General features: G+C 69.4%; 46 protein-coding genes and 1 pseudogene (2 of these 47 cut by a window edge). 21 read left to right on the plus strand and 26 right to left on the minus strand.

Features of this window, described 5'->3' with window-relative positions; genetic code table 11:
* Positions 1 to 136: the beginning of an MFS transporter gene (locus BIV28_RS17550; protein ID WP_076263820.1), read on the minus strand. Its footprint begins 1,379 nt before the window's first position; only the first 136 of its 1,515 coding nucleotides appear in the window; it begins with the start codon at positions 134 to 136; its stop codon lies beyond the left edge, outside the window.
* A gap of 112 nt (positions 137 to 248) precedes the next feature.
* On the opposite strand from BIV28_RS17550, the gene BIV28_RS17555 reads away from it, so the two are divergent.
* Together BIV28_RS17555 and BIV28_RS17560 are read left to right on the plus strand one after the other, a co-directional pair.
* On the plus strand, positions 249 to 1,049 hold the full coding sequence (locus BIV28_RS17555) for a MerR family transcriptional regulator (protein WP_076263821.1): 801 nt from the start codon (positions 249 to 251) through the stop codon (positions 1,047 to 1,049).
* Positions 1,050 to 1,172: 123 nt separating this feature from the next.
* Positions 1,173 to 1,730, plus strand: coding sequence for a hypothetical protein (locus BIV28_RS17560; protein WP_076263822.1), 558 nt, complete (start codon positions 1,173 to 1,175; stop codon positions 1,728 to 1,730).
* Between the two features lie 241 nt (positions 1,731 to 1,971).
* On the opposite strand, the gene BIV28_RS17565 is transcribed toward BIV28_RS17560, so the two are convergent.
* Positions 1,972 to 2,898: a helix-turn-helix transcriptional regulator gene (locus tag BIV28_RS17565; protein WP_076263823.1), complete on the minus strand. Its 927-nt coding sequence runs from the start codon at positions 2,896 to 2,898 to the stop codon at positions 1,972 to 1,974.
* A gap of 638 nt (positions 2,899 to 3,536) precedes the next feature.
* Here BIV28_RS17565 and BIV28_RS20535 point away from each other — a divergent pair.
* On the plus strand, positions 3,537 to 4,799 hold the full coding sequence (locus tag BIV28_RS20535) for a restriction endonuclease (protein WP_083707474.1): 1,263 nt from the start codon (positions 3,537 to 3,539) through the stop codon (positions 4,797 to 4,799).
* Between the two features lie 1,030 nt (positions 4,800 to 5,829).
* Here the strand turns inward: BIV28_RS20535 and BIV28_RS17575 are convergent.
* From BIV28_RS17575 to BIV28_RS17585, 3 genes are all read right to left on the minus strand, one after another.
* The gene (locus BIV28_RS17575; protein ID WP_076263825.1) at positions 5,830 to 7,578 is read right to left on the minus strand and encodes a DEAD/DEAH box helicase family protein; all 1,749 of its coding nucleotides are present in this window, start codon (positions 7,576 to 7,578) and stop codon (positions 5,830 to 5,832) included.
* Positions 7,579 to 7,580: 2 nt separating this feature from the next.
* Positions 7,581 to 10,094, minus strand: a complete 2,514-nt coding sequence (locus BIV28_RS17580) for an ATP-binding protein (RefSeq protein ID WP_076263826.1) — start codon at positions 10,092 to 10,094, stop codon at positions 7,581 to 7,583.
* 221 nt (positions 10,095 to 10,315) lie between these two features.
* Entirely contained in the window at positions 10,316 to 10,858 is a 543-nt protein-coding gene (locus BIV28_RS17585) for a very short patch repair endonuclease (RefSeq protein ID WP_341350233.1), read from the minus strand.
* Between the two features lie 15 nt (positions 10,859 to 10,873).
* Between BIV28_RS17585 and BIV28_RS17590 the strand changes: the two genes are divergently transcribed.
* From BIV28_RS17590 to BIV28_RS17610, 5 genes are all read left to right on the plus strand, one after another.
* On the plus strand, positions 10,874 to 12,151 hold the full coding sequence (locus tag BIV28_RS17590; RefSeq protein ID WP_076263828.1) for a DNA cytosine methyltransferase: 1,278 nt from the start codon (positions 10,874 to 10,876) through the stop codon (positions 12,149 to 12,151).
* A gap of 747 nt (positions 12,152 to 12,898) precedes the next feature.
* Positions 12,899 to 14,029: a hypothetical protein gene (locus tag BIV28_RS17595; protein ID WP_076263829.1), complete on the plus strand. Its 1,131-nt coding sequence runs from the start codon at positions 12,899 to 12,901 to the stop codon at positions 14,027 to 14,029.
* On the plus strand, positions 14,026 to 15,318 hold the full coding sequence (locus tag BIV28_RS17600; RefSeq protein WP_207556071.1) for a hypothetical protein: 1,293 nt from the start codon (positions 14,026 to 14,028) through the stop codon (positions 15,316 to 15,318). Before BIV28_RS17595 ends, BIV28_RS17600 begins: the two co-directional genes overlap by 4 nt.
* Positions 15,315 to 17,099 (plus strand): Hsp70 family protein, encoded by a 1,785-nt coding sequence (locus tag BIV28_RS17605; protein ID WP_083707476.1) that lies wholly within the window; start codon positions 15,315 to 15,317, stop codon positions 17,097 to 17,099. Before BIV28_RS17600 ends, BIV28_RS17605 begins: the two co-directional genes overlap by 4 nt.
* Position 17,100: 1 nt before the next feature.
* The gene (locus BIV28_RS17610) at positions 17,101 to 18,441 is read left to right on the plus strand and encodes a hypothetical protein (protein ID WP_076263832.1); all 1,341 of its coding nucleotides are present in this window, start codon (positions 17,101 to 17,103) and stop codon (positions 18,439 to 18,441) included.
* Positions 18,442 to 18,577: 136 nt separating this feature from the next.
* On the opposite strand, the gene BIV28_RS17615 is transcribed toward BIV28_RS17610, so the two are convergent.
* Genes BIV28_RS17615 through BIV28_RS17630 form a run of 4 tightly spaced genes read right to left on the minus strand, consistent with a single transcriptional unit; the run spans position 18,578 to position 22,892 of the window.
* On the minus strand, positions 18,578 to 19,612 hold the full coding sequence (locus BIV28_RS17615) for a glycoside hydrolase family 68 protein (protein ID WP_076263833.1): 1,035 nt from the start codon (positions 19,610 to 19,612) through the stop codon (positions 18,578 to 18,580).
* A gap of 5 nt (positions 19,613 to 19,617) precedes the next feature.
* Positions 19,618 to 20,568, minus strand: a complete 951-nt coding sequence (locus tag BIV28_RS17620; RefSeq protein WP_076263834.1) for an ABC transporter permease subunit — start codon at positions 20,566 to 20,568, stop codon at positions 19,618 to 19,620.
* Entirely contained in the window at positions 20,565 to 21,590 is a 1,026-nt protein-coding gene (locus BIV28_RS17625) for a carbohydrate ABC transporter permease (RefSeq protein WP_207556072.1), read from the minus strand. Before BIV28_RS17625 ends, BIV28_RS17620 begins: the two co-directional genes overlap by 4 nt.
* A gap of 6 nt (positions 21,591 to 21,596) precedes the next feature.
* The gene (locus tag BIV28_RS17630; protein WP_076263835.1) at positions 21,597 to 22,892 is read right to left on the minus strand and encodes an ABC transporter substrate-binding protein; all 1,296 of its coding nucleotides are present in this window, start codon (positions 22,890 to 22,892) and stop codon (positions 21,597 to 21,599) included.
* Between the two features lie 210 nt (positions 22,893 to 23,102).
* On the opposite strand from BIV28_RS17630, the gene BIV28_RS17635 reads away from it, so the two are divergent.
* Positions 23,103 to 24,125 carry a LacI family DNA-binding transcriptional regulator gene (locus BIV28_RS17635; protein WP_076263836.1) on the plus strand — a complete coding sequence of 341 codons (1,023 nt, stop codon included), beginning with the start codon at positions 23,103 to 23,105 and terminating at the stop codon, positions 24,123 to 24,125.
* A 21-nt stretch (positions 24,126 to 24,146) separates the two neighbouring features.
* On the opposite strand, the gene BIV28_RS17640 is transcribed toward BIV28_RS17635, so the two are convergent.
* A complete protein-coding gene (locus BIV28_RS17640; RefSeq protein ID WP_076263837.1) occupies positions 24,147 to 24,746 on the minus strand; it encodes a hypothetical protein in 600 nt (199 codons plus the stop codon).
* Positions 24,747 to 24,915: 169 nt separating this feature from the next.
* Here BIV28_RS17640 and BIV28_RS17645 point away from each other — a divergent pair, with 169 nt between their 5' ends.
* Positions 24,916 to 25,374: a hypothetical protein gene (locus BIV28_RS17645; protein WP_076263838.1), complete on the plus strand. Its 459-nt coding sequence runs from the start codon at positions 24,916 to 24,918 to the stop codon at positions 25,372 to 25,374.
* Positions 25,375 to 25,514: 140 nt separating this feature from the next.
* Here BIV28_RS17645 and BIV28_RS17650 read toward each other — a convergent pair whose 3' ends face one another.
* The 3 genes from BIV28_RS17650 to BIV28_RS20335 form a co-directional block, all read right to left on the minus strand.
* Positions 25,515 to 25,730: a type II toxin-antitoxin system antitoxin gene (locus tag BIV28_RS17650; RefSeq protein WP_242653116.1), complete on the minus strand. Its 216-nt coding sequence runs from the start codon at positions 25,728 to 25,730 to the stop codon at positions 25,515 to 25,517.
* Positions 25,727 to 26,632, minus strand: coding sequence for an SPFH domain-containing protein (locus tag BIV28_RS17655; RefSeq protein ID WP_076263839.1), 906 nt, complete (start codon positions 26,630 to 26,632; stop codon positions 25,727 to 25,729). Before BIV28_RS17655 ends, BIV28_RS17650 begins: the two co-directional genes overlap by 4 nt.
* A gap of 418 nt (positions 26,633 to 27,050) precedes the next feature.
* On the minus strand, positions 27,051 to 27,305 hold the full coding sequence (locus BIV28_RS20335; protein WP_242653117.1) for a hypothetical protein: 255 nt from the start codon (positions 27,303 to 27,305) through the stop codon (positions 27,051 to 27,053).
* 166 nt (positions 27,306 to 27,471) lie between these two features.
* On the opposite strand from BIV28_RS20335, the pseudogene BIV28_RS20340 reads away from it, so the two are divergent.
* Both BIV28_RS20340 and BIV28_RS17665 read left to right on the plus strand, forming a co-directional pair.
* Positions 27,472 to 28,384 (plus strand): annotated as a pseudogene (locus BIV28_RS20340) (HNH endonuclease signature motif containing protein).
* A gap of 235 nt (positions 28,385 to 28,619) precedes the next feature.
* Entirely contained in the window at positions 28,620 to 31,532 is a 2,913-nt protein-coding gene (locus BIV28_RS17665) for a glycoside hydrolase family 38 N-terminal domain-containing protein (RefSeq protein ID WP_076263840.1), read from the plus strand.
* Between the two features lie 218 nt (positions 31,533 to 31,750).
* Here BIV28_RS17665 and BIV28_RS17670 read toward each other — a convergent pair whose 3' ends face one another.
* The 7 genes from BIV28_RS17670 to BIV28_RS17700 all read right to left on the minus strand — a co-directional run bounded on the left by BIV28_RS17670 (position 31,751) and on the right by BIV28_RS17700 (position 39,384).
* Positions 31,751 to 32,986 (minus strand): CehA/McbA family metallohydrolase, encoded by a 1,236-nt coding sequence (locus BIV28_RS17670; protein WP_076263841.1) that lies wholly within the window; start codon positions 32,984 to 32,986, stop codon positions 31,751 to 31,753.
* The gene (locus tag BIV28_RS17675) at positions 32,983 to 34,062 is read right to left on the minus strand and encodes an ABC transporter ATP-binding protein (protein ID WP_076263842.1); all 1,080 of its coding nucleotides are present in this window, start codon (positions 34,060 to 34,062) and stop codon (positions 32,983 to 32,985) included. The genes BIV28_RS17670 and BIV28_RS17675 overlap by 4 nt, the downstream gene beginning before the upstream one ends.
* A complete protein-coding gene (locus tag BIV28_RS17680) occupies positions 34,062 to 34,931 on the minus strand; it encodes a carbohydrate ABC transporter permease (protein WP_076263936.1) in 870 nt (289 codons plus the stop codon). The genes BIV28_RS17675 and BIV28_RS17680 overlap by 1 nt, the downstream gene beginning before the upstream one ends.
* An 8-nt stretch (positions 34,932 to 34,939) precedes the next feature.
* A complete protein-coding gene (locus BIV28_RS17685; RefSeq protein ID WP_083707478.1) occupies positions 34,940 to 35,899 on the minus strand; it encodes a carbohydrate ABC transporter permease in 960 nt (319 codons plus the stop codon).
* A 43-nt stretch (positions 35,900 to 35,942) separates the two neighbouring features.
* Positions 35,943 to 37,397: a sugar ABC transporter substrate-binding protein gene (locus BIV28_RS17690; RefSeq protein ID WP_076263844.1), complete on the minus strand. Its 1,455-nt coding sequence runs from the start codon at positions 37,395 to 37,397 to the stop codon at positions 35,943 to 35,945.
* A gap of 87 nt (positions 37,398 to 37,484) precedes the next feature.
* Complete coding sequence (locus tag BIV28_RS17695) at positions 37,485 to 38,240, minus strand: DeoR/GlpR family DNA-binding transcription regulator (RefSeq protein WP_076263845.1); 756 nt, start codon at positions 38,238 to 38,240, stop codon at positions 37,485 to 37,487.
* Between the two features lie 178 nt (positions 38,241 to 38,418).
* Positions 38,419 to 39,384 (minus strand): cation diffusion facilitator family transporter, encoded by a 966-nt coding sequence (locus tag BIV28_RS17700; RefSeq protein ID WP_076263846.1) that lies wholly within the window; start codon positions 39,382 to 39,384, stop codon positions 38,419 to 38,421.
* A gap of 111 nt (positions 39,385 to 39,495) precedes the next feature.
* Between BIV28_RS17700 and BIV28_RS17705 the strand changes: the two genes are divergently transcribed.
* On the plus strand, positions 39,496 to 41,961 hold the full coding sequence (locus BIV28_RS17705; protein WP_076263847.1) for a fibronectin type III domain-containing protein: 2,466 nt from the start codon (positions 39,496 to 39,498) through the stop codon (positions 41,959 to 41,961).
* A gap of 66 nt (positions 41,962 to 42,027) precedes the next feature.
* On the opposite strand, the gene BIV28_RS17710 is transcribed toward BIV28_RS17705, so the two are convergent.
* Together BIV28_RS17710 and BIV28_RS17715 are read right to left on the minus strand one after the other, a co-directional pair.
* Complete coding sequence (locus BIV28_RS17710) at positions 42,028 to 44,352, minus strand: glycoside hydrolase family 31 protein (RefSeq protein WP_076263848.1); 2,325 nt, start codon at positions 44,350 to 44,352, stop codon at positions 42,028 to 42,030.
* Positions 44,353 to 44,496: 144 nt separating this feature from the next.
* On the minus strand, positions 44,497 to 45,639 hold the full coding sequence (locus tag BIV28_RS17715) for an FAD-dependent oxidoreductase (RefSeq protein ID WP_076263849.1): 1,143 nt from the start codon (positions 45,637 to 45,639) through the stop codon (positions 44,497 to 44,499).
* Positions 45,640 to 45,999: 360 nt separating this feature from the next.
* Between BIV28_RS17715 and BIV28_RS17720 the strand changes: the two genes are divergently transcribed.
* Positions 46,000 to 46,410, plus strand: a complete 411-nt coding sequence (locus BIV28_RS17720; protein ID WP_076263850.1) for a cupin domain-containing protein — start codon at positions 46,000 to 46,002, stop codon at positions 46,408 to 46,410.
* On the plus strand, positions 46,407 to 46,793 hold the full coding sequence (locus BIV28_RS17725) for an SRPBCC family protein (RefSeq protein WP_242653118.1): 387 nt from the start codon (positions 46,407 to 46,409) through the stop codon (positions 46,791 to 46,793). Before BIV28_RS17720 ends, BIV28_RS17725 begins: the two co-directional genes overlap by 4 nt.
* Before the next feature lie 74 nt (positions 46,794 to 46,867).
* On the opposite strand, the gene BIV28_RS17730 is transcribed toward BIV28_RS17725, so the two are convergent.
* The 3 genes from BIV28_RS17730 to BIV28_RS17740 form a co-directional block, all read right to left on the minus strand.
* Positions 46,868 to 48,817: a hypothetical protein gene (locus tag BIV28_RS17730; protein WP_076263851.1), complete on the minus strand. Its 1,950-nt coding sequence runs from the start codon at positions 48,815 to 48,817 to the stop codon at positions 46,868 to 46,870.
* 251 nt (positions 48,818 to 49,068) lie between these two features.
* A complete protein-coding gene (locus BIV28_RS17735) occupies positions 49,069 to 50,196 on the minus strand; it encodes a hypothetical protein (RefSeq protein ID WP_076263852.1) in 1,128 nt (375 codons plus the stop codon).
* Position 50,197: 1 nt separating this feature from the next.
* Entirely contained in the window at positions 50,198 to 50,776 is a 579-nt protein-coding gene (locus BIV28_RS17740) for a hypothetical protein (protein WP_207556074.1), read from the minus strand.
* Between the two features lie 222 nt (positions 50,777 to 50,998).
* On the opposite strand from BIV28_RS17740, the gene BIV28_RS17745 reads away from it, so the two are divergent.
* Both BIV28_RS17745 and BIV28_RS17750 read left to right on the plus strand, forming a co-directional pair.
* Positions 50,999 to 51,760 carry a hypothetical protein gene (locus BIV28_RS17745; protein WP_207556075.1) on the plus strand — a complete coding sequence of 254 codons (762 nt, stop codon included), beginning with the start codon at positions 50,999 to 51,001 and terminating at the stop codon, positions 51,758 to 51,760.
* A 122-nt stretch (positions 51,761 to 51,882) separates the two neighbouring features.
* Positions 51,883 to 53,403: a S8 family peptidase gene (locus BIV28_RS17750; protein WP_076263855.1), complete on the plus strand. Its 1,521-nt coding sequence runs from the start codon at positions 51,883 to 51,885 to the stop codon at positions 53,401 to 53,403.
* A 153-nt stretch (positions 53,404 to 53,556) separates the two neighbouring features.
* Here the strand turns inward: BIV28_RS17750 and BIV28_RS17755 are convergent, their stop codons facing one another.
* Positions 53,557 to 54,960 (minus strand): MFS transporter, encoded by a 1,404-nt coding sequence (locus BIV28_RS17755; RefSeq protein ID WP_076263856.1) that lies wholly within the window; start codon positions 54,958 to 54,960, stop codon positions 53,557 to 53,559.
* 37 nt (positions 54,961 to 54,997) lie between these two features.
* On the opposite strand from BIV28_RS17755, the gene BIV28_RS17760 reads away from it, so the two are divergent.
* The 4 genes from BIV28_RS17760 to BIV28_RS17775 form a co-directional block, all read left to right on the plus strand.
* On the plus strand, positions 54,998 to 56,005 hold the full coding sequence (locus BIV28_RS17760; protein ID WP_076263857.1) for a pirin family protein: 1,008 nt from the start codon (positions 54,998 to 55,000) through the stop codon (positions 56,003 to 56,005).
* Between the two features lie 18 nt (positions 56,006 to 56,023).
* Entirely contained in the window at positions 56,024 to 57,040 is a 1,017-nt protein-coding gene (locus tag BIV28_RS17765; RefSeq protein ID WP_076263858.1) for a zinc-dependent alcohol dehydrogenase family protein, read from the plus strand.
* The gene (locus BIV28_RS17770; RefSeq protein ID WP_207556076.1) at positions 57,037 to 57,495 is read left to right on the plus strand and encodes a DUF6153 family protein; all 459 of its coding nucleotides are present in this window, start codon (positions 57,037 to 57,039) and stop codon (positions 57,493 to 57,495) included. Before BIV28_RS17765 ends, BIV28_RS17770 begins: the two co-directional genes overlap by 4 nt.
* Positions 57,496 to 57,579: 84 nt before the next feature.
* Positions 57,580 to 57,671, plus strand: the start of a protein-coding gene (locus BIV28_RS17775) for a DUF305 domain-containing protein (RefSeq protein ID WP_076263860.1). The gene runs 613 nt beyond the window's last position; the window shows 92 of its 705 coding nt (coding positions 1–92); the start codon lies at positions 57,580 to 57,582; its stop codon lies beyond the right edge, outside the window.

The following is a 57,671-nucleotide window of genomic DNA, read 5'->3' on the forward strand; positions in this document are numbered from 1 at the left end:
TGGGAGCGTCGGGTGCGGTGGAGGCTGGGGCGCTCGACGCGTCGGGGACGCGTCGGGTGGCGTCGGGGGTGACGCGTCGGGTGGCGGTTTGCGCGGTGCGCTCAGTGGCGCTGCTGCGGGTCGGTGTCTGTGTCATGACTCCGTTGTCCGGTCTCCGGCAGGGGGAGAGTCAAGCGCTGCACCGGAATTCGTCGTGGCCGGTGCCGGCGGCTTGAGTCTCCCCCTGTGGGAGAGTCGAGCCTGTGTCCATGAGCACGCGACTGAGCATCGGCGACTTCTCCCGGATGACGTTCCTCAGCGTCAAGACCCTGCGGCACTACCACGAGGTCGGGCTGCTCGCGCCTGCCGAGATCGACGCGCACTCCGGGTACCGCTATTACACCCCCGACCAGGTGGGCTCAGCCCAGCTGATCCGACGCCTGCGCGACCTCGACCTGCCGGTGCCCCAGGTGCGCTCGGTGCTCGCGGCCCCGACCGCGGAGGCACGCGACGCGGTCATCGCCGAGCACCTGGACCGGATGACGCGCCAGCTCGAGCAGACGCAGGCGACGGTGGAGTCGCTGCGGCGGCTGCTCGTCGGGGGTGGGCCCTCGCTCGAGGTGACGGTGGTCGACGAGCCGACGGTGTGGGCGTTCGTGACACGTGGCGTGGTGGGCGGCGACGAGGCGCCGGCGTGGTGGGTGCAGGCGTTCACCGAGCTGCACGCGCGGCTGCGGTCGGCGGGGGTCGAGCGGACCGGGCCGGACGGGACGCTGTTCCCGACGGAGTTCTTCACCGAGGGCGCGGCCGAGCTGACGTGCTATGTGCCGGTGCCCGAGGGGACGCCGGGGGCCGAGCAGGTGCCGGGCGGCCGGCTGGCGACAACCACCCACGACGGGCCGTTCATCGACCTCGACACTGCCTACGGCGTCCTCGGCACGACCGTCGTCGATAAGGCGATCGCCAGCGACGGCCCCGTTCGCGAGCGCTACCTGCCCCGCGGTGACGAGGACGACCTCCTCGACCACCGGACCGTCGTCTGCTGGCCCGTCACGTCACCGGACGCTTGAGGCCGCGGGGGCGCCGATCGGCCGCTGACCGCCGGAAGGGCCCTACCCGGGGCCTTTCGGCGTCGACGGGCGACGGGTGGAGACTGGTCGGGTCGAGGTGACCGAGGAAGAAGGTGGCAGGGCATGCCGGACAGCGAGACGTACGTGACCCCCAAGGTGGCGCAGCCGTACTGGGTGAAGCACGCGTACGAGGTGCTCGTCGAGACCGCGGGTCGCTACAACGCCGTCATCACCTACTCGGAGCTGGCCGAGGAGGTCCAGCGTCGCTCGTCGCTGCACACCCACTCGAGCATGCGCAACTGGATCGGCGGCCTCGTCACCGACGTGGCGAAGGTCAACCACGTCCGCGCCGAGCCGCCCCTGACCTCCCTCGTGGTGCACAAGCAGGACGGTCACGTCGGCTCTGGCTACGACGAGGTCCTGCGGCTCTCCGGGGAGTCGGTCGGGGACGACCCGCTCGACCGGGAGAACCACGCGGCCGCGGCGCGCCTCGAGTGCTACCGGCACTGGGGTGCGGACGTCCCCGCCGACGCGACGCCGACCCTGACCACGCGTGCGCGTGAGCGCCAGACGCGGGAGCGGACGACGCGGGCCGCCGTGGCGCCCGAGCGGCGCGGGGCGATCTGCCCGACCTGCTTCATGGAGATGCCGCTGTCCGGTGGCTGCGTGAACTGCAGCTGAGCGCTGCCACGTCCGGTCGCGGGTCGTCACGCACCTTGCGCAGCGCCCGCGTCCGGCAGTGGGATCTGGGTGCGCGGAGCCCCTGCCGTGCGCACCCAGATACCCCTGCTGGCCCGGACGTCGGCGGTCGATGTCGCGACTGCCAGCGTTCGGGGGTCCATCCGCCCGTGCAGCCGTCGCCTCCCCTCCCAAGGCCGACGACGACGCTCCCACCAAGGATGCGGGGCATGCCGGCCCTTCACTAGGTGTCGGAAACGACACCCCTTGGCTCTTGTGGGTGCAGCGCCGCAGCGCGCGGGGCACCGCTGGCTGCCCACCACGCGGTCGCCGCCGCGCGACCGTGGAGGCCGGTCTTCGCGTAGACGGAGGACAGGTGCTTGCGGACGGTCCGCTCGCTCAGGCCCAGACGGTGGCCGATGGCGTGGCTCGTCAGGCCCTGGGCCGCGAGCGCCAGCACCTGACGCTCCCGGGCGGTCAGCGTCGGGAGCTGGGTGGCCGCGTCGGTGACCCCGCCGTCCGGGCCGGCACCGGTGCTGGCGTTGCCCCGGTGCAGGTCATCACCGTCGCCCTCGACGGCGGCCAACCTGGCGAGCGCCGCCTTGAGCCGGACATTGAGCGTGAGGGCGGGCGCGATGATGCTCTGGATCAGGGCGAGCGCGTCGAGGTCGTCGTCGGTGAAGTCGCGCCGTCCGCGGTGCAGCCCGAGGAACACGAGGTCGGTCGCACTGAGGTGCAGCGCGATGGCGACCGGAAACTGGCCGTCGGGCAACCAGCCGTGCATGGCGTCGAACTCCGGCGTGTCCCAGAACTGGTCCATGCGCACGTGGTCGCTCGTGCGGACCGGGCCGGCGACGCCGATGCGACGCATGGCCTCGATCGCCGGGTGGCTGCCGGCGTACTGCGCCGCGCGTTCCGCCTGACCGAGCGGAACCACGCACCCCTCCGACGCGACGACCGCCGGGGCGTCACCGGTCTGCACGTTGGGGCCGAACGACGTGAGCCCCGCTCCCCCCTCGGCGCCGAGGACGACCTCGATCCGCTGCACGAGTTTCTCGGCGAACGGCTCGTCGGCAGCCGCCTGGCGGGCGATGTCGACGGCGAGCCGCAGCACGTCCGCCTCACGCGGGTGCCCGGCACCGACCAGGGTCGCGGCCTGTCGCGTGCTCATCGCGCTCCGATCGCCTGCGGGGTCATCGAGCAGTCCGGCCCGACGATCGTAAGAGCGGCCTTCAGCCCTTGCGGCGTTTTGTCGAGGTTGCGGGGCATCCCAAAGTGATTGACTTACGGCCCCCGTTACGGTCGGCAAGGCGGACGAGCTCGTCGGGTCGCCGTCGATGGCGGCCATCGATGTTCATTCCGACAGCGACCACCACGCCCCAGATTAGATCGGCCCCGGCACGGGCTAGTCGATAGCTAAGCGGTGGTCCCGTATGCCGTCACGCTCATCGTCTGGACAGCATTGGCTCGTCGGCAACGTCACGGCGTGGATGATTCACAACACCATCTGAAGCGCCCCACGGAATCGAGGAAACGCGGCGCCCTGCCAGGGGCCCACGGCGGCTTCGCCCTCAAGGCTGACCAAGGCGATCACCCCATCGGCCAGCAACTCGAGCCATACTCCACGAGCAGGTTCTGCGGCCCTTGGTCCGAAAGCGTTCGCGCACGAGTGGCATCGCAAAGGAGAACGGACCGAAGGGCCGATCACATCGGAGCACGGCGCCGACCTCGTCACTAGCTTGCGTCGCATCCCAGCGAAACTGAAGTGAATGTTGAGCAGAGCGGCCGTCGACGTGGCAAGCTCGCCGTGTGCAACCCGTTCCATTCGCCGATCTAGGCCAAGCCGACCTAGTCGTTGACAGGATCTACCGGGGGGGCGTCGCGGGCAACCGGGGCGACGACCCCATCTCCAAACTATTGCCGGTCGGAAACGCTGGGGGATTTCGCTTCCGCGGCAGCCCGAGCCGCGGCGACGTCAAATGCCTGGTGCTCTACACCTCCAGCGCGGACCCTGATTGGCCAGATCGCTTAGACGTAACTAGCGGTACGTTCACATATTATGGCGACAACAAACAACCGGGGAGAGAACTGCACGACACGCCGCGCAAGGGAAACCTGGCTCTCAGCAACTATTTCGATGCGACTCATTCGAAGGCCCACCGAACGCAAATACCACCCATCCTCCTGTTTGCCAAAGCGGGGACAGGGGCAGATGTCGTTTTCCGGGGTCTATTGGTTCCCGGTAGCCCCACAGTTCCCGCGGACGAACAATTGGTAGCAATATGGCGAAGTGCGCACGGGGAACGCTTTCAAAACTATCGAGCAACGTTTTCAGTTCTCGATGTCCGATGCGTTAAGCGTGAGTGGCTCGACCAGCTATGTTCGGGCCAGACGCCGGAAACCGGGGCACCTTCAGCTTGGCGCGAATGGGTGAACTCTGGGATTCCAAGAAGACTCATGGCGCCAAGGTCAATCGAGATCAGGACCAGAGAGGAGCAACTCCCGAGGACGACCGCAGACATGAATATGATTCGAGAGATACATCGCTACTTTTCTGGACGGCCACAAGAATTTGAGCACTGCGCTGCACAACTCTGGATGATGCTAGCCCCTGCCACCGATGAGTTAGTCGTGACCAGGCAATCGCGCGACGGCGGCCGCGATGCCGTTGGTCGCTACCGCTTAGGACCAGTCGGCGATCCGATCAGCATCGAATTCGCTCTTGAAGCGAAGTGCTACACGCCTCACAACAGCGTTGGCGTTCGGGACATGAGCCGCCTCATCTCCCGCCTCAAGCACCGCGACTTCGGCGTTCTCGTAACGACGTCTTACGTTCATCCGCAGGCCTACCGCGAGATTCGTGAAGACGGCCATCCTATCGCTATTGTATGCGCTTCAGACATTGTTGAGATCCTAAAACGACGGGGATGGGGAAATGTCTCGGCAGTGTGTAGCTGGCTCGATACCAACTTTCAGCCGTACTCGAGTAGGCGCTTCACCGGAGACTTGACAGCAGCGCCACCAAGGCGCATAGCATACAGCCCAACAACAGCAACGGATCTCCTGCGGTAAATCTTGACGTCCGGACCTCCCAAATCAGCCGTGCTCGCCGAGCGCGTCACGGAGCAGTTCCATTTGACCAACACCACCCTCTGCGATCGCCAACGGACGACGCACAGGGCATGGGGATTGTCCTGGTCAAATGTACCGACGGGCTGATCCCAACCTCGTAGGAATGGCTCGCCCCGGCGTCGGTGCGTAAGCCGATGCACCAGGACATAAGCACGAGATCATCCAATGATGCCCTGCCAGGGCAAACAGGCTGATCGAATGCCAACAAATAGAATCGCCTCGCCGCTCTCCAAAGTGTCCACCTAGCGGCCGAGATCGACTGCCTGACCTAACCTGCACAAGAGAAGACAACTGAGCGTGAGAGGCCCCTCAACAAGCCCACTGAGCCCCCGAATTTTCGTCCACCGCCCATCCCAGCCGCCTCGGAACGTGCTCTCCGCCGAGCTGCCCTCTGCCGGCATCTACAATTCGGCTTGCAGGAGCGCGATCGTGGTCTCAGGAAACTTCCCCGAGACCAGATTGCGTCTTAACTGAAAACGTGCTCCTTGCACAACATCAGGCGTAATGTCCGTTAGCCGATACTGATTCTGGCCCGATACTAGCTTCGCGTCTATAAGGAATCCAAGCTCTCGGAGCTCACGCACTCGCCGCTCGGTATGAACCTGGTCACCAGTGAGAACGCGAAGACGGTCAGCGCGGACATATTCTCCCACATGCCGGCCCAGGTATCGAAGAAGCAAAATGTGAACGCCGGTGTATCCACGGACCTCAAGTAGACGGCGCGGCACCCGCGGTTCGAACTTGGAAAGTAGCAGTTGCGCTATCTCTGCCTTCAACTCTGGGATCGAGGGCCCACCCATCCCCAGCTCGTCGACGGCGAACTGGCGGAAGTAGTCAGCTAGGGACTGCCTCGCCGACAGATACGTGTCAACTTGTTGTTCGAAGCCTGCATCGCTCTGCACCAACCGCGCCAGATACTCAATCTGTTCCAGGGCATCGCCCCGGGCAGCATGTAGGGACTCGTTCACTTTTACCTCACACTGCTTGGGAACTCGGGGGGAAACTTCAACAGACTGGCATCTTCACCAGCCCGCTCGACCTCAGCGACGTCTTCGAGCCACTCCCTAAGAAAACTCTCGCTCAAAGGATCTTCACCAGTCGAGCGAAGGAACTTGACTCGGTTGTTCAGTCGTATCACCGTGTCATCCGATTTCGCCGTCACCGACTTCTCAAGATCGTCCTTGAGCTCGAGCCCCGCGGCGAACCTTCGAATGTCCGAAACGAAGTCGAGAACGATCGCTCGCCTCTTTCCTGGAGACAGCCGGAGACCTCTGCCTAGCTGTTGAATGAATATCCGCCTACTATGGGTTACGCGTTGGAAGACGATGATGTTCACATCGGGCACGTCAACGCCTTCGTTGAAGATATCAACCGTGCAAATCACGCCGACATCGCCAGCCTCGAAATCGGATAACACACGGTTACGTTCCCAGGGAGTCTGAGCCCGGACTGAGGAGCTCCCGGAATAGATCGCTTCCGCGGATGTGAAGCCGAGAGCATTGATGCGGTCACGCATACGCAGAGCATGGTCGATGTTCCCACAGAAAACGATCGCCCTAGGGCTCGCCTGCTCGCCCCACGCAGCCTGAAGCGAGTCGACCACCGCGTCGTCCCATTCATGAATAAAGAGCGTGCGATTGATGGACTTCGGAGACAACTTCTTACCGGACAGTTGCGAGAGCCGCTTCCAGTCGACATTGTCCGTGTACATTCGATAATCCACCTCGGCGAGGAATCCCCGCCTGAGTCCAGTGACCAGGTCCACGGTTACCAGCGGTTCACCGAACGTGTCCTCGATGTTCGCACCGTCAGGTCGCCAGGGTGTAGCCGTTAGGCCAAGAAGAAAAGGACCAGTCGCGGCTCCCGCCGTCAGTTCGCGCAAGACCCTTTGGTACATGACCGCACCGGCGTGATGGCACTCGTCAACAAGAACTACATCGAAGGGTGCAAGATCCCATCCTTTTTCTACCGCAGCATGGAGGCTGTCTATGCAGGCGAAGACATTGTCGGCTCGATCCAATTGCTCGCTTGGAGGATGCTCGAGACCGTTCCAAATCAATGTCGACTCTCGAGGGGTCAGGGTCGGCCAGAACGCCCGCTCGAGCTGATAAACCAGCGGGTTGGTATGCGCGATCGCTAGCACTCGAAGTGAGCGCTGCATACGCGCACGCCGAATTGATTCGGCAGCAACGTAAGTCTTCCCGAGGCCAGTTGCCAAAACGACCAAGGCCCTCCGCGCTGGACCGTGCAGCAGACCATTAGTAACCATCTCAATGGCATTTTCTTGATATGGGCGCCTTTCGTATCGATCGGCCGACGACTCCGACGGACTTACCGTAGGGAGGGTGGCGGCCATTTCTAACAGCTTTCGCCTGTCCCAAAGTTGCAGGGGAATACCTTCGGATAACAGAATCCGCCTCTGGCCGAGCGCTTCTCTTGTAAATCCCCCCATTGAGACGACCACAGGTACTTCTGCCCGGTATAAGCGCAAGGCAGCCAAAGTTTGATCCACCGTATCGGTAGACGCCGGCCGATTCCACTTCTTCACCTGAAAGAGCCACCGCTTACCCCCCCGGTGCCCAATCACGTCCGCTCCACCGTCACTCGATTGACCCACTTGGCGCACGCCCGAGAAGCCTCGAAGATTGAGAAGACGGAAGACGAGCCTTTCGAAGCCCTGCCACGAGATATCTCTGAGTGCTGAATCGTCGAAGAACACGTTTACACCAGGCGACTGTTCAGGAAGTCAACCGAAGCTCGCGAACGCTGCGCAGTTAGAGGCTCTGGCATGTTGTATCGAAGGAAGGAGGCACAGTCCTCGAGACAGTTTCGATACTTACTGGCAAGCTCCCCGCGAACCTCAGCCAGAACGGTTCCCTCCAATCCTTCGATCGACGTGTAGGAGACGCTCCAGACGCCGCCGTCAAAGAATATATCGGGCCGCGAATTGAACAATTTTACGACCGTCTCGGGTGAGACATACGCGAGGTATTCACCTGTGCTGCGCCACTGGGCAATACTGCTAATGTCCTGCCCCATCCCCATGATATTAGATACCAGGCTGCGCTGCTCATGTTCGGACAGGTCCGCATAGAAGGTCTGCGCCGTGGGCTCGTCGGCCAATTGCGGAAGCTTCCCCCGGAGGATGTCGAATAGTGCGGTGATATCTGCACGGATTTTCTCAACGCTATCCTCTAAGGAATCCGCATACAGGCTAAGGGTCTTAGCTGTTATGGCAGGAAGGGAGTGCAAGCCGAGCAGGCTTGGCTTCAGCATGCTCCGGTTCGTTTCGTAAAGATACTGCGCCAGTTCTAAGGCCACAGCATATTCGGGACGGCTTCGATAAGCTTTGAACAGTGCATGCGAGGGGTCCAGGAAGACCTCGATGTTTTCGCCCCGGAAACTCAACAGCGGGATTGCCGGCTTGCGATGAACAGGAGTTATGGCGCCGGTGGTTAGATGGACCCGGACATCCACCGGATGACTATGCGAACCATCCGCCATCTCGATGGATGCGCCAGACAAGCTGAGGTCGTCGCTGAGGTGGCTAATGCTCAAGAGGTACTCCCTTGACCCAAGGCTTGGCGTCCCTCGCGGCCTTGCGCACTCCGAGCAGAGTTCCAGTTCCTCGCTATTGATCGAGCCGCACACTTCACAGGTCCACGGCTCTTCAACGTCTGGTATTTGCGACGTGCCACATTTGGGGCAGATAGCGGCCGACATCGGGATGATTTCGTCGCACGCATCGTTGACGCATTCCTGCCCGTGAAGAACGTGGTTGCAGACGCCGCAAATTTCACTCGTCGTGAGGTTCTCCGCTCCGCATTCGGGACATTCGATCAGGGGTTCTGGTGGCGGCTGATCCGCTGCCTCCACGAGCTTCCACCACTCGGCATCTTCCCGATATCCGGGAACTCTAGCGAGGAAGTGCCCGTAATACTCCTTCTCCACCTGTCGGCTGATGCGCTTAGGCTTTCCAGCATCGTCGTCCCAGTAGCCCATGTACATGTCGGCGCGCCCGGGGGTGCGCACTCGTCTGAAACCTTGATAGAGCTTGAAAAGCGGGCTTGTGTTCGAATCGGCGCCGGGTTGGTTCGGCTGAAGCGAACTGCGTCCGCGCACGAACTCAATAGCGCGCACCCATTCTTCACTAGCTCTCGTGAAGTCCTGCTTCATAAAGTCCACCGGCACGTGGTCTAGATGCAGTTCACCAACGATCCTGCCGTATGGTTGGTCAATGGGGTAGTCCCGCACAGTGCCGGTCCTGAATTCGTTTTCAAACTCGAAGAATGCCCTTTTCTCGCCCACGAGAATGGCGCGTCCATTACGGATGACATCGATCCCATAATTGGTCTCATTGTCGAACCGTTGAATGCCGATCCAGCCAGTAACCCGTTCTTCGATGGTGCGCAGGCTGGCACTTTTGCATTCGGCGCATTGGAGCAAGCCACCTGCCACTAACGCGTAGCACTCGGCGCATCGCGTCTGGTTCGCGAGGACCTGGTTGATATTCATTACAGCAGGAATCTGGCCGTGGCCCTTACGCTCCACGAACCGGGATCGGTCCCACACACAATGTTCGTGCGCCTCCACCTGGTTGCCATTCACTGTAATGCGAACACCGTTTTGAATAAGCGTTGCGTAGCGCCTGCCAAGTTCCCTGCGAATTGTCGGCTGTCCATAGTTCGCCAGCAGATCTATGACGCCACGGTTCTTATGGCCGAGCGGCCACCAGTCGGAAATTTCGACGACCGTGCCGTGCGTGAAGCCGCCCGGTTTGGCAATTCGCCCATCCGGGATGGTGTAACTGCGATTCTGTTGCATCTGGGGCAGGTCGATCACTGCCTCGAGCGCAGTCGAGTCTTCCCGGCGCGCGGTGATCAGTCTGGTGCGGCGACCTAATTTGCCGGACGAGATGTTGAAGCCCATGCCAAAAAGACCAAGACTGTCATAAGGATTGTTACTGGAATAGCCGGCAGTGATCGCACTCTGCGTGGCTTCGGGCGACATCCCAGGGCCATTATCCTGGATTCTAATGCGGCCTTCACCTCGTTGCACCTCCGCTCGTCCTGGTATCTGGATCGCGATGAGCGGGAATTCGATTGGGTCGCCTCTCAACTCAGCGATCTTTAAAGCATCAATGGCGTTGTCAATCAATTCAGAGAGGGCATCGAGTGGGCTTAGTGGCGTGTACGTCAAGGCCATGAGAATGCGCGGGTCCGGTGTGATATCCAACAGGCTCTCCTCGTTGGCGTGGCTCAGTGCCCTCTAACAGGCAGTCATCTTGGAGTGACATCATGCCCTACTTCCAACGGCCTTCACGGCTTCGCTCGCTGCTGGGTGGGTTGGGCAGGCAAGGGCGTAACGGCTGCAGCTTCGCGCATACGCTCCGGGAGTTGCTGCTTGCCGCCGCCCAGCTAGTGGCTCGCCCGCTCTCCGCGGTAGGTCGAGACGATTCATGCTTCTTGGAGTGCCTCGACCACCGTGCGAGTTGAAACTTCGAGGGGTTCATGCTCCCATATGCGCAGTACAATCCAGCCCGCCTCCACGAGCGCCGCGTTCGCGGCGGTGTCCCTGGCAACCGTGCGCTGAAGCTTTGGTCCCCAATACCAATCATTGATGCGTGGTCTACTTCCGTGCAATGGGCAAGAATGCCAAAAGCACCCATCAACGAACACAGCGACACGGCGGCGCGTGAAGACGATGTCGGGACGCACCCGCACATCCTCCAGATCGATGCGAAAGTCTTTGCGGAACCGGTAGCCGAGTCTGTGGAGCTGCCGACGGAGGCGCACCTCGGGCTGCGTGTCAGCCCGCCGGTTGGCTCGCATGTTCCGGGATCGGCCCGGGTTGAGGGCCGTAGGGTGGCGCGGGAACGGCACGCTCACTCCACGAGGATGGTCTGACATGATTCCTACTGACCTGGCCGGGTGTGGCGAACGCGATCGTGTCGGCTGCCTGGTCCAGAATAGAGCTCGGCCGCGCTGCGGTTCGACCATCGCAGGAGAGCAGACGTGGACAAGCTGACCGTCATCGAGATCTGTGCCGGCGCCGGGGGACAGGCGCTCGGGCTAGAGCAAGCTGGCTTCGAGCACACGGTCGCGATCGAGATCGATTCGCATGCCGCAACGACGCTTCGATCCAACTTGGGAGCTGACCGCGTTCGCGAGGGCGACGTGGCCGACCGGCACGTCTGGGACCCTCGGGAGTTCACGGGCCGGGTGGACCTACTGGCGGGCGGGGTACCGTGTCCTCCTTTTTCGACCGCTGGGAGGCAGTTGGGTGCGCAGGACGAGCGGGACCTCTTCGCGTGGGCGGTTGAGACCGCCGGCGTCGTAGCCCCGCGTGCGCTTCTGCTAGAGAACGTCAGGGGCTTGTCGATGCCGCGGTTCGCGGCCTACCGCCAACACGTGCTCGACAGGCTGCGAGAGCTCGGATACGTCGGTGACTGGCGTCTCCTAAACGCGTCTGATTATGGGGTCGCCCAATTGCGGCCTCGATTTGTTCTTGTCGCGTTGCGGCGTGAGGACTTCGCGTATTTCTCATGGCCGGAAGCTGCGCCTACTTCAAAGACCGTTGGCTCCGAATTGCAAAGCATGATGTCTGAGGGCAAGTGGGAGCACGCCGCTGAGTGGGCAAGCATGGCGGACGGCATCGCACCCACGATTGTCGGAGGCAGCAAGAGACATGGGGGTGCCGATCTTGGACCTACCCGGGCGAAAGCCGCTTGGCGGCGGCTGGCTGTGGACGGAATGGGCGTCGCGGACGCGCCACCGAAATTCGGAGAACCCCGCCCTTCTGTTAAACCGCCCAGGCTCACAGTCGAGATGGTAGCCCGACTGCAGGGATGGGACGCCGACGACCCGGCTCATCGCACATGGCTGGAGAATCTAAGTGGCCGCAAGACGGCTAAATACCGTCAAATAGGAAATGCGTTCCCACCGCCGGTGGCGAGGGCAGTCGGTACACAGATAGCCCTAGCTCTCAGTCACAGCGGCGCCCCCCGTAGCCAGAGTGAGCAGATCGATCCGGTCCATGACGATGTTTATAGGGTTCTGCGCGAGGCGTCCGGGTTTATCACGGCAGACGCTATCATCACAGCCGTTTCCAACGGGCTAGACGCACCCACGCTCGAGCGCCGCATGGCCCACCTCTCAGCGGACTTTGCAATTGAAGTCAAGACCACTGCGAAGGGACCAGCCTATAAGCTCGGGCAGTTCAAGGCGTTCACCGGTCAGGAAGATCATCATCGATTTGATTACTTGACCCGCTACCGTTCGAAGGTTAGCTAACAGATAGTCGCTTTCCTCGCGCCTTCCGCTCACTTTGCGCGCATATACGCTCCGGAGCGAGAGATGTGCAGCCTCCAAGTCGGCGATGGCCCCTTCTGCTGCGCGGCTTCCGCCATTTCTTCGACTTGTTGTCCTGTTCGATGGCAAGCGCCAGCTGCTCGAACATGCTCTCATCAAGAGCTTTGACTTCTGCCACGGTGGGAATCTAGTAGCACTTCGCTGCTGGAAATTCGGCGGCTTGTCCGAGCAGCCAGCTCGGAACCATGATGACGGCACGTACTTCAGCCGCCACCTCCTGCGGCGTCAGGGCCGTACCCCATAGGGCGGCCTGCAGCCCATCCAGCCAAGCAACAGGCTTTGGTCGTTGCTCGTTCAGGTGTGAGACGAAGATGATGGTGGACAAGAAGCCCCACGGCGCACCGTTAGGCCGGACCTCGTCGAGCCGCGCGACGCCACCGCGTTCTGCACGGGGTGCGGAGCCTCGCGGGGCGGTCATGCGCCCTGGCCGCAGCCTAAGAACTGGCAGGCACCGTCATGGCTAGAGGGCTCGCTCAGCATCGCCGTTGAAGTGGTTTCCCTCGACCAGGGGCGCTGAGCGAGCCTGGTGGTGGCCACGACCTGATACCGGCGTCACGCCACAAGAGCGCCTGGAGCAAGGCAATTCAACGCTTCTTCCGAAATGCCTCGCTACCTCGCACTAGCCTGTCGCAGAGGCAGTCACCATGGTCGGCATCGTGAGGGGGGCAGGTGGGTTTCTGGCACACGGGTTACATGGAGTTTCACGAACCAATCGGATTTGGGGACAACTGGATGCCGGCACCGCCGAGGAAGCCGGAGTTCGCTTGCCTGGAGTGCGGCTTGGTGTTCTCCACGGAGCGAGACCAGCGAGCTCACCGTTTCGACGGCCACTTCACCAAGCGTCCGATGTTGATGTTTCGTGGCCGGGAGTGCGGGCGCACGCGCCTAATGGTCACTTCCCCCAGTGTTCCGGCCGACTGGCATGCTGCGGATGTCGCCACTATCAGCTTGAATGGGCGGCCAACGACCTTCGAGGCCGCCGCCGAGCATCTGTCCAACGCGAAGCTTGGCGTCCAAACGGTTGCGGTCGCCCAGGGCCCGCTGGAGCGCACCTTCGAGTTCGACTTCTGTCTGGCTGAAGAGGAGGATCTCCGCCTGGTTGACCAAGCCTTGGAGAAGCTCATCGCCAGCCGGGAGTTGAGCCTCACCGCGATCGACGCATTCATCATGAGAGCCGGCCGCGGAGAGACTGCTCGCAGGTACCGCGAGGGTCTCGCCAACTACCTGTATGGCGTGCTCGCACGGGAGGGTCATGATCCCCGTGTGCGGGCCGACTCGTCGGGAGCACAGCTCTACGAGCAGCGCTACAACCGGGCAGTCAACCTTCTCGGTGCCTTCGACAGGCCAGCAGCCGAAGCGGTCTGCGGTCTCGTTGCCCTGCACTACAACCAGTTCGTTCTGGCCATTCGGAAGACGAACAGCCACAGGGTCTCCGACGTTGCGGCCCGTTTCAGCTCCATGACGGCCGGATCACCGTTCGTCACGGCAAGCCTCATCGATCGAACTCACGGGAGTTTCGACCAAGCACTTAGCGACTCCGTGACCGAGGAGCTCATCGCCGTTAGCGCCATGGCTCTCGACGGGTCGGAGCGCACCCCACTTGACCCGGTATTGGGCAAGCTCAACGACTTGCGCCCCGCCGACCAGTTCAAGGTCCGCCTGATCGCTTCTGAGGTCTTGCTCGCTTCCGGAGACGTCGATGGCGCTCGGCGACACAGCGAAGCGCTTCGCAACCATCGAGACGCAGATGCGTGGTACGCCGGCTTCCGAACCCGATTACAAGAGGTACTAAGACCTTGATCGACGACACCGACATGCAGGGCCAGGAGTCAAGCGCCGTGTTCCCAACCAACGCTGCGCAAGCCGCTGATGCACCGCCTAGCAGCGGTGACACCCAAACTCCCACGCGCGCCGCCCACTTCCCTCGCCGGACGGAAGCCACGACAGATTCCACTGACCAAAGAGGCCCCTCCGCGCGGGGAAGGCGCGGCGGGACAGAGCGGGTCGGCAAGAAAGCAGCCAAGCCAGCCAAACCGCCCATCATGTCGATTGAAGACCTCGTCCGGGAAGCCTATGAGTCGCACGCGCGTCTCCTTGATTTCCCCACAGACAAGCTCAAGAAGTTGCCGGTCGTCGACGAGCAGGTCGCTGCTCAAGGCGCGTTGGTGACGTCCTTGGCGCAGGCCGACGCAACTCTGGCTGGTACGTTCAAGCTTTTGCAGTACGTGGCCAGCCGTGGCGTGCCGCTCGATCGGGGTGAGTCAACGCCGGTGAACTCGGCGCTTCGACGCCTGCGCGATCTCGCGCTGATGGCCCTCGGCATGCACCCGGTGTTCCGAGTCTGGAAGAAGCAGTTGCTCGATCCCGAGAGCGGTCCGGATCTCACCGCCGAGATTGTGCGGGATTTCGCTCGAAAGGTGACTGCAGAAGACCTCGGTATCCCTGAGGATCGGTTCAAGGCCGCAGACAAGGAGCGCCTTGCCAGGAATGCCATCGCCTCCCTCAGCATCCTGCGTGCGCTGCAGCGCGACTGGACCGTAGATCGCTTCATCTACGAGAGCAACGCAGCCGTATGGGCGTCTGCCGCACCCAAGGGCATCGGCGTCGAGAAGGCTGCGGCACTGATCGGCGCCTCTCGCGAACCGGATGTCCTGGGTCTCGTCGTGGAAAGTTATGACGCCAAGATTGCCAGCTTGCACCGCAGCGTGGCGAAGTTGGAGAGCGAGGCTGACGCTGCTCGCAATCGAGGGGTTCGGCTTTCGACTGACCTTCGCGCCGCCGCTGAGCGAGAGGCTGCAGCGAACGCAAGAGCAGAGTCATTCTCCGCTGAGATCGTGCGCTTGCAGAAGGAGCTCAGGGCCGAGCGGGACCACCGAGTGGTCGACAAGAGCCATATGGCCAGCGACTACGAGACGCTCCGGACGCGCATCGTCCGGAGACTGAGCGGAGAGGTTGATCTCCTGACGGATGCCCTCCATGCCCTCCGCAATGGCGCCTCACCGGTTGCCGAGGAGTTCCTCGACCGTTCCCTCTTGGCGCTTTCCCGCGAGGTCGAACAGTTGAAGGATGCCGCAGGGGGTCTGGCATGAGTGTGGGCTTCGACTTCGGCACCACCAACAGTTTGGTGTCGGTCGTGGTAGGCGACCGCGTCATCGACGTCATGGATGTTGAAACCGGTCGGCCGCACCCCTCTGTGGTGCGATACGAGGGCGAGCGGGTCATCGTTGGCCGAGAAGCGAAGGACGCACTGGGCGCGGCCGGGATCGGCGTTCACGGCAACACCGTTAAGTCGCCCAAGTTCCTCTTGGGGGAGGAAGTCGTGGCTGTCGGCGGGGTGGATCGCAGCCCTGTCGACATCGTGTCCGATGTCGTTCGGCACGTCCGGTCCGAGTCCCTCCGAAGCCCGCAGCGCAACGTCCTGGGCGACTTGGACAACGCAGTCGTGACGATCCCCGTGACAATGGACGGTCGGCGACGTGCTGCGCTAAGGGAAGCCTTCGCCGGTGCGGGTATCAACATCGTCCAGTTCGTGCACGAGCCCCTGGCCGCATTGTATGGCTTCATCCGCGGCGCGGCTGACCGAGAAGAGATGACCAGACGCCTAGCCCGTCGCAATGTACTGATCGTCGACTGGGGAGGCGGAACCCTTGACCTGACGCTGTGCCGAGTGGACAACTCCCAAGTCCGTCAGCTGCGCAACGGCGGCTCCAACCAGGTCGGTGGCGATGAGTTCGACAAGGTCATCCGCGACGGCGTCGTTAGTCGGTTCAGGACTCGTGAGCAAGTAGACGAGGCCGACCTGGTGAGCCCCGAAGCCCAGCTCCGGCTACTTCAAGACGCCGAGCGGAACAAGATCGAGTTGTCTGCCGATCGCGCCGCCGTCACGTTCTACCGGCCCAGCTACTTCCAGTCGGGGAATACACTGCAGTATCAACTGACGCGGCAAGAGCTTGAAGAGATCACGAGGCCGCTGGTCAGCGCTGGAATCTCTGAGATCGAGTCGCTGCTAGACAGCCTTTCGATGGCTCCCGGTCAGGTTGCCTTGGTTGTCGTTGTCGGCGGTATGGCCGCGATGCCGGCGATCCGGAGCCGACTGCACCAGTTGTTCGGACCGGATCGAGTCGAGGTGCCGACGAACAGCGCGACTCTGATCTCCCAGGGAGCGGCCTGGATCGCCCATGACCGTCAGCGCCTCCGCTTGGCGAAGCCGATTGAGCTGGAGCTGGCGCGAGGGTCACGGATGCCCCTGCTTGAGGCAGGCACGCCGATGCCGCTCGGGGGCGAAGTCAAAAGTGAGCGCGTGCACTTGTTCTGCGCCGATCCCACCGACGGGATCGCCAAGTTCCCCATCACAACTCCCACGACTCTCTCTCCTCACCCCCAGGCTAGCGAGAGACGCACCTCCCTCGGAGTCATGGCGATCAGGGTGGACGAAACTGCACCTCCTTTGCACGAGCGACTAGAGCTGGAGGTCATGCTTGACGACGACCTCGTCCTGACGATGACCGCCAGCTCCAGCCAAAAGCAGGACGAGGTGACGTCCGAGTACTACGACCTCGAGTTCGGCCTCGGGCTACCCGGCGGACGAGGCGTGACAGGCGACGATGAGGTCCCGACAACACACGCTGCGACCACAATGTCGCCCGCCCCGGGGCTCGTCATACGCGCCAACGCGACGGTGACCAAGGACTTGGCCGCGGTCCCCGGGGACGTGCTCTACAAGCACAACTCCTCGGCCTTCGCCCGCCACATGATTGACCACGCGGGGGGCGCAACGCAGTCCCAAGTTCTAGAGCACCTCTACTACGAGCCGTGCTCGGTGTGCGGACTGCTATGGGGAGACCCGAAGTGTCGCTGCGGGACGCCTTGACGTGGCGAGTGCGAAGGTTGCCGTCACGGTCCTCGACCACGGCGTCGAAGTGGAGCGCACAGTCAGGCGCCCGGTCAGACTGACACCTGATGGCTATGCAGGCGTCGCCTATGCGGGCTCCGTCTATCCGTTGCGGGCAGGGGACGTCGTTGAGCTGACTGCTGATGGGTGGGAGCTCGGCGACTGCGAAAGATTCCTTTTCGCCGGCGCAGAGATCCCGTACGCGCCCGTTGACAACGGAGCTGTCGCACCCGCGGCTGGTTTCGACATCGACTGGTACCTCGAAACGACCCAGCACGGGCACTACCTCCTGTTCAACGCTCCTGAACGGCTGGCAAGTCAGTTCATTACTGCCCTTGAAGCGGCAGACGTCAGCATTCAACGCTGGGATGTCAGCCACCGTCCCGCCGACGACGGCAACTTCTTCGACTGGTTTGCCCGGCTTAGGTTCAAGGGCTCGCGCGACGACGCTCTGGCGTCGGTTCAGGCGGTCGTGTCGCCCCCGAAGCACGATGCGGTCGGTGGCACCGGCACGGTTGATGAGACAGCGGATCGGCTCGCAGAAGCCGAAAGCCGACTCGAGCAGCTGCTCGACAGGCTCCTCGGAGCCACCAAGCGAGCCGAGGCGGCGGAGCGTGAGATCGGCCGCCTGCGTGCCCTTCTCGAAGCGACGGAGGCACACGAGCGCGATCATCGCGAAGCGCTGTCCCTCGCAACGCGCCGCAGCGCAGACCTCCACAAGCAAGTCGTGGCACTCCGTCGGCGGGTAGGAAATGGCCCTGAAACTGCGGCGCTGATCAAGAGCTTGTCTGACGCCGAAGAGTTGCGCGAGCTGGCACTCGCCGAGAACTCGCTCTTGCTCGAACGCAATCGGGATTTGGAGTCGGACGCGCTAGTACAGCGCCACCGGGCCGACACTCTGGCAGGTGAGGTCGACGGTCTCATGGACCAATTGATCGAGCTCCAAGCGCTGGAAGAGGAACGCATTCGCGCCGCCAAGGCCACGCGACCGAGGCGTGGTGGCGTCGTGGAGTTCTTGGCCAACGCATTCACTCGTCTAGAGTTCATTCTTGACTCGATCGAGGTCCTTGCCAATCTCGAGTCCCCGGCTCGGACTTTGCGGGCGCTGTCGGAGATCGACGCGGGAGAGGTTATCGGCAGGGACCTCGAAGGCATGCGCGGCTGGTTCGAGGTGAAGAACGTCGCTACTGGGGTAGCCGGAAGCCAGCGACTTGGAAGGATCTACTACAAGCCCAATGGCCCCACGGTGCTCGTGAGCGTTCACATCAAGCAGGACGAAAAGCAGCAGAGGCGACACATCGAGCGTCTGCGCGCATTCTGACGAAACTCCCACTTGCCGCCTGCAAACACTCCTGCCAGCCCAGGCACTAGCAGATCCTAACCTCGGCAGCGCAACTCAGGACAGAAAGAACGATCGCTTTATAGACCTGGTGTCCTGTTCATCTCATGCCGAAAATTCACTCCGGGGCAAGAGAAACAGCCCCACTTCCCGAGTTAACAGGAGTCAGCCGTCGGCTCACCCGGACTAGCGCCAAGCCGTCTCCGTCCCAGGTGACGGCGTACGGGTCGGTGATCTCGCCGATGAACTGGCCGCCGGTCTCGTTGCGGAAGGCCATGAACTTGGTCTCGCCGCTCTCGCGGTCGGTGATGAACTTGCCGACGTAGAGCGACGGGTCGTCGATGCGTCGGGCACCGGCGATGTCGTACGGCCCGAGCGGCGACTCCGCCGACGCGATCCACACGCCGCCCTCGGTCCCCGTCGCCTTGAGCCGATCCGAGGCATCCCCCGCCAGGCAGTTGAACAGCAGCACCTGCCGACCGTCCACGACGAACGGCTGCAGCACCTCGAGCTGCCCGAACCCCTGCCCGGGCGCCGACAGCGGCTCACGCAGCTCCCAGTTCTCCAGGTCGGCCGACCACGCGTGCCCCACCACTCCGCGGTCCACCCGATCCGCGGGATCGGACGAAGGCCCGACAGCAGAACGGGCCGTGATGAGCATGTGCCAGCCATCGCGATCCGGGTCGGCGAACACCCACGGGTCGCGGAACGCCTCGTCGTGCCAGTTCCCCTCGGGCGCGGGCGCCCACTTCTCGTAGATCTCTCCGTCAGCAGAGAGCACCGGCCCCGGCGCCTTGTCCCAGACCATCAGGTCGGTAGACGTCGCGTACCCGATCGACTGCACGTTCGCCCCGAAGGCATTCAAAGACGCCCCCGTGTAGAACATGAACCATCGCCCGTCCGGGTGCCGCACCACCGACCCGGTCCACGTCGCGCAGTCGTCGAACGCCGGCGCGTCCGAACGCACGAGCGCGTCCACCACGCGCTCCCACTTGACCAGGTCGTGCGACACCGCGTGCCCGATCGACGCCCGGTAGTGCCTGGCGTGCGGATCGCGAAGAGCACGCGACGCGTAGAGGAAGAACAGGTGGTACTGCTCGCCGTCGTCGACGGTCCAGAAGTCCCACACCCAGGCCTCGGGCAGACGGAACACGAATCTCAGCCTTTCACGCCGGAGCTGGCGATGGAGTTGATGAAGGCCCGCTGGAAGGCCACGAACAGGACGAGCACTGGGGCGGTGATCATCGTCGCGTAGGCCATGATCTGCCCCCACGAGGTGTTGAGCTGCTTGAAGTAGTCGATCCCCACCATCACCGGCCGCAGTTCCTCCGACTGCACCGCCATGAGCGGCCACAGGTACTGGTTCCACGTCGGCAGGAAGGTGAGGATCGCGACCGTCGCGACGGCCGGCCCCGACAGCGGCATGACGATGCTGCGGTAGATGCGGAACCACCCCGCCCCGTCCACGCGCGCCGCCTCGTCGAGTTCCTTCGGGATGCTGTCGAAGTACTGGTAGAAGAGGAAGATCGAGAACGCGTTCGCGATGAACGGCACGATCTGCACCTGGTACGTGTCGAGCCAGCCCTCGCTGATCCCGTCGGGCCCGACGAACGGCAGCTTGTTCGACCACCACAGCAGCGGCAGCGCCAGCGTCTCGAACGGCACGATGAGCGTCGCGAGGATGACCCCGAGCACCATCCCGCTGCCCTTGAAGGTGACCCGCGACAGCGCGAACGCCGCCATCGAGTTGACCACCACCCCGGCCACCACGGTGACCACCGAGATGACGACGGAGTTCATCATGAACGTCGCGAACGGCACGCGTCCGAACACGCCCGTGTAGTTGTCGAGCGACAGGTCGCCGACTGGCAGGAACGCCTTGATCCCGCCGAGGTCGCCGAAGATCTGCAGGTCGGGCTTGAAGCTCGACACGACCATGAACAGCAGCGGCAGCCCGAACACGAGGCACAGCGCCACCCGCAGGAGCACGCCGAGCGCCACACGCGTCCGGCCCCCTCGGGTGGACGCCGGCTGGGACGCCGGGGCCGACGCTCGCGCCGACCGCTTGCCGGACGCGTGAGCACCCGTGGGTGCGGTGGTGGCGGTCATCGCGTGGCCTCCTTGTCACGGGTGAGGAACCGCTGGACGAGGGTCACGAGCAGCACGAGCACGAAGAAGACGAGCGAGATCGCCGACGCGTACCCCGTCTGCTGCTGCTGGAACCCGGTGCGCACGGCCATGAGCACGACCGTCGACGTCGAGTCGAGCGGCCCGCCCTGGGTCATGATGTTGACCTGCGTGAAGAGGGCGAACGCCGCGATGGTGATGGTGATGAGGATGAACGTGCGCGTGCTGCGCAGCCCCGGCCACGTGACGTAGCGGAACTTCTGCCACCGCCCCGCGCCGTCGAGCTCGGCCGCCTCGTACAGCTCGCCCGGGATCGTCTGCAGGCCGGCGAGCCAGATGACCATGTGGAAGCCCATCGCCTGCCACGCCGACATGAGGATGATCGCGAGCAGCGCCGTCTTCGGGTCGCCGAGCCAGTCCGGCCCGACGATCCCGAACTTCAGCAGCACCTGGTTGATGAGGCCGTTCGGCTGGTACATGAACAGCCACAGCATCGACACGACGACCATCGAGGTGACGACCGGCAGGAAGTACACGGTGCGGAAGAAGTTCGTGCCGCGCATCTTGACGTTGACGAGCAGCGCCAGCCCGAGCGCGCACGCCGACTGCACCGGCACGATCACCACGGCGAAGACGATCGTGTTGCGCAGCGAGGCCCAGAACGTGTCGTCGGAGAAGAGCCGCACGAAGTTGTCGACGCCGATGAACTCGGCCGGCCGCGGCGAGATGAGCCGCGCGTTGGTGAACGCGAGCCCGAACGTCAGCCCGATCGGGATGAGCAGGAACGTGATGAGCAGGACCGCTGCCGGCAGCAGCATGAGCAGCGCCACCGTCGTCGACGAGCGAGCTCCCTTGATGTGCTTGGTCTTTCCGCCGGACGCGTGAGCCTGCTTCGCGGCGCGACGCCCGCCCGACGCGTCGGCCGGGGTGCCGCCCGACGCGCCGGCTGAGGCTCCCGACGCGTCGGGCGTGGGGCCGCCCGGGGTGGAGGTGATGGTCGACATGTCAGCTCACTGGAAGTAGCCGTTGGACTTCTGGTTCGCGTCGATGTCCTTGACCGCCTGGTCGAGCGCGGTCTTCGGGTCGGCGCCGTTGAGGATGTCCTGCGCGGTCTTCGTGAACTCGGTGGCGATGAACGGGTAGCCGGGCGTCACGGGGCGCAACACGGCGAACTTCTTCGAGTACTCGCGGAACACCTGGTTCTCGCCGCCCGGGCCGTAGCCCTCGACCTGCTGGGCAGCGGCGTCGGTGGCCGGAATGTTGTTCGTGTCGCGGGCGACGCCGGCCACGTACTTGTCCTGCGCGGCGAACTTCATGTAGTCCTGCGCGCCGGCCGGGTCGGAGCAGTTGGTCGAGACGCCCCACTGCCACGACGCGCCACCGATCTTCGGGCCGGTGCCGAGGTCCGGCGGCGGGAGGAAGAGCGTGTCCTTGCCGAAGGCCTTGCGGGTGTCGACGGCGGTCCACGTGCCGTTGTAGAGCATCGCGGACTTGCCGGCGATGAAGTCCTTGGCCGGGTCGGCGCCGGACTTCAGCGGGGCGAGGCCGTCGGTGACGAGGCTGCGGAACCACTTCGCCCACTCGACCGCCTTCGGACCGTTGAGCGCGCCCTCGGCCGACTTGTAGTCGTTGCGGTTGATGAGGTCGCCGCCGAAGCTCTGCAGCATCGGCGAGTACGCGTAGGGCCACCACTCGCCGGTGAAGCTCGTCGCGAGGTCGAGCGGGTACTGGTACTTGCCCGACGCCTTGAGCTTCTTCAGCGCGGCGGTGAACTCGTCCTTCGTCCACGGGGAGTCGACGGTCGGGATGCGGATGCCGGCGGCGTCGAGGATCGACTTGCGGGTGACCATGACGAGCGCGACGTCGTAGTAGCCGTAGGAGTAGGTCTTGTTGTCGAACTTGCCGACGGTGCTCGGCAGGAACTTCGACAGCGTCGGGTCGAGGCCCTCGAGCGGGGCGAGGTAGCCGGCCCAGGCCCAGTTCGGCACGTTGGGGCCGTCGATGTCGAGGATGCACGGCAGCTTCTTGCTCGCTGCGGCGGCCACGACCGACTGGTTGTAGGAGTCCTGCGGGAACGCCTGCACCTTGACCTTGTACTTGCTCTGGCTCGCGTTGTAGTCGGTGACGATCTTCTGGATCGCGGCGAGCTCGGCCTTGTTGCCGGCGTTGTGCGTCCACATCGTCAGCTCTCCCCCGCCGCCCGAGGCGGCGCTGCTGCTGCCCTTGGTGCAGGCGGCCATGGACAGGGGCAGCGCGGCGGCGAGGAGGCCGACCGCGAGGCGGCGGTGGGTCGAGGTGAGCGTCATTGGTTCCTCCGGTGGTCAGGTCAGCGGACTGCTAAAACCTTTCAGCACGAGAAGGTAGGGCACGGCGCGCGCTAGGCGCAAGGGGTTGCTAAATCCTTTTCAACAGCGAATATGTGGACGGCGCCTCCGGATGCGTGGGGTAGGCTGGCCACGCGGCGCCAGGGTGGCGCGTCCGTCGGCGGTGCCGGCGAGCTCCACGAAGAGGTGAGGGTGAACAAGCGACCGACGCTCGCCGACGTCGCCGCCAAGGCCGGCCTGTCCAAGACCGCGGTGAGCCTCGTGCTCAACAACCGCCCCGGCTCGCGGCTGTCCGAGGACGCCGTCGCCCGCATCCACGAGGCCGCCCGCGAGCTCAACTACCGGCCCAACCCCGCGGCCCGCTCGCTGCGCCTCGGCCGCACCGGCACCATCGGCTTCATCTCCGACGAGGTGACGATCACCCGCTTCGCCTCGGCCATGATCCGCGGCCTGCTCGACGTCGGCGACGAACGCGACCACGGCGTCCTCATCGCCGAGACCGGCGACCACCCCAAGCAGCTGGCCAAGGCGCTCGAGTCGATGATCGACCGACGCGTCGACGGCATCGTCTTCGGCGCCCTCACCGCGCGCCTGCTCGACCTGCCCGAGCTGCCCGACGACATGCGCGCCGTCACCGTCAACTGCGTCAGCCCCACTGTGGCGTCCGCCGTGCTCCCCGCCGAGGAGGACGCCGGGTACGCGGTCACGCGACAGCTGCTGGACGCGGGCCACGGCGCGGGCATCGGCATCATCGGCAACGCACCTCGTGCGTGCAGCGACCCGCGTATCTCGGTGACCATCGGTCGACGCTTCGCCGGCATCCACCGCGCGCTGCGCGAGTCAGGCGTCACGCCGGTCGTCGTCGCCGACGCCGAGCTCTGGGAGCCGTGGCACGGCTACGACGCGACGATGTCGGTGCTCGAGTCGGGGGCACCGGTCACTGGACTCATCTGCCTCAACGACCGCGTCGCCCTCGGTGCGCAGCAGGCCTTGCAGGAAAAGGGACTTCGCGTCCCCGACGACGTGTCGATCGCCTCCTTCGACGACGACGAGATCGCGTCCTACCTGCGCCCCGCCCTGACCACCGCGCGCCTGCCGTACGAGGAGATGGGCCGCCAGGCCATGCAGATCGTCCTCGCCGAGAGCCCCGAGCCCGGCGAGCGCCTCGTCGAGATGCCCCTGCAGGTCCGCGGCTCCATCCGCACCCTCACCTGACCCGCAGCCCCACGCGACGCATCAGGCGTAGGGGCGCATCTGCCACGGCAGCTCGTCGGGCCCGACCAGCTGCTGCGTGCTGATCTCGTTGTCACGGCAGACGATCAGCCACAGCTGGCGCGTGTCGTCGCGCTCGGCCGCGATGATCCCGTTGACCACGTGGTCGAAGCTGAACTCCGCGAAGTCCGGCCTGCCGCTGAGGCGCGCCTGAGCGCCCGGTCGAAGGAAGTGGTCGATGAGGTACTGCAGCCAGTCCTCGGCCATCCGCGACTTCTCGGTCCTGCTGTCCCAACCGATGCAGCATCCCGTGGGGCAGGGTTTCCAGTCGAGGTGCGGATATGGACTCCCATCGCCAGGCTGCAGCGTCGTGAAAGGGTCCTGCTCGGCCCGAACGCGGCGTCGTCTGCGCGTGGCGGTCGGGGCCTCGCGCTTGACGCGATAGTCCTCCTCACGCTTCCGGTACTCGGCGAGCCGGAAGGCGCGCGGGTTCATCGGCACGTCATAGGGGTCGGTGAAGTGGCGACGGTCGACCTCTGCATATGCCGTGAGCCATTCCACCTCGGCCGGGTTGAGCTTCGGCTCGATGTCGAGCCGGCCGAGATACGTCGTACTGAACCCCATGGCCTGCCTCCGTCGTGTGGGGAAGTTGTCTGGCAACCAGAACCAGACAAGCCGAACGGCGACAGTTGCGACTCGCATCGTCCACAGGCCCCGCGGACGCGCTCGGGTGGGCAGAGCGCCTGTGGAGAGCGCGACGCACTGGCGTCGTGGCCATGCCAACGTCACTGGCATGGAAGAGATCCCGTGGAACCTCAAGGATCCCGAGCAGACGCTGCGCGATGTCGCGGCCATCTGCCCGTTCCACCTGGACGATGTCATCGTCGCGGCGGTCGATCTGCGGACCCAGGCCGTGACAGGAGCACAGGTGGTGACGACGACGGGCCACCCACCAGATCATCCGGGCGACAGCGAGCTCGTGCGCGAAGTCGCTGAAGCACTCGTGCCCGAGCGGTGGGCCGCGAGCCCCGAGGGCCACGGCATCACCCATGTGCTCATCACGGTGCTGTGCCGCAACGGCCGGGTCACCTTCACGGCACGAGAGGCCGCGTGGCTCAGCGCATGGCGGTATGCCAACCACTTTCGGGCCGCTTTCGATGGCGACGTCTACATCGTGACGCCACACGGCTGGGGAGGATCACTCGACCACCGGGCAGGCTACGAACCACGGCTCGAGACACTGGCCGCTTGATCCGCCGACAGCCTCGGCGCTCCCCACGCCCGACACGTCTCCGCGGGACGCGTCCCCCACCGGACGCGTCAGAACCCGGCCGCTCGGGTGCCCGACTCGTCGGGGAGTCCTGAGCGCCACGCCGCCCCATGCGTCGGCGCTCAGTCCTCCGTGCTCGACGCGTCCGCGTCGCGACGCGGGCGGCCGCGCTTGGGCAGCGGGCCGGCGTGCTTGGGCATCCGGCCCGCCTCGGCCAGCGCACGCCGCAGGATCAGCTCGGCCTGGGCGTTGACGCTGCGCAGCTCGTCGTTCGCCCACCGCATCAGCGCGTCGTGCACGGCGGGGTCGAGGCGCAGCAGGACCTGGCGACGGCTCACGTGTACAGGGATCCGGCGTTGACGACCGGCGACGGCGGCTGGTCCCCGCAGAGCACGACGAGCAGATTGCTGACCATCGAGGCCTTGCGCTCCTCGTCGAGCTCGACGACGTCGTGCTCGGCCAACCGGTCGAGCGCCATCTCGACCATGCCCACCGCTCCCTCGACGATCCGGCTGCGCGCCGCCACCACCGCGTTGGCCTGCTGGCGCCGCAGCATCGCCTGGGCGATCTCGGGCGCGTAGGCCAGGTGCGAGATGCGCACCTCGACGATCTCGACGCCCGCCACCGACACCCGCTCGGCCACCTCGGTCGCGAGCTGACCGGCGACGACGTCGGTCGAGCCCCGCAGCGAGGTGCCGGTGCCGTCGGGGTCGTCGTACGGGTGGGTCGTCGCGACGTGCCGCAGGGCCGACTCGGCCTGGACGGTGACGAAGTCGCGATAGTCGTCGACCGCATAGGTGGCACGGGACGTGTCGGCCACCTGCCACACGACGATGGCCGCGATCTCGACCGGGTTGCCGTCGGCGTCGTTGACCTTGAGGCGCCCGGTCTCGAAGTTGCGGACGCGGACGCTGACCTGGCGCCGGATCGTCAGCGGCAGCACCCACCAGAAGCCCGGGCTCGAAACCGTGCCGACGTACCGGCCGAAGAACTGCACCACCTGCGTCTGCCCCGGTGGCACGACGACGAGCGCGCTGAGCACGAGGGCCGCGACGAGGATCGGCAGCCACAGCCAGCCCGCCGCATTCGTGAGCAGGTACCAGATGGCGAAGGCGCACAGCGCCACGACGATGACGCCAAACCAGCCGTTGAGGGCGAGGGCCGGACGCTGGGTGATCTCGACGCGGGCCCCCTGGTGGCCGACGGGCCCGGGGGTCGACTCTGACGGAACGCCGCTCATGACGCGCCTCCTGAAGAAAAAGTGATATCAAATAGATAGCACTTTTAGGAGCCGGGCGGAAGGGTCTGGGAGGTGGGTGCGAAGCCCCGCCCGAGCCTCGACGCATCGGAGTCCCCGCTCTTGCCCGACCACTGTCGGTGGTCGAACGTATGTTCTATCCATGGACCCAGACCCCACGATGCTCGAACTCCTCAGGAGCCGGCTCACCGACCTCGAGGCGCGCCAACGCGCCGCGGGCGGGGTGGCCGAGCGCGGGTTCTGGGACCGGATCACCCAGGCTTCGGCCACCAGGTCCTCGTCCTCCTCGGCAACGTCAGCGCCGTCTGTAGCGGGGCGCGGCACGCGGGGTCGTCGGAGCCACGATCACGACGCGCGGATCGACGCCGGCGGCGGCCCGTGGGCGACGCTGCCGCCGGGGTCACTCGCGTCGCTCGACCCGCGCGCCTTGCCGTGGCTCGACGCGGCCGGCTACGACGAGATGGTCGACGACCCCACCTGGATCGAGGCCACGGCCCGACGCGGCGAGGAGCGGGCCCGGCGCGAGGCGCGAGCCGGCACCCAGGGCGCCGCTGAGCACCACGAGACGATCGCGTGTGACGCCCTCGTCGGTTTCGACCTGACGCCGCACGCCGAGGCCGACCTCACGGCTGCAGCCGAACGCGTCGCCCAGCAACGGCGCTCGCAGGAGGTCGCGCTCGTCGGCATCGTCTCGGAGCTCGTCTCGCGCGGGGTCGAGGCACCCGACGGGCTGTCGCGCACCGACTGGCTACGCCGCCACGACCCCTCCCTCACCGCGGGGCAGGCTGCGGCCTTCGTCACGCCGCCCTGGCCGACGCCAGATGGGCTCGGCTGCGCCTGCTCGTCCTCACCCAGCAGGTCACCGTCGGGCAGGCCGCGCAGGTCGTCCTCTTCGATGCACGGACGAGGCCCGTGGCCGACCCCGACGACCTTGTACGGCACTCGCCGACCTGACCGAGCAGGCGCCCCGGCTGCGGCCGGAGGAGCTCGCGCGCCTCGTGCGCCACCACGCCGAGCAGATCCGGCCGCCCCGCGACGAGGACCGCCTCGACCGTGGACGCCGGGAGGCCCGCGGCCTCTGGTTCAGCCAGCCCGACGCCACGGGCATGGTGGGGCTGCGAGGCACGCTGGACCCGGAGGGGGCGGCCGTTCTCAAGGCGGCTATCGACCCGCTCGCCGCGCCGTGCCCCGAGGTCGACGAGCGGGGGCGGACCACCGCGGCCGACACCCGCACACCCGCGTCGACGCCTCGAGGGACTGCTGACGATCGTGCAGCGCGGCGTCGCCTCCACCGACGGCATCCCGACCACCGACAAGGCCAAGGTCGTCGTCCTGATGGATCTCGACGCCCTGGTCGGTGACGTCCGCGGCACGGGCACGACTCTCACTGGTGACGTCCTGTCGCCGGGCGTGGTGCGGCGGCTGGCCTGTGACGCCGAGATCATCCCGATGGTGCTCGGCGCCGACAGCGAGCCGCTCGACGTCGGCCGCGGCCGTCGCCTCTTCACCCGCGGCCAGCGCCTGGCCCTCATCGCCCGCGACCGGGGGTGCACCTACCCGGGCTGCACCGTCCCACCCACCTGGTGCGACGCCCACCACGTCGTGCCCTGGCACCGCGGCGGCCTGACGTGCCTCGACAACGGGGCGCTGCTCTGCCAGCGCCACCACACGGTCGTGCACGAGCGCGACCTCCGTGCGACGGTCACGGCTGCCGGCGTCACCTGGCACACCTGACCGACGCGCCCCGCACCCTGCCGGCGCCGGCGGGGCCCTCGGCGTGTCCACGTTCGCCCAGAGCGCGCCCGCCCCGTCCACGTTCGCCCAGTCCGCGCCCGCCCCGTCCGCACTCACCCACCCGTGTCGCCGAACCCTCGGGGCTTGCGGCGCTTTGACCCCACGGCCGCCGACCCCAAACGGGCAGCGGGTCACGCCGGGCGACAGAGGTGCCCGGCTGGCAGGATCGGTGACCATGACCACGACGGTGTGGCTCGTCCCCCACACGCACTGGGACCGCGAGTGGTACGAACCCTTCCAGCGCTTCCGGCTGCGGCTCGTCGACCTCATGGACGACGTCGTCAGCAGGGCCGAACGGGAGCCGGACTTCCGGTTCACGATGGACGGGCAGATGGCCGCTGTCGACGACTACCTCGAGGTCCGCCCCGAGCAGACCGACGCCGTCCGCTCGCTCGTCGCCCGTGGCCAGCTCGCCGTCGGGCCCTGGCGCGTGCTCATGGACGAGTTCCTCTGCTCGGGCGAGACGATGATCCGCAACCTCGAGATGGGCTGGGCCGACGCCGCCCGCCTCGGGCCGGTCATGCCGGTCGGCTACCTGCCCGACATGTTCGGCCACTGCGCGCAGATGCCCCAGATCCTGCGTCACGTCGGAATCGAGCAGGCCGTCGTCTACCGCGGGGTGCCGGCCGAGGTCGACCGCCACGAGTTCTGGTGGCGCTCCCCCGACGGCACCGGCATCGGCACCGAGTTCCTCGCCAACAGCTACGGCAACGTCGCCGACGTCTTCGGCGCCGGCGCCGCACGCGAACGCCTCGCGACGCGCTTGGCCACCCAGACCGCCGCGTACGGCGAGGACTTCCTCGCGATGTACGGCACCGACCACGCCGCACCCCTGCCCTCGCTCATGACCGAGGTCGCTGACCTCGACGCCGACGAGGCGGGTCCGCGCATCCGGGTCGCGACGCTGACCGAGTACCTCGCCGAGCCCCGCACGCCCTGCGACGACCTGCTCACCGTCGACGGCGAGCTGCGCAGCCACGCCCGCGCCAACATCCTGCCCGGCGTCCTCTCGGTCCGGTGGCAGCTCAAGGAGGCGATGGCCCGCACCGAGCGGCTGCTGACCCGCTACGCCGAGCCGTTCGCCGCGCTCCACCTGCCGGCCCTGCCGAGCCACTACCTGTCCATGGCCTGGCGACGCGTCATCGACTCCTCGTGCCACGACTCCGTCACCGGCTGCGGCGTCGACGAGACCGCCGTGCAGGTGCTCGCCCGTCTCCAGGAGGGCGAGCACGCCGCCCAGGCCGTGCGCGACCGCGCGCTCGCCACGGCCGAGGGGGCCAGCCCGGTCGGGTCGCTCGTCGTCGCAAACCCGCTCGCGAGGGGGCGACACGACGTCATCGACGTGACCGTGCCGGTGCCCGACCAGTGGGGTGCCGTCGGCTTCGAGCTGCCGAGCGGACGGGTCGTCCCCGCGCAGGAGATCTCGCGACCCGGCACCGAGCTGGCCCGCGAACCCGTCTCTGCCGCAGACCTCCCGAAGCTCATGCACCGCGTGCACGACCGCGAGCTCTTCGGGTTCGAGCTGCGGTCCATCGACATCGACGCCGACGCCCGACGCGTCACGTTCCGGCTCGCCGACCACGGGGACCCCGGCTTCGACGCCATCGCCGAGGAGGGGCGCCTGCGCCGCGCCGCCGACGCCTCCCCGGTCGACGCGGTCTGGGAGGTCGTCACCGCCGACGAGCCCCGACGCCGGCTGGCCGCCGCCGTCACCGCCCCGCCCCTCGGCTGGGCCGCGATTCGCGTCGCAGAGCTCGCCTCCACCGTGGCTGAGGCACCACGCTCGGAGGGCGACGCGGCTAGGTCAGCGCCTGACACCTTGTCTGCGGGCGAACGCGATCAGGGCGCAGGCCTCGTCGCGGCTGGTCCCACGGTCCTGTCGACGTCGCCGGCAGGCTCCGTCGGGACGGCCCCGATCCGTCAGGGCGAGCGGGTGCTCGACAACGGCCTCGTTCAGGTCCGCGTCGACGACGACGGCACGCTGACCGTCACCGCCGACGGCGTCACGCTCCGCGGCGTCGGCCGGCTCGTCGACGGCGGCGACCCCGGAGACTCCTACAACTACGCGCCGCCGGCCCACGACGTGCTCGTCTCAGAGCCGACCGAGGTGTCGATGGCCGGGCTCGGCGGCGAGGGTCGAATCGTCGGCGCCCTCCGCGTCGACCGCCGGTACAAGCTCCCTGTCTCGAGCGACCTGGCCGGCCGGTCCGAGGCCACGGCCACCACCGACGTCGCGATGCACGTCGAGCTGCGGGCCGGCGAGCCGTTCGTCCGGCTCCGCCTGGAATGGCAGAACCTCACCCGCGACCACCGGTTGCGCCTCCACGTCCCGACCGCCGAACCGGCCGCGGTCTCGCACGCCCTCGGCCAGCTCGCCGTCGTCGAACGCGGACGCACGGCCGAGGCCGGGCCGGTCGGCGAGCACCCGATCCCGACCTTCCCGGCCGAGCGCTTCGTCGACGCGGGCGGCGTCGCCGTGCTTCTCGGCCGGACGGTCGAGTACGAGGTCGTGGACAGCGCCGATGCCGCGGGATCCGGCACGGAGATCGCCGTCACCGCCTTGCGCTCGATCGGCTACCTCAGCCGCAACGTCCACCCCTACCGCAGCGAGCCGGCCGGCCCCCAGCTGCCGACGCCGGACGCGCAGGCGCTCGGACCGTGCCACCTGTCGCTCGCCGTCATGCCGCACCGCGGCTCGTGGGCCGAGTCGCGTGTCGCCGAAGCGACCGACGCGTATCTGCACCCCGTCGTCCGCACGGCGGGCACCGGCCCTGCGGACGCGCCGCTCACGTCCGTCGAGGGCCTGCCCGTCGACGGCGCCGGTGTCGAGCTCGTGTCGCTCCGGCGCCGGGCGGACGCCGACAGGTCCGTCGAGGTGCGCATCGTCAACCTGTCCGACCAGCCCACCGTCGCCGTCCTCGGCTCCGACGCCGCGCCGGTGCATGGCGCCCGGACAGTCGACGGGTTCGGGCGCGACGCGCAGCCCGCCGAGCCGGTCGAGGTGCGCGACGGACGCGCGCGGATCCCGCTGCGCCCGTGGCAGATCGCCGCCGTCCGCGTGGAGGTACCGCTGCCCTTCGCCAACTGACGGGCGTCCACCACGCGAGGACGACATCAGTCCCACCCCCACATCCAGTGAGCGCCCAACCCCACGGGGCACACCCCTTCACGATCGAGTGAGCGCCCGGCCCCATGCGTCGTGGGACGGGTGGGACCGACTGCTCACTCGATGAAGAGACGGGTGGGACGGAGTGCTCACTCGATGGAAAGGGGTCGAAGCGGCGGGGTCAGGGAGAGGCGAGAGGGTCAGCCGCAGAGGGCGTGGACGACGCGGTCGTCGCCCTCGAGCCAGCACGGCCCCTCCCAGCCGCTGACCCGCACCCGGTCGTCGCGCAGCAGCCGGCGCGGCCGGCCGAAGCCCGTCAGCAGCAGCCCCTCGGCACACAGGGCGATGACGTCGTCGCCGTCGCGCAGCAGCAACGGCCCGTCGACGCCGGAGCTGACCGCCGTGCGTCCGGCGCGCACCGCTCCGACGATGTCGTCGTCCTCGGCGAGCACCCAGGTGGTCGGCGCCCCGGGCAGGCCGTCGCTGCCATGCCGGTGGTAGTCGCTGCCCCCGATCGGGATGGTGCGCGGCGTCTGCTGCCACCACGCCAGCGGCGCCCCCCAGGTCGGCGCGAGCGCCCACGACGAGTGCCACACCTCCGCCACGCGCGGCTCCCCCACTGGCAGCAGCCAGGCGCAGTCGCCGCCGAGCGGGTGGTTGACCGACAGCAGCCCGCCCCGGCTCTCGGCCTGCTCGGCCCACGTCTCGGGAGCCGACCGGAAGTCGAGGAGCCCGATGTCGCCGAACGCGTTGGCGTGGCCGACGTCGCGCGTCACCTCCTGCCCGGGCAGCAGCAGGATGCCGTGCCGCCGGCCAGCCTCCGGCAGGTGCGGGTGGTGGCTGACCGTGTTGTGGTCGGTGACCGCGAGGAAGTCCAGCCCTCGCGAGACCGCAAGCGCCGCAAGGCCGCCCACCGACAGCGACCCGTCGGAGTGCACCGTGTGCGAGTGGAAGTCGCCGGCCAGCCACTGCATCCCGTCGACCGTCGGCAGGCCGCGCGCCCTTCCCGCACGCGGCCGTGCCGACGTCGCAGCCGGCGGGTCCTCCGGCTCCGCTCGACGGTGCTCGTCGACGACCGACGCATCGACCGAGCGGACGGTCAGCTCCATCGTCACGCCCGTTGATGGCACCCGGTGCAGACCGACGAGCACCGACCACGTGCCGCCCTCGGCCGGATGGGGCACGTAGCCCGGCGTCGCCCACCCCTGGGAGACGACGACACGGCTCCGTGCCCCACCCGACCACCCCACGTATCCCTGCGGCCCCGCGAGCCCGAGATCGAGCACGCCCCCCGGTCCGCCGGCATACGTCAGCTTCACCTCGATCGCGCCCACCCCTGAACCGGGCACGTCGAAGGGGACCTCGCGGATCTGTGACTCCGCGCGGTCGTCGGGGCGCCACTCCCGACGCACGTGGAGCAGGGTCCGTCCGCTCATGGCGACAGCAGCTCCCCCTCCGCGTCGTAGACGAGCACCCGTCCGGAGGCCGGGGCGACCCCCACGACCGCCCCGGCCTCCGGCTCGGTGCCCTCCGGCACGACGACCTGCACCCGCTGGCCGTCATCGGTGCGCGACGTCACGAGGACGCTCGCACCGAGGCTCTCCGTCGTCTCGACCGTCCCCTTGAAGACGAGGGGACCGTCGGCGTCGACCTTGGCGTACTCGGGCCGGAACGCGACGGTCACCTCACCGTCGGCGGCGTCGCGGCCCACCCAGCCAGCCCCGAGCGCGTCGACACCCTCGAGGGAGCCGACCCGCAGCGACCCGCCCGCGAGAGTGCCCGGCAGCATGTTCATCGGCGTCGACCCGATGAAGTTGGCGACGAACGTGTTGGCGGGGCGCCGGAAGATCTCCTGCGGCGTCCCGAGCTGGCGGATCCGCCCCGCCTCCATGACCGCGATCTGGTCGGCCATCGCGAGAGCCTCGCTCTGGTCGTGGGTCACGAACACGGTGGTGACGCCGAGGTCACGCTGGAGCCTCTTGAGGAAGGTGCGGGCCTCGAGGCGCAGGCGCGCGTCGAGGTTCGACAGCGGCTCGTCGAGCAGGAACACGCTCGGGTTGCACGCCATCGCCCGGGCCAGCGCCACGCGCTGCTGCTGGCCACCGGACAGCTCGCCGGGACGCCGGTCCATGAGCTCGGAGAGACCGAGGCCCTCGCCGGTGTCGGCGGCCTTGGCGGTGCGCTCGCCACGGCCGACCTTCTTGATGCGCAACGGGTAGGCGATGTTGTCGGTGACCGTCATGTGCGGGAAGAGCGCGTAGTCCTGGAAGACCATCGCGACGTTGCGCTCCCCCGGCGTCAGCGCCGTGACATCCCGGTCCCCGATGCCGATGGTGCCGCCCGACGCCGCCTCGAGCCCCGCGATGGTGCGCAGCAGCGTCGTCTTGCCGCACCCCGACGGGCCGAGCAGCGCGAAGAACGACCCGTCCTCGACCGTGAGGTCGAGACCGTCGATGGCGGTGACGTCGCCCGGGTAGACCTTGGTCAGGCCCTCGATACGAATGCTGGCCATCAGCTCTTGATGCCTCCGTGGAACCGGAACCCGTAGCGTCGGTTGACGAACAGGTAGAGCGCCACCACCGGCAGCGCGTAGACGAGCGAGAACGCCGAGATGAGAGGCAGGTTCGCCTGCCCACCCTCGGAGTAGAAGGTGTACATGACGACGCCGGCCGGGATCTTCGCCGGGTCGCGCAGCAGGATGTACGCGGTGAGGAAGTCGCTCCACACGTTGACGAGCGCCCACACGGCGATGGTCGCGAGCCCCGGGCGGACGATGGGCATGACGACGTGCCGCAGCACCTGCGTCGGGCTCGCACCGAAGACCCGCGCACTCTCCTCGTAGGACTTCGGCGTCGCGTCCATGAAGTCCTTGAGGATGAAGATCGCCGCCGGCAGCAGGCCGCCCGTCAGCACGAGGATCACGCCGGAGCGGTCGTCGATGAGGTTGAGCTGGAACATCAGCTGGAAGATCGGCACCATCGCCGCGGTGCCCGTCACGATCGAGCTGAGCAGCAGCAGCCCGTAGAGGATGCCGTTGCGGCCCGGGATGCGCACCCGCGACAGCGAGTAGGCCGCGAGCGCCGCCAAGGCGGTGACGCCGAGCATCGTGCCGCCCGCGAGGTACACCGAGTTCTTCAGCGAGGAGAACGCGTACGGGTTCTCCGACAGCTTGCGGAAGTTGTCGAGCGTCCAGTCGGGCCAGCTGACGTCGAGGCCCGGGTGCGCGTCGAACGGCGCCGTGACGAGCCACAGCATCGGCAGCGCCCAGAACGCCACGACGACGGCGAGGAAGGCCACGAGCGCCAGGTGCCGCACCACCGAACGGGGCTGCGCAGAGGCCTTCCTCGGCGTCCGCTTGGGCGTCGTCGTCTGGGTCCTCATCAGCGTCGTCATCGGCGCTCCCGCAGCAGGCGCACGTAGAAGAGCGCGATGACGAGGTTTATGACGAGCATGATGAACGAGATCGCCGACCCGTAGCCGAGCTGGCCGCCGTAGAGGGCCTTGTTGTAGATGAAGACCGGCAGCGTCTCGCTCGCGTGGTTCGGGCCGCCGGCCGTCAGCAGGTAGGGCGAGAAGTCGTTGAACGTCCAGAGGCTGATGAGCAGCGTGTTCGTCAGCACGTGCCCGCGGATGTGCGGCAGCACGACGTCGCGCAGCTGCGCGAACGTCCCCGCGCCCGCCAGCCGCGCCGACTCCAGCTGCGAGGGCGGGACGGCCCCGAGCGCCGCCGAGAAGAGCAGCATCGAGAACGCGGTGCCGCGCCACGTGTTGAAGACGATGATCGAGGCCATCGGGTGCTCGAGCAGCCACTCGGTGCCCGGCGTGTGGAGCAGCGCGTTGAGGGTGCCTCCGTCACCGGAGAGGTAGGCGACCCAGAGGAAGGCGACGATCGAGCTCGGCAGGATCCACGCGAGGAGCACGAGCATCTCGATGCCCGACCGGACCAGCTTGGGCACCGAGCGCAGCGTCCACGCCAGGGCGAACCCGGCGACGGTCTGGCCGATGATGGCCGACCCGAGCACGAAGAGCACGGTGAGCCAGAGCGAGTTGCGGAAGTCGGGGTCGACGAGCGCGGCCCGGAAATTCTCGAGCCCGACGAACTGCGGGTTCGCGGCCTGGACGCCGGTGAGCCGGTAGTCGGTGGCGCCCAGGTAGACCGTCCACACCGCCGGCACGACGAGGAACGCGGTGACGAGCACGAGCGCCGGGGAGACGAGCACGGCGGCGCGGCGGCGTCCCAGCCCCGCGGCGTCGACCGACCCGCCCGACGCCGACTGCACTGCCCGCGACGCCCGACGCGTCCGCCCCGGTGGCGCTCCCGGTGACGCCTTCGGCGGTGCGAGGGTCATCGGGGGCCCGCCTCCCCCTGCAGGGGCGGGCACCCGTGACCCCTCACGACGACGACACCTTGTCGGCGCCCCCGACGGCCTTGTCGACCGCCGATCCGTAGGTCTTCGCGGCCTCGTCGACGCTCTTGCCGGACACGATGTCGGCGGTGGCCTGCTGCAGCGCCTGGGAGACCTGGGGGTAGACGGCCAGGCCGGGACGGTAGTGCGTCACCGGCAGGACCTTGGTCGAGATGAACGACAGGAGCGGGTCCTTGGCCAGCACCTGGGCGTTGACGTCCTGGCGGGCGGTGACCTTCGCCGACCCGTCGAGGAGCGCGTTGATGGCATCGGCCGACCCGATGAACTGGAGCAGCTCCCACGCCTGCTGCGGGTACTTCGTGTTCGGGTTGAGGAAGTAGCCGCCGCCACCGGACATCGACACGTAGTCGGTGCCGCCGACGCCGGTGCCGGGCTCGCGCGCCGGGATGTAGGCCCAGCCGACGTCGGCGTCGCGCGTGGCCATCGGTGCGTCGCCGTTGTCGGGGTTGATGACCGAGCGCCAGAAGTAGTCGCCCTCGAGGAGGATGCCGACCTTGCCCTCGGCGAACGCCGCGAAGGACTGGTCGCGGCCCTTGGCGGCCTGCTGGAAGGTCTTGCTCGACAGGCCCTGGTCCATGAGCTGCTTGTAGAAGGTCAGCACGTCGCGCACGGCCTTGGTGTCGCCCTGCCACTTGCCGTCGGCGTAGATCTCCGAGCCGGCGCCGGCGAGCAGCGGCAGCACGCCCTGCATCGTCGTGGCCTCGCCCATCGCGGTGCCGGCGTCGATCTGGATCGGGTTGACGCCCTGGATCGCCTTGAGCTTGGTGCCGGCGGCGATGATGTCCTGCCACGACTTGGGCTGCCAGTCGGCGGGCAGCCCGGCCTGGGCGAAGAGCTTCTTGTTGAAGTAGAGGACGCGCCCGTCGGTGCCCGCGGGGATGCCGTACGTCTTGTCCTCGAAGGACACGTTGGCCTGCACGGCCTTGGGGATCTGCGACCAGCCCTCCCACTTGGTCACGTCGGGCCCCGCGACGTCGGTGAGCGGCTTGAGGTAGCCGGCCTGGGCGAACTCGCCGACCCAGATGCCGTCGAGCGCCATGACGTCGGCGCCTGCGCGGCTCTTGAGGTCGAGCGCGACCTTCGTCTTGTACTGCTCGTCGTCGACGCCGGACGGCTGGAAGGTCACCTTGACCGTGACGCCCTTGGCCTTCTGCTGCTGGGTGAAGGTCGGGATGACGTACTTGGTGTACCAGTCGGCCTCGTCGGCGTTCTTGCCCCCGGCGATGGAGTTGGACGTGATCGTCAGCGTGACGTCCTTGGCGTCGGCGTTCTGCGTCGGGTTGGTCGACGTGGAGCCGCTCCGGTCGCAGGCCGCCCCCACCAGCGCGACGGAGGCCGCGATGCCGATGACGACGGCGCGACGCACGGGGCGCGGGTGTGCGTGTCGCGACGGGTCCTGCGGGGCGGGGCGGACATCCATGGTGTGGCTCCTTCTCCGGGCGGGGCTGACGTGTCGGGGCGACGCGGGTGTGGCGAGCGGGTGGTGACGGACGAGTGGTGGTCTGGGCTACGGCGCGAGGAGCACCTCGGTGCCGCCCTCGCGGGCGCGGGCGAGCGTGAGCGGGTCGGCGAGCGAGGTCGTGATGACCGTGGAGACGGACCCGAGGTCGCAGACGCGGATCGAGCCCTTGCCGGGAAACTTCGTGTGGTCGGCGAGCAGGACGACGCGGCCGCCGCTCTCGACGAGGCGCCGCTTGGTCGGCACCTCGACGGTGGTCGTGTCGAGGATCCAGCCCTCCGCGTCGACGCCGCTGGTGCCGAGGAACACGAGCGACGCGCTGACGTGGCGCAACGCGTCCTCGGTGAGCGGGCCGACGAGCGAGTGGTACCGCCGACGGACGACGCCGCCGAGGAGCACGAGGTCGACGACCGGGTCGTCGCGCAGCGCGTCGAGCACGGCGAGGCTCGGGGTGATGACGGTGATCCGCCGGCCCCTCAGCTCGCGGGCCAGCGCGCCGGTCGTCGTGCCGATGTCGAGCAGGACGGTGTCGCCGTCGTTGATGAGGGCCGCTGCCGCCTGCGCGATGCGGTGCTTCTCGGCGGCGGCGTCGTCGGCGACCTCCTCGTAGGGTCGGTCGATCTCGACGGGCAGCGCGGGGGCCGCACCGCCGTGGACGCGGCGCACGAGACCGGCGTCGGCGAGCTCGGCGAGGTCGCGGCGGATCGTGGCCGAGGACACGCCCAGGCGCACGACGAGGTCCTGCACGGAGACGGCTCCGTCTCGTACCTCGTCGGTGATGGCGCGATGCCTCGCGTAGCGCACGCTCAGAGCGTTGCACAGAAATGAGCGAAATTGCGCGTTGCTGAGCGCCGAACGTGTGAGCGCGCAGAAGACGTCCGCTCGCGCGGGGCTCGAGGGCCGGGTACCCCGTGTACGGACGCGTCAAGCAGGTGGGGTGGACGCGTCGAGCTGGGCGGACGCGTCGGCGGGAAGGCGCGCGTCAGGCGGCGGGAGCGGCCCCGGGCTCGAGGGTGGGCGCGTCGGGCCGCGACAGCGTCACCATGGCGCGCTCGATGGCGTCGGACTCCTCGATGCGCCGCCCGATGGCCGTCAGCTTCTCGGCGACCTGCGACTCCGTCTCGTCGCCGACGAGGTCGACGGCCGCGACGAGGAGCATCCGGCTCGGGCCGACGAACTCGAGGTGCAGGAACGTCACGCGCTCGACCTCCGGGCTGCCGGTCAGCTCGTCGAGCACCTTGCGCCACAGCTCGGGCCGCACCGTCTCGCCGACGAGGAAGTCGCGGTTGCGGCTGATGAGGTAGATGGCGACGACGCCGAGCAGCAGCCCGACGAGGATCGAGCCGACGGCGTCCCACACCGCGTTGCCGGTGACCTGGTGCAGGACGATGCCGCTGCCGGCCAGGACGATGCCGATGAGGGCCGCGGCGTCCTCGGCGAACACGGCCCGCAGCGTCGGGTTCGAGGTGTAGCCGAGGAAGGGCAGGGCGTGCAGGCCGCGGCGGCGGGCCTCGGCCCGGGTCTGGCGGGTGGCCTGGATGAACGACACGCTCTCGAGGACGAACGAGATGCCGAGCACGACGTAGGCCCAGAGGTACTCGGTCTCACCCTCGGACGCCGTCAGCGACTGGATGCCGTGCCACACCGACACCACCGCGCCGGCACCGAAGAGCCCGAACGCCGCGAACATCGACCACACGTACGCCTCGCGGCCGTAGCCGAACGGGTGCTGGTCGTCGCGCGGCTTGGCCGCCCGGCGCTCGGCGACGAGCAGGAAGATCTCGTTGCCCGCGTCGGCCCACGAGTGGGCGGCCTCGGCGACCATCGACGCCGACCCCGTGATGACCGCGACGATCGACTTCGCGACGGCGATGAGAGCGTTCGCCACGAGGGCGACGATGACGGTGACGAGGCTCTCGCCACCGGAGGACTTCGCGTCGTCGGCCATGCTCGAATCCTTACCCTCCGCGGTACCTCGCACAACGCCCCACGAGGCGCACCGGCACGGCTACGATCCTCCCGCCCGGCACGTCGCCGGCACCAGGTCGACAGGGGACCCATGGCCAGGCCGCGCCGTCGTCACGTCTCGTCCGCGCTCACGACGCTGGTGGTGCTGCTCACCGTCGCGGCCGTCGCCGGGCTCGCCCCACCGGCAGGGGCGTCCCCCACCGGAACCGACGCCACGCCCACCGGTGCGTCCGCCCCCGCGGCGGCAGGTGAGGCCACGTCGGCGACCGGCAGCTCCGTGACGAGGCTCGTCGCCTCGCCGGGCACGACCCGGGTGGCGTTGGCGTGGTCGTGGTCCGGCGAGGGCACGAAGAGCTTCACCGTGCGTCGTGACGACGGCATCGGGACCCCGAGCCCCACGGCCGGCACCCTGGTCTACCAGGGCGACCTCGAGCAGGCCGTCGACGACACCGTCGCCGCCTGGACGAACTACCGGTACACCATCTGGGCCGACGACGGCGCCGGCGGCTACCTGGCGCCGTTCTCGGCCAGGACCTACACCGGCCTCCAGCGGGTCGGGGGCCTCACCGTGACCGGCACGAGCGGCACGACGGCGACCGTCCGCTGGACGCAGCCGACCGACCCGGGCGCGGCTGCCGTCGTGGTGACCCGTTCGCAGGGTGGCGGATCCGCTCGGACCGTGTACTCCGGCACGGGCACGACGTTCTCCGACACCGGCCTCGTGCCCGGGGTCTCCGCCTCGTACCGCGTCGTGGCCCAGGACGCCTCCGGCCGCCAGGGGCTGGTCAGCATCGACGTGCGGCTTCTTCCGACGCGGACGTGGACGACGACGGTCGCCAGCCCGTGGCACGGCTGGCCGGGCGCGATGGCGTGCGCGACGAGCACGTGGTGCCTGGCCCTCGACAACACCGGGTCGTTCCAGGTCATGTCGGGCACGACCTGGTCGGCGCCCGTCCACGCCTTCGCCCCGGCCGACGACAAGGCCATCGGCGCAGTGGTCGGATCCCTCACCTGCCCGGCGGCCGGCCGGTGCCTCGGGGTCAGCGGCGCCGGGATCGTCGAGTACAGCGGTGGCACCTGGCGGACGACGGGCTCGCCGTCGTCGCAGTGGAGCTCGCTCGACTGCCCGACGACGACGTACTGCGTCGCCGTGCGCAGTGACGGCTGGTCGACGACACGCATCGGCACGACGTGGCAGGCCCCGGTGCGCATCGGCACCCTCCGCGGCGTCGAGTGGGACGACGTCTCGTGCCAGGCCGCCTACCGCTGCTTCGCGGTCGGGTCGAGCTCGGCGAAGCCGAACGACAACTGGCGCGGGACGCTGACCTCGAGCGGCTGGAGCACCGGCTACCTCGGCGGTGACGCCGGCAGTCTGCGCACGATCTCGTGCACACCGACGAGCTGCCTCGGCCTGGGTGACTCCTCGAGGGTCACGGTGTCCGGCACGACGTGGTCGCAGGCCACGCCCCTCCTGGACGCGACCCACCTGGACATGCCGGAACAGGTCTCGTGCGCCTCGCCGACCCTCTGCGTCGCGATGAACTTCGACGACGTCACCCGGTGGTCGACGACCTCGATCGTCGAGCGGACCGCGCTGAGCGCCGGCGCCGGCCGCATCCGTGCCGTGTCGTGTCCGCGTGCGAGTACCACGTGCTTCGCCGTCGACAACCGCGGCCGTTTCTACCGATGGACGGCGTCGACGCACTGGAAGCTCGTCACGACGTACGTGCAGACGTGGGGCGGCGTCAACCGCATCGGCTGCCGCACGCCCGACGCGTGCTCGTTCGTCGACTACAACGGCTGGCTCGTCGTGTGGGACGGCGCTCGGTGGACGCGCACGAGCAAGCTGTTCGCCCAGACCGCCCTCGTCGAGTGCTCGGGTCCCGGTTTCTGCCTCGCGACCGACGGCCTGAACCGGCGCTACCGGGTGTGGTCCAAGGGTGCGTGGGGGCCGCTCACGGCCATGCCGGTCGCCGCCGGGGACCTGTCGTGCTCCAGCCCGACGCTGTGTCTGGCCCTCGACCCCGACGGCCACGCATCCCGGTTCGACGGGGTGCGCTGGCAGCCGAAGGTCGACGTCGTGCCCACCGCTTTCGCCTACAACACGAGCGTGTCGTGCGCCCCGGCCGGCGACTGCATGGTGACGTCCGAGGGGGGCCGCTACCGGCGGTACCTCGCGAGCGGCCGCTGGGACTGGACGCGCACCATCGGCGCCGGCTTCCCGACCGATGGCCCTCGCCTCGCCTGCGCGAGCTCGACGTCGTGCCTGGCCACCACCGACGACGGGACGTGGGCGCAGTTCGACGGACGCGCCTGGACGGTGAACCCGCCGAACATGAACGCCTACCGGCTCGCCACGATCACGTGCTGGTCGCCCGACCACTGCATCGCACCCCACGGATACAGCAACGACTGGGGTCCCGCGTCCTTCGACGCCGGCACGTGGACGAGCTCCGGGGGCAGGTACACGCCCGACTACGTGCCGACCCAGCCGGAGTGCCCGACGCCGGTCACGTGCTTCGTCGGCGGGATGACGACGGTCTCCCGCTCGAGCTGAGAGCGGCTCCCGAGGTGGCCGGCCGGGCCCAGCGACCCGGCCGGCCGACCCCGTCGAGCCGATGCGTCAGGACCCGCTGTGGCGGACCTCGCGGAACGACGTGCGGCGGTGGCCGGGGTAGGCCTCGCCGGTCGTCTCGTGCGCCACGGCGGTCTCGCCGCCGGCCCGCGTCACCGTGACGGTCGTGACGAGCTGCGGCACGCCGTCGCCGGAGGTGAGCCCGTCGTCCTCGACGAGCGTCGAGGTCCACGAGCCGTCGACGGCGGGCTCGAAGACGTGCAGCTCGATGGTCTCGGGCGCGTAGCCGTCGGTCGACGCGGGAGCCTCCTCCCACATCGGGATCGCCGCTCCGGCGCGGGCGAAGAGCGGGATCCGCTCGCGGGGGGTGTCGACGGTGATCGTCTGCCGCCCCTCGTGCTGCTCGCCGGTGTGCCAGTCATACCAGTGCCCCTCGGGCAGGTACACGGTGCGCGAGGTGACGCCCTCCTCGTGGACCGGCGCGACGAGCAGGTCGCGGCCGAAGAGGTACTGGTCGTCGAGGTCGACGACGGCCGGGTCGTCCTGGAAGTCGAGGACGAGCGGGCGCTGCACCGGCTCGCCGGTCTGGGACGCGCGCACGAACGACGAGTAGATGTAGGGCATGAGGCGGTAGCGGAGCCGGACGGCCTGGCGGGCCAGCTCGTGGACCTCCGGCCCGAACGACCACGGGTACTGGTCGATGTTGTCGGTCTCGGAGTGGTTGCGGCAGAAGGGGGTCAGCGTGCCCATCTGCATCCAGCGCAGGAACAGCTCTGCATTGGTGTCACCCTGGAAACCACCGATGTCCGCGCCGACGAACGGCTGGCCGGACAGCCCGAAGCCGCAGGCCATCGGCATGCTGACCCAGAGGTGGTCCCACCGGGCCTGGTTGTCGCCCATCCAGTTCGCGGCGTACCGCTGGATGCCGGCGAACCCGGCCCTCGACAGGATGAAGGTGCGCGCCTCGGGCCGCGCCTTGCGCAACCCCTCGAGCGTGCCCATCGCCATGAGCATCGCGTACTGGTTGTGGAAGCGCTCGTGCTTGGCACGGCCGTGGTCGAAGAGCATCGCCTCGGGCGGGATCTCGCCGGTGGCCGGCTCGTTCATGTCGTTCCAGATGCCGGCGAGCCCCGACTCGACGTGGCGGGCGTTGAGGTCACCCCACCAGGCGCGGGCCTCGGGGGTCGCGAAGTCGGGGAAAACGGTGTTGCCCGGCCAGACCTGGCCCACATAGGTGTCACCGCCCTCCGTGCGGCAGAAGACGTCCTGGGCCAGCCCGTCGTCGTAGACCTCGTAGCCGGGGTCGTGCTTGACGCCCGGGTCGACGATGGAGATCGCGCGGTAGCCCTGGTTGGCCAGGCCCTTGAGCATGCCCGCAGGGTCGGGGTAGCGCTCGGAGTCCCACGTGAAGACGCGGTAGCCGTCCATGTAGTCGATGTCGAGCCAGATCGCGTCGCAGGGGAACTCGTCGTCGCGGTACCGCTTGGCGATCACCTCGATGTCCTGCTGCTTGTAGGCGTGCCAGCGGCAGTGGTGGTACCCGAGCGCCCAGACGGGAGGCAGCGACGCCCGCCCGGTGAGCCACGTGTACCGCTCGATGACCGACGCCATGGCCGGCCCGGCGAAGACGTACTCGGTCCACTGGCCACCGTGGAAGCTGACGCGGTACTCGTCGTCGTGGCTGAACGCGTACTCGCCGCGGTAGCCGTTGTCGACGAACGAGCCTGCGACAGACCCGGACTCGGCCGAACGGTGGTGGAAGAAGGGGATGTTGACGTAGTACGGGTCGAACTCGACGCTCGTCATGTCGGCACGCGGGTCGTCGGCGGGCCGACCGGCCCGGAACTCGGCGGTCGCGTGCTCGTTGAGCACGTCGGTGTTCCACAGCGTGAAGTCGCGGCCGCGGCGGTTGAGCCGACCGCCCTTCTCCCCCAGGCCGTACACGGCGTCGTCGCGGCCGATGCGGCGCCGCGTCGTCCACGCGTCGTTGAGCGTCGCGTACGTCCAGTACCGGCCCGACGCATCGGGAGCCGCCTCGATGACCGGCGAGCCGTCGGTGCGGTGGACGTCGACGCGGAAGGGGTCGAGCCACAGCGTGACGACGAGGTCGGCGGTGCGCAGCCGCCACGCGTCCGGCCCCTGCTCGACCGACCACTCGACGCCCTGCGACAGGGGGTCGGCCAGCGGGTCGAGGCACACGGCGTGGGTCGGCTTCTCGTCGAACACGCCGCCGCGGCTCATCCGCAGCCGGACGACGTCGTCACGCACCGCCTCGACGAGGAAGGTCTCGCCGTGCAGGCGGGCGCGGATCCCGCGCTCGCCCTCCTCGACCGAGTCGACGCGTTCGAAGCGGATGAAGTGGTCGGTCCTCATGGTGCGCTGGTCCTTGCTGCCGAGACTGCTGCGGGGCTGGCGGGTGCTTCGGGGGGCACGGGCCGCGCGATGGCGGACGGGCCGCAGACCACCGTATGCCGTGCCCCATGGAGGGGCGCAAGGCCGCGGGGGCCTCGCGCTCGCTCACCGAGACGGCGGCCCGACGCGGGGGTGGACGACCGGCGCGCCGCTGGCCACCGGCGACCTCCCGGCATGGCGGACGACCCGGGCCACGAGGGCGGGGCGGGCCAGCGCGGTGGGCGGGTCGGCGAGCTGGACGACGCGGTTGAAGGCCCGCGCGACCTCGACGGAGGAGTGGCTGGCGCGGACGACCTGTCGCACGTAGGCGTTGAGCGCGGCCGACCCGGGAGGCCGCGGCCCCGTGGTGGCGCGGTGGCCGAAGTCGCCGCCCACCGCGATGCGCCACGGGGCGTCGACGACGCGAGCGGCCCTGCGGTAGAAGCGCTTCGGCAGCTCGCTCGACCGCAGGCCCGCGACGTCGGCACGGGCCACCACCTCACCGACGACCTGCCCGAGCACCTCCGCCTGCAGGGCCGACGACGTCATGCCCTGGCCGTAGATGGGGTCGAAGCTGCACGCGGCGTCCCCGAGGCTGACGAGTCCGGCGACCGGGTCGTGCACCTTCTCGTGGTGCCGCCGCTGGCTCGACGGGAACCGGTAGGTCTCGACGTCCCCGACGCGCTCGCACCGTTCGAGCAGCTCGGCCACCACCGGGGTCGGCAGCCCCCGCGCGAACGCGAGCATCGAGGCGTCGGTCGAGCCGGGCGAGTCGCCGTGGACGCCGGCGAGCGTCACCTGCCAGCGGTCGCCCTCGACGGGCAGGACCGCGCCGCCCCGGAAGGTGCCGGGGTTGTCCTGGCACACGACGAACGACCCCACGAAGTCGTCGGGCCCGCGGCGCAGCAGGCAGGACGCGTACGCGATGTCGATGCCGACGCGCGTCACCGGCGGAGCCACGACCCCGGCCTCCGCGAGTTCGTGCGCGATGGCCGAGCTGCGCCCCGAGCAGTCGACGACGAGGTCCGCCGGCCGCTCGGCGCCGTCGACGACGACCCCGACGACCCGCGCCGGGGCCTGCGCGGACAGGGAGACCCGCTCGACCCGCACGCCCGACTCGACGGTGACGTTCGGCAAGGCTGCGACGCGGGAGCGCACGACACCCTCCAGGAGCGGACGCGTCATGCTGAGGACCGGCCGGCCCCAGTCGCCCCTCGCCCGGTAGGCCCCGCCCTGGTGGACGTAGGCGTTCCGGCCGTCCGTCGGCACGGCGCCGAGCTCGACCAGCTCGTCCTCGATGCCCGGGAACCACAGCCGCAGCCGGTCCAGGCCGGCCCGACAGGAGCAGGTGCAGGTGGCGGCCCTGCGGCACCCGTCCGCGCGGACGCACCTCGTCGGGCAGCTGCTCGCGCTCGAGCACGACGACCTCCCCCACGTGGCCGGCGAGCGCCCGCGCCGTGAAGAGCCCGGCGGTGCTCGCCCCCACGACGACGACGCGTCCGGCGTGCTCCGCTCCGCCCACTGCCTCGGGCACGGCACCTCCCGTCGTCGGTCCACCACCGAGGCTAGGACCGCACGACCGCGCGTGGGGACGTTCCGCCGGGCCCGGCCGTCGGGTTTCATGGGTGGATGGACGAGGACACCGCAGACCGGCACGACCCCGCGACGCCGTGCACCCGCGTCGGCGGCGACGAGCTGACGCCCGCCGACCCGACGCCCGGCATGGCCCGACAGGTCGCGCTGCACACCGAGACGATGTGGTCCGGCACGGTCGACACCGACGCCGGCACGACCTCGGGCTGGCACCACCACGGCGACCACGACACGACGCTCTACATCGTCTCGGGGCGGATGCGCCTCGAGTCCGGCCCCGGCGGCCGCGACGTCGTCGAGGCCGGCCCCGGCGACTTCCTCCGCGTGCCCGCCGGCGCGGTGCACCGCGAGTCGAACCCGGGCGACGCGACGTCACGGGCCGTCATCGTGCGCTGCGGGACCGGCACCCCGACCGTCAACGTCGACGGTCCGGCGCCCGGGCGATGATGCGGCTGCGGCTCACGGCCGGAGGCGACGCGGCGCCCGACGTCGTGTGGGAGCGCTACCGCGACCTGCGGCTCTGGTCCACGTGGTCGCCGCAGGTGCGTGGGGTCGACGCGCCGGCCGACGTGCTCTCGACCGGGCTGTGCGGCAGCGTCGTCGGCCCGGTCGGCGCGCGCGTGCCCTTCGAGGTGCTCGACGTCCAGGACGCCGCGATGACGTGGCGCTGGCGCGTCCGGGTCGGGTTCGTCGACGCCGTGCTCGACCACGCCGTCCACGCCGCGCCGGGCGGGAGCAGCACCGAGCTCGTCGTCACGGCCCCGTCGGTCTTCGCCCTCGCCTACGCGCCGCTGGCACGGCTGGCCCTCCACCGGCTCGTCCGGGCCTGACGCCGGGGGCCCCTCAAGACAGACGCGAGACAGATGCGAGCCGGACGCGAGCCAAACGCCGGCAGGTCGGTACGTCAGGCCTGCTCGGCCGCCGCCCCGCCGAGGACGCGCTCGGCCGCCGCGGCGGCGACGGCGGCACGGCACGCGTCGACGATCTCGGCGAGCGACCCGTCGGGGTCGACCGAGCGCTCGAGCGCGACGACCTCGCGGTCCGGCCCGGCGACCTGGAACCCGCCCGGCACGGCCGAGGCGAGCACGAGCGGCATCGGGTCGGCGTCGGGGTGGCGCAGGGAGGAGTCCTCGCGGTCGAGCGTGCCGACGTAGATCGGCTCGACCGACCGCCCGTTCGGCGTCGGGCGCACGACGACGACGTGCACGACGTCGCTCGCGACCGCGACGGTGTCGACCTGCTTGACCGCCGCGAGGACCGCCGAGGCGAGCCCCGACGCGTAGGCGAGGTTGCGCTCGCGGGCCGTGCGCGGCCGCCAGGGCTGCCGGCCCGCCGTCGTGCGATCGATCACCTCGTCGGCCACGACGACCGGCGGCGGGAACCGCACGAGGACGGTGACGTACGCCCGCCCCGTCGACGGGTCGTGACCGGCGTCGAGGCAGGTGACGTCGCTGCCCGACAGGCGCATCGCCTCCTCGACGACGGCGACGACGGTGGCGGGGTCGTGCTCGCGCAGGAGCCTCCACGCGCCGTCGGCGATGGCCCGGCGCCGGTCCGAGAGCACCCAGCGGGCGATGCGGGTGGCGCGCAGGATCTCCGCGGCGCGCTCGACCGCGACCTCGCGGCGGCGCTGCAGGTCCTCGCGGTGCAGGTCGGGCTCGCTGGCCCCCTCGACGTCGAGGGCGCGCCGCAGGATCAGCTCCTCCTCGGCGTCGGTGACCGCTGCCCTGGGCGCGGGCGACGGGGGCCGGAGCGGCCGGAACGGCTGGCGGTGCAGCGAGCGCAGCTCCGCCTCGACCGACGCCAGGGCGGCGCGGTCGTCGGCGCGCCGGGCCGCGACCGCCCGGGTCAGCAGGGTGCCGGTCGAGACCGCGGAGGCGGCCGTCGACGAGCTCGCACCGAGGGTGGCGATGCCCTGTTCGGGGGCCGCCCGCGCCGCCTCGCCGTTTCGGGACCGACGCAGCAGCATCCGGAGCCCCCGCTCGCGCGGCGCCGGCTCGCCGGCGTCACGCCCGCCTCGAGGCGTTCGCCGTTCACCCGTGTCGCCCTCTCGCGCGGCCGCGTCGACGTCGCCCGCGACGAGCGCGGGCCGCATCAGCTCCGCGAGCGCCGCGGCCACCGCGCCGCCGACGAGGAACTGGACCCGGAACCCCGACGGGTGGGTCACGACGCGCAGCACCGGCGACAGCCGGGCGCTCGAGGCGCCGGCCGCGCTCTGTGTCGGGTCGTCCGTGGGGGCATGGCTCGTGGTCAGCTGCCGGGCCCGCAGCGTCGAGTCGAGGACGGCGGCCGGGTCGGCGCTGGCGCGCGTGCCCTCCAGGGCCGAGAGCGCGTGCGTGCCGTCGAGGACCGAGGCGCCGAGGCCGTCGAACGAGCCGCGGGGTCGGTAGTACTCGCGTCCCGCGCGCTGGTAGACCCCCGAGGTGCGCGCGACCCCGCCCGGCGACGAGGCGTCGGCGCCCGACCCGCCGTAGCCCGACCCGCCGTGGTCCGAACCCTGGCCCGAACCCGTGCCCGAACCGCCGTACGGCGAGCCGATCCAGGCGGAGCTCCCGGCCGACGAGCTGCCGTACCCGCGGTGCACCGTCCGGCCCCGGCCGCCCCGCTCGGGGAACAGGGCCGCGAGCGAGACCGTCGACTGCGCGGCGACGGTCGCGACGGGGAAGGAGACCTGCGAGCGTCGGCCGCGGTCGCGCAGCCCGCGCGTGACGTCGGGCCCGTTGTCCATCGTCCAGAAGGTCCACCGCACCGGCGGGTCGGGCCACTCGGGCTCCGGCAGCCAGTCGTCCGCCGGCACCCAGGACGACGGCGGGGCCGGCCACCCCGGCGGCGGGTTGAAGCTCACGGTCAGCACAGGTCCCCCTAGACCCCGCCTCTCGTCCCGTCCCCGCGGGCGTCGAGGCGTCACCGGCACACCTGCCGAGGCCCGGCCCGTGTGCTGCCCGAAAGCGTAGCGCCGAAACGAGTTCCGTTGCAGCACAGGATTTTTCGTCTACCGAAGCATCCCGATGAATCACGAAATGTACCCGTGACGCCAAAACGCCCACTCGTCGCACGAGTGGGCGTTCCGGACGGATCAGGCAGCCGGGCGCGGCCCGGTACGGGTCAGGCGGTGCCCGCCGATCCGTCGGCCGCGCCACCCAGCGCGGCGTCGAGGGCCTCGTCCTCCAGGGCGGCGACACAGGCACCGACGACCGCCTCGATGTCCGCCTCCGGGGCGAGGGAGGCGAGGTCGTGGGCCGGACCGTCGAACGACATGGGCCGGATCGCGGCACTGACGAGCAGGGGCAGCGGGTCGGCGGCGGCGGGCCGCAGCGTGACCGCCTCGCGGCTCAGGCTGCCGAGGTAGACCGGCTCGAGACCGCTGCCGCTCTGGGTCGGGCGGACGACGAGCACGTGGACGTCGTCGGCGGCCACCGCGACGGCGATGGCGTGCCGGGCCGTGGCGAGCGCGAGCGAGGCCAGCCCGCCGAGGTAGACGGCGTTGCGCTCCGCGGGAGTCCGGCGGCGCAGCATCGGGCGGCCGTTGCCCGACAGGCCCGGCCCCCGCTCGCCGACGATGTCCGGACGCGGGTAGCGCACGACGACGGTGACGTAGCCGCGGGCGCCGTCCTCGGACCAGCCGGCGTCGACGCACGTGCACGACCCCCCGGCCGCGGCGAACTCCGCGTCGAGCTCGGCGATGACGGTGACGCGGTCGTTGCGGGCGAGGTCGGCCCAGCGGTCCTCGAGGGCCGCCGCCTCGTGCTGCCCGACGACCGAGTGCGCGACCTCGGCGGCGGCGGCGAACCCGTCGGCCTGCAGCTCGGCCTCCTGGCGGGCGGACCGGCGCTCGGCCAGGCGGAACACCGGCACCTGCTGGCGCGCGGCACGGAACGCCTTGCGGTGCAGGTCCTTGCGCTCGTGCTCGTCGAGCGGGAGGACCGGCTCGGGCTCGGGCCGCCGGCGCGGCGTGTGGGAGTGCAGGTGGAGCGAGGAGAGCGTCGTCTCGACCTCGGTCAGGGCCGAGACGTCGTCGGAGCGCTGCGCCGCGAGCGCGCGCACCGCGAGCACGTCGAGCGAGACCGACGGCACGCCCGAGGGTCCACGCGACCCGACGCCGGTGCCGACCGTCGCGCCGGGACCCCGGGTGGGGCCGGCGGGCGGGACGGCACCGGCGACGAGCGACGCGCGCAGGCCGGACGCGGTGGAGCCGAGTCGCACCTCGGGTGCGACCCTGATCTGGGCCTCCACGTCAGGCGTCCACCCTGCTGACCGGGAAGAGCAGGCCGTCGACGGCCCACGCCTCCTCGGGAGACCGCCGTGCCTCGGGACGCCGGGGCGTCAGGGGCGCGTCGGGCTCGGGCTGGGTCGCGTCCGCGGGGACCGGCGCGGCCTGGGCCGGGGCGGTGGGAGCCACCACCGGCTCGGGCGCGCGCTCGGACACCCGCTCGGCCGCCCTGAGGCGGGCGAGCCACGTGCCGCGGTCGGTGCCGTACGTCGCCACGGTGGACCGGGGAGGGGACCCCAGCCGTGGCGGATGCGGCACGGACTGCCCGACACCACCGGCTGAGCCGCCGGCCTCTGGGGCACCGACGGGTCGGTGGGACCCGGTGGCGTCGATGGCACTGACGGCTCGCGAACCGACGGGCAGACCGGCGAGCACGTCGCCGGTCACTCCGCTGCTCGCCACCCGGCGCGGGTCGACAACGGTCCAGAACTCCCAGTCCTCGGGCGGCGCAGGCCAGCTGGGGTCCGGCATCCAGTCGTGGCCGGGCGCCCATGATGCGGACGGGGCCGGCCAACCGGGTGGGATGTTGAAGCGCACGGACATGGTCTTCCCCTTTGAACGCGAACCTCGGAGCACCCCCGTGCTCCACTCCCTCTCCGCGAAAGGTACGGCTCCGGAGGCCCACCCCGTCGTGAAATGGACAAATTCGACGTTTCAGCACATGTCCTGCCCCGGGCCCAGGGTCGCGCGGGTCAGGGGTGGCTCGGGGGTCGCTCGGGGTCGACCCCGATGGGCAGCGGGCCCGCGGCCGACCACGCTGGGACCATGACGACCACCACCCTCCGCACCCAGCCCGTCGCGGCCGCGCCGAGCCGCGGGATCGCGCGGCCCACCCTCGCTGCGCGCGCCACGGCAGGCGCGGACCGAACCCCGCCCGTCGTCGTCACCGCCGCGTCCCCCGCAGCGTCTCCTGAGCCGGACCGCGGTCGGGTGCTCGCGTTCGTCGCCCCGCTCACCCTGTTCGTCCACGGCATCCTCGTGTGGGTCCTCGGTCTCGGATCCGCCTCGGACTCCGTGGCCGGCGGTGCCGGCGCCCTCGCCGGCGGCGACACCGCGAGCGGCACGGTGTCGCTCGCGGTGGGCGCCACCCTCGACGGCGCGGACGTCGAGCGGCTCGCCCCCGCCGTGTCGGGGCTGACGCTCGTCGTGGCCGCGGCCGCCTTCTGCTGGCTCGTCGCGGCCCTCGGGACGCGGCTGCAGCACCTGCGGGTCGGCGTGCCGGCCACGGCCCTCGCCGCCTTCGGCGTCGGCGCGACCGCCGCGGTCTGGGCCGGTCAGGCCACCGGCCTGCTCGGCACGACGCTCCCCGCGGCGCTCGTCGTCGGCGGTCCGGCCCTCGTGGGCCTCGGCGTCGCCACGGTGCTCGTCGCCCTGACGCTCGAGGGCCGCCTGCCGGCCGGATCGGCCGCGCTCGCCGGGGTCGGCGCCCTCGCCGTGGCCCTGCCGTGGGGCCTGCTGCCCCTCGGAGCACTCCTGCTGCTCATCGCGCTCGCGCCGCTGACGCGTCCGGCCCGCGACGCCGCCTGACCCCGACCGCCTGGGCCCGCCGATCCTTCGACGCGCGCGTCCGCTCCCCGCGCGTGACGATGTCCCCGACGCCCCACCCCGGGCGCCGCAGGACTCACACTCACCCACCGGGAGCACAGCACATGCGAAAGCCCACTTTCCGGCGCCGCGGCCTCGTCGCGGCAGCATCCCTCGCGGTCGTGGCAGCCGCAGCGGTCGGCGGTTCCGCCGCCGCGTCGACGAGCGTCGAGCCGACGTCGACGCCCGTCCCGATCAGCACCCCCGACGGCCGGCTCATGAGCTACGTCGTCAACGCCCGCATCGCCACCCCCGGCCAGACGCGTCTCGTCGAGAAGGCCGTCGAGGCCGCGGGCGGCGTCGTCGTCCAGTCGTGGCCGCAGATCGGCGTCGTCATCGCCCACTCCAAGGTGTCGACCTTCCGGTCCGACGTCGTCGCCCGGGGCGGCAACGCCGTCGAGTCGGTCGGCGCCACCCGCACCGTCGAGGTCACCGAGGGCACGCCCGAGTCGGCCGGCGCGGCGTGGGGCCGCGGCGCGTCCGACTGGAAGAAGGGCGCGAAGAAGGACTGGAACGGCGACGTCGAGTCCGACCCGAGCCCCGCCGCGACGACCGACCCCCGCGAGTCGGAGCAGTGGGACATGACGATGATCAAGGCCGACCAGGCGCACCAGATCACCGACGGCTCCCGCAGCGTCCTCGTCGGCGTCCTCGACTCCGGCATCGACGCCGACCACCCCGACCTCGTCGCCAACCTCGACACGGCCGACTCCGTCAACTGCACCGACGCCGGCCGCCCGTCGACCACGGGCTGGCAGCCGACGACGAGCGACCACGGCACCCACGTCGCCGGCACGATCGCGGCCGCCCGCAACGGCGTCGGCATCGTCGGCGTCGCGCCGAACGTGCGCCTCGCGTCGGTCAAGGTCGTCAACGACGCCGGGTTCATCTACCCGGAGTACGCGGTGTGCGGGTTCGTCGAGGCCGGCCTCAAGCACATGGACGTGACGAACAACAGCTACTACGTCGACCCGTTCGAGTTCTACTGCGAGGACCAGCCCGACCAGTACGCGGCCAAGGAGGCCGTGCGCCGCGCGGTGACGTGGTCGACGAAGCAGGGCGTCGTGCACGCGGCCGCCGCCGGCAACTCGGCCAAGGACCTCGCGAACAAGTCCTCGTTCACGGACACCGGCAGCCCCGACGACGGCACGCCCGTCACGCGCACCCTCAACAGCGGCTGCGAGGACATCCCGACCGAGCTCGACGGCGTCGTCACGGTCAGCTCGATGCAGCGCTTCCCGGCCGGCACGATGGACAGCCGCCTGTCCTCGTTCAGCAACCGCGGCCTCGGCAAGATCGACGTCGCCGCGCCCGGCTCCTCGATCCTGTCCACCGTCGTCGCGAACAACGGCTACGGCCTCAAGAGCGGCACGTCGATGGCCTCGCCGCACGTGGCCGGCGTCCTCGCGCTCATGAAGTCGGTGCACCCGAGCTGGACCCCCGCACAGATGATCGAGAAGCTGCGCGAGCAGGCCGACGACAAGGCGTGCGGCACGACGACGGGCGGACCCTCGTGCGTGGGCCCCGTCGAGGACAACAGCTTCTTCGGTGAGGGTGTCGTCGACGCCCTCGACGCCGTGAGCTGAGGCACCACCAGCACTCCCGGGAGGGCCGGTCCGCCGCGAGCGGGCCGGCCCTCCTCGCATCTCCCGCCGTCCAGGCGTCCCGCCGCCCCCACTCGTCGAGTGAGCAGGCAGTCACTCCTGTCACGTGACGGGTGTGACTGCGTGCTCACTCGATCACGGGGCCGGGCGGTGGGCGGCGTGCGAGGTGCGGACGCCGCGGACGGTGCGCACGAGCAGGACGAGGGCGACGAGCTGGCTCACCGCGACGACGGCGACGAGCCAGGGCAGCGACCGGTCGTAGAGCCACCCGGACACGAGGCCGCCGACGACGGCGAACGCGCCCTGCACGCCGGCGAAGACGCCGTAGGCCGTGGCCCGCCGCGGCGCCTCGACGACCTCGGCGACGAGCGCCTTGACCGTCGAGTCCTGGACGCCGTAGGCCAGGCCCCACACGGCGACGCCGACGAGGGCGAGGGCGAGCGACCCGGTCAGGGCCAGCGGCGGCACGAGCGCGACGAGCACGGGCACGACGAAGAGCACCGCACCACCGAGCCGGTCGTAGGCGACGCCGACGCCCAGGGCCGCGAGCGCCTCGACGCCCATCGCGCCGGCGTAGACGACCGGCACCGTGGCCACGGGGACGAGACCACCGACGGTCAGGTGGTAGCCGATGAGGCCGAACGTCACGAGCCCTGCCGTCGTGAGGCCGGCGGCCAGCGCGTAGCGGAAGAACGAGCGCGGCAGCCCGGCCCCGACCGCGTCGGCGAACCAGCCGCGCACACCCCCGACGACCCCGCGTCGGGCCGGGTCCGGCCCCGCGACAGCGGTGTCGGCGGGACGAGCGGCGTCGGCGGGACGAGCGGCGTCGGTGGCCGGGGCGTCGGTGGCCGAGGCGTCGGTGGCCGGAGCGGGCGTCGCGACGTCCTCGGGCTGGGGGTCGTAGGCGGCGGGGTCGGGCACGCGGGCGCGGATGACCGCGAGCAGCACCATGGCGACGACCCCGGGGATCGCCAGCACGAGCATGCCGGGCCAGATGGTGCCCGCGGCCGCGACGACCGCCGCGACGAGCAGCGGGCCGGCGAAGGCGCCCACCTGGTCGAGGGCCTTGTGGACGCCGAAGCCGCGACCGCGGCCGACCGCCGTCGCGACGTGGGCGAGCAGGGCCGACTTCGACGGGCTGCGCACCGCCTTGCCGGCCCGCTCGAGCAGGATGAGCACCGAGGCGAGCGCGAGCCCCGCGCCGCCGACGAACGGGGTGACGGCCAGCAGCGGCACGCAGACGGCCGTGAGCCCGTAGCCGACGATCGTCAGCGCCCAGTAGCGGCCGGTACGGTCGGCGAGCGGGCCGAAGACGAGACGCAGCACGAGCGCCATGGCCTCGCCGGCACCCGTGACGAACCCGACGACCACCGCCCCCGCGCCGAGCGAGGCGAGCAGCGGGCCGTACATCGAGCGCGCGCCCTCGTAGACCATGTCGGCGGCGAGGCTGACGAAGCCGAACCACCACACGACCCGCCACGCCGACCACCGCAGCGCAGGACGCGTGGTGAGGGCATCGGGGCGGGCCGGCTCGGTCATGGTGGGCAACGTAGCAACGTCGCCTTAGCCTGAACCGGTGAGCAACCCGGACCGCGCCCCCGCCGAGGTCACCTGCGAGCACCGCGACGCCGAGGCCGGCTCACCCGCCGGCGCCGGCCCCGTCGTGCTGCCCTACCGCGACGTGCCGCTCGGCGGCCCACGGGCGATGCCGGTGCGGCGCAGCCTGCCGCAGCGCGAGCGCTCGCTCATCGGGGCCTGGTGCTTCGTCGACCACTACGGCCCCGACGACGTGTCAGCGACCGGCGGCATGGTCGTGCCGGGCCACCCGCACACCGGGCTGCAGACGGTGTCGTGGCTCTTCTCCGGCGAGATCGAGCACCGCGACACCACCGGGGCCCACGCCCTCGTGCGCCCCGGCGAGCTCAACATCATGACCGCCGGCAACGGCATCGCCCACTCCGAGTACTCGACGCCCGCCACGACGACGCTCCACGGCGCGCAGCTGTGGGTGGCGCTGCCCGAGGCGAGCCGGTTCACCGCGCCGGGGTTCGAGCACTACGCGCCACCGGTCACCGACGTCGACGGGTGCACGGTCCTGGTGTTGCTCGGGTCGCTGTTCGGGCAGACGTCGCCGGTGTCGATGCACTCCCCGCTCGTGGGCGCCGAGGTGACCCTCCCCGCCGGACGCTCGCTCGACGTCGCCCTCGACGCGTCGTACGAGCACGGGTTCCTCTGCGACACAGGCACCCTCACTGTCGAGACCTTGACGGCCAAGCCCGGCGAGATCGCCTTCGTGTCGACCGGGACGCGGACGGTCACCCTGACGGCCGGCGACGAGGACACGCGCCTGCTCGTGCTCGGCGGCGCGCCGTTCGGCGAGCAGGTCGTCATGTGGTGGAACTTCATCGGCCGCAGCCACGAGGAGATCGTCGCCTTCCGCGAGCAGTGGCAGCACGAGCGCGAGGCCGCTGCCCGTGGCACCGCGCCCGACGCGTCCGCGCGGTACGGGACGTTCCCCGGCGCGTGGGACCACACCCTGCCCGCGCCCGGCCTGCCGAACCTGCGTCTGCGCTCGCGCGGCTGACTTGCGAGGATGGGGGTCATGCGCGCGACGACGATCCACGGCCCCGGCGACATCCGACTCTCCGAGGTGCCCGACCCCACCATCGAGGCCCCGACCGACGCCATCGTGCGCGTCACGGCCGGGTGCATCTGCGGCTCCGACCTGTGGCCCTACCGCGGCGAGAATCCGATCCGTGAGGGCGCGACGATCGGCCACGAGGCCGTCGGCGTGGTCGAGGAGGTCGGCTCGGAGGTCAGGGACTTCCGGCCCGGTGACTTCGTCGTCATCCCGTTCTGCCACTGCGACAACACGTGCCCCGACTGCCTCGCCGGCGTCCAGTCCGCGTGCCCCAACGCCGACGGCACCGCGAGCGGCCAGGCCGAGCTGACCCGCGTCACCCAGGCCGACGGCAGCCTCGTCAAGACCGACGGGATACCCGACGAGCGGTTCCTGCCCTCGCTGCTCGCACTGTCCGACGTCATGGCCACCGGCTGGCACGCCGCCGTCGCCGCCAAGGTCACGCCCGGTTCGACGGTCGTCGTCGTCGGCGACGGCGCGGTCGGCCTCTGCGGCGTCATCGCCGCCGAGCAGCTCGGCGCCGAGCGGATCGTCGCGATGTCGCGGCACGAGCCGCGCCAGGCCCTGGCCCGCGACTTCGGCGCCACCCACGTCGTGGCCGAGCGCGGCGACGACGCCGTGGCCGCCGTCATGGACCTCACCGGCGGGATCGGCGCCGACGCCGTCCTCGAGTGCGTCGGCACCCACCAGTCGATGGACACCGCCTTCCACGTCGCACGCGCCGGCTCGACCGTCGGCTTCGTCGGCGTGCCGCACGGCGTCGAGCTGCCGCTGCGCCGGATGTTCGTGCGCAACATCGGCCTGGCCGGCGGCATCGCCCCGGTCCGCCTCTACCTGCCCGACCTCATGGAGCGCGTCCTGTCGGGCCGCATCGACCCGGGCAAGGTCTTCGACCTGACGCTCCCGCTCGACGAGGTCGCCGAGGGCTACCGCGCGATGGACGAGCGCCGCGCCGTCAAGGTGCTGCTCCAGCCGTGAGGCCCCGACGCGTCCGCCGCCGGGCGGCCGCGCCACCGATGGCGTGGCGCGCCCTGCTCGCGCTGGGCGTCGCCCTGCTCGCGACCGGCGTCGTGCTCATGCACTCTGTCGGGCCGCAGACGGGCGCGCCGGGCCACGGCGGTCACGTCGCGATGTCGCACGACATGGGGTCGCACGGCACGATCTCGACGGGCATGGTCTCGACGGGCACGGTCGTGGCGGCCGTCGCCGGCCAGCTCGCGGCCGGGCCAGCGGGTCACCACGGCACGGGCGGCGTGTGCCTCGCCGTGCTGCCGGGCCTGCTCGGGCTCGCGCTCCTCGCGCTCTCGCGGCTGCGGCGCCGCGCCGGCCACCTCCCCGCGCGGCCGCGCGCGACGCGTCGCCTCGTTCCCCCACGGGCCCCTCCCCGTCCCGTCGCCCTCACGCTCACCCGTCTCTGCGTCCTGCGGACGTGACCGGGCCACCGGACCCCGCCACCCGGCGGGACTCCGGCGCCTGACCACGCCCACTCGGGTTCCCCACGCAGAGAAGGACTTTCCATGAACGACCGCACGACCTCCACCCTGCCCACTCGCCGGACGCGTCACGCCTCGCTCGCGCTCGCCGCCGTGCTCACGCTCGGCACCGCCGC

Origin of the sequence: Intrasporangium flavum (assembly GCF_001956915.1) — a bacterium.
GTDB lineage: Bacteria > Actinomycetota > Actinomycetes > Actinomycetales > Dermatophilaceae > Monashia > Monashia flava.

Bases quoted from the DNA above. Each gene is read 5' to 3' on its own strand.
- BIV28_RS17740 (WP_207556074.1), bottom strand. From the start codon at position 50,776: ATGTCCGTGCGCTTCAACATCCCACCCGGTTGGCCGGCCCCGTCCGCA.
- BIV28_RS17720 (WP_076263850.1), top strand. From the start codon at position 46,000: ATGGACGAGGACACCGCAGACCGGCACGACCCCGCGACGCCGTGCACC.
- BIV28_RS17620 (WP_076263834.1), bottom strand. From the start codon at position 20,568: ATGACCGCCACCACCGCACCCACGGGTGCTCACGCGTCCGGCAAGCGG.
- BIV28_RS17585 (WP_341350233.1), bottom strand. From the start codon at position 10,858: ATGGTCGAACCGCAGCGCGGCCGAGCTCTATTCTGGACCAGGCAGCCG.
- BIV28_RS17665 (WP_076263840.1), top strand. From the start codon at position 28,620: ATGACCACGACGGTGTGGCTCGTCCCCCACACGCACTGGGACCGCGAG.
- BIV28_RS17725 (WP_242653118.1), top strand. From the start codon at position 46,407: ATGATGCGGCTGCGGCTCACGGCCGGAGGCGACGCGGCGCCCGACGTC.
- BIV28_RS17690 (WP_076263844.1), bottom strand. From the start codon at position 37,397: ATGGATGTCCGCCCCGCCCCGCAGGACCCGTCGCGACACGCACACCCG.
- BIV28_RS17755 (WP_076263856.1), bottom strand. From the start codon at position 54,960: ATGACCGAGCCGGCCCGCCCCGATGCCCTCACCACGCGTCCTGCGCTG.
- BIV28_RS17700 (WP_076263846.1), bottom strand. From the start codon at position 39,384: ATGGCCGACGACGCGAAGTCCTCCGGTGGCGAGAGCCTCGTCACCGTC.
- BIV28_RS17685 (WP_083707478.1), bottom strand. From the start codon at position 35,899: ATGACCCTCGCACCGCCGAAGGCGTCACCGGGAGCGCCACCGGGGCGG.
- BIV28_RS17710 (WP_076263848.1), bottom strand. From the start codon at position 44,352: ATGAGGACCGACCACTTCATCCGCTTCGAACGCGTCGACTCGGTCGAG.
- BIV28_RS17625 (WP_207556072.1), bottom strand. From the start codon at position 21,590: ATGTCGACCATCACCTCCACCCCGGGCGGCCCCACGCCCGACGCGTCG.
- BIV28_RS17655 (WP_076263839.1), bottom strand. From the start codon at position 26,632: ATGAGCGGCGTTCCGTCAGAGTCGACCCCCGGGCCCGTCGGCCACCAG.
- BIV28_RS17765 (WP_076263858.1), top strand. From the start codon at position 56,024: ATGCGCGCGACGACGATCCACGGCCCCGGCGACATCCGACTCTCCGAG.
- BIV28_RS17745 (WP_207556075.1), top strand. From the start codon at position 50,999: ATGACGACCACCACCCTCCGCACCCAGCCCGTCGCGGCCGCGCCGAGC.
- BIV28_RS17645 (WP_076263838.1), top strand. From the start codon at position 24,916: ATGGAAGAGATCCCGTGGAACCTCAAGGATCCCGAGCAGACGCTGCGC.
- BIV28_RS17605 (WP_083707476.1), top strand. From the start codon at position 15,315: ATGAGTGTGGGCTTCGACTTCGGCACCACCAACAGTTTGGTGTCGGTC.
- BIV28_RS17565 (WP_076263823.1), bottom strand. From the start codon at position 2,898: ATGAGCACGCGACAGGCCGCGACCCTGGTCGGTGCCGGGCACCCGCGT.
- BIV28_RS17640 (WP_076263837.1), bottom strand. From the start codon at position 24,746: ATGGGGTTCAGTACGACGTATCTCGGCCGGCTCGACATCGAGCCGAAG.
- BIV28_RS17705 (WP_076263847.1), top strand. From the start codon at position 39,496: ATGGCCAGGCCGCGCCGTCGTCACGTCTCGTCCGCGCTCACGACGCTG.
- BIV28_RS17750 (WP_076263855.1), top strand. From the start codon at position 51,883: ATGCGAAAGCCCACTTTCCGGCGCCGCGGCCTCGTCGCGGCAGCATCC.
- BIV28_RS17560 (WP_076263822.1), top strand. From the start codon at position 1,173: ATGCCGGACAGCGAGACGTACGTGACCCCCAAGGTGGCGCAGCCGTAC.
- BIV28_RS17680 (WP_076263936.1), bottom strand. From the start codon at position 34,931: ATGAGGACCCAGACGACGACGCCCAAGCGGACGCCGAGGAAGGCCTCT.
- BIV28_RS17630 (WP_076263835.1), bottom strand. From the start codon at position 22,892: ATGACGCTCACCTCGACCCACCGCCGCCTCGCGGTCGGCCTCCTCGCC.
- BIV28_RS17670 (WP_076263841.1), bottom strand. From the start codon at position 32,986: ATGAGCGGACGGACCCTGCTCCACGTGCGTCGGGAGTGGCGCCCCGAC.
- BIV28_RS17675 (WP_076263842.1), bottom strand. From the start codon at position 34,062: ATGGCCAGCATTCGTATCGAGGGCCTGACCAAGGTCTACCCGGGCGAC.
- BIV28_RS17555 (WP_076263821.1), top strand. From the start codon at position 249: ATGAGCACGCGACTGAGCATCGGCGACTTCTCCCGGATGACGTTCCTC.